Origin of the sequence: Variovorax sp. MHTC-1 (assembly GCF_003984645.1) — a bacterium.
Taxonomy (GTDB): Bacteria; Pseudomonadota; Gammaproteobacteria; order Burkholderiales; family Burkholderiaceae_C; genus Variovorax.
The window spans coordinates 167,502-221,637 of the sequence record NZ_RWKI01000008.1 but is presented as its reverse complement, the minus strand read 5'-3'; the positions used below and the strand labels follow the sequence as shown (position 1 = coordinate 221,637).

Here is a 54,136-nt window from a genome sequence, read left to right as displayed (position 1 = left end):
TGATCACGATCTTCTCGTCCGCATAGCGGATGCCCTTGCCCTTGTAGGGCTCGGGCGGACGAATCGCGCGGATCTCAGCGGCCACCTGGCCGACACGTTGACGGTCGGCACCCTTGATCACGACTTCGGTCGGGGTCGGCGTCGCCACCGTGATGCCTTGCGGCATGTCCTTGTTGACCGGGTGCGAGTAGCCGACCTGAAGGTTCAGCTTGGCGCCCTGCGCCTGCGCCTTGTAGCCCACGCCGATCAGGCTCAGCTTCTTTTCGAAGCCCTTGGTCACACCGACCACCATGTTGTTCACCAGCTGGCGAACCGTGCCGCTCATCGCGTTGGCTTCACGCGATTCGTTGGCGGGCTCGAAGCTCAGCTTGCCGTCCTTGTTGACGACATTGACCAGCGAGTTCAATGCCAGGTTGAGCGTGCCGCCCGTGCCCTTGACGCTGATCTGGTCTTCCTTGATCGACACATCCACGCCTGCGGGGATGGCGACCGGCATTTTTCCTACTCGGGACATTTCAGTTTCTCCTCGATGTCTCGTTTAGGCGACGTAGCACAGCACTTCGCCACCGACACCGGTAGCGCGCGCCTTGCGGTCGGTCATCACGCCCTTGGGGGTCGTGACGATGGCGACGCCGAGGCCGTTCTGGACTTGCGGAATGGCAGCGCTGCCCTTGTAGACGCGCAGGCCGGGACGGCTCACGCGCTCGATGCGCTCGATGACCGGACGGCCAGCGTAGTACTTCAGCGCGATTTCGAGTTCGCTCTTGCCGGCTTCGGTCTTGACCTGGAAGCCGTCGATATAGCCCTCGTCCTTCAGCACCTGTGCGATCGCGATCTTCACCTTGGAAGACGGGACCGACACGGTGGGCTTCGCCACCATCTGCGCGTTGCGGATACGCGTCAGCAGGTCGGCAATGGGATCACTCATGCTCATGTTGTTTGCTCCTGCCTGGCTTACCAGCTGGCCTTGGTGACACCGGGGATGTCGCCGTTGAAGGCCAGTTCGCGGATCTTGGCGCGGGCCAGACCGAATTGACGGAAGGTGCCGCGCGGGCGGCCGGTGATCTCGCAGCGGTTGCGCTGGCGCGTCGGATTGGCGTTGCGCGGGAGCTTCTGCAGGCCCAGGCGGGCGGCCGCACGCTCTTCGTCGCTCTTCTTCGCGTCGTTGGCGATCGCCTTCAGTTCCGCGTGCTTGGCGGCGTACTTTGCGACCAGTTTGTCGCGCTTCAGTTCGCGCTCGATCAAAGCTACTTTAGCCACAAATCACCTCAGTTCTTGAACGGGAAACGGAAGCCCGCGAGAAGCGCCTTGGCTTCTTCGTCGGTCTTGGCCGTCGTCGTGATGCTGATATTGAGACCGCGCAGGGCATCGACCTTGTCGTATTCGATCTCGGGAAAAATGATCTGCTCTTTCACGCCGATGTTGTAGTTGCCGCGGCCGTCGAACGCACGGCCGGAGATGCCGCGGAAGTCGCGCACGCGCGGCAGGGCCACGGTCACGAAACGGTCCAGGAATTCATACATCTGCACACCGCGCAGCGTGACCATGCAGCCGATCGGCTGGTTCTCGCGAATCTTGAAGCCGGCGATCGCCTTCTTCGACTTGGTCACGACCGGCTTCTGTCCGGCAATCTTGGTCAGGTCGGCGACGGCGTTGTCGAGGACCTTCTTGTCGGCGACCGCTTCGCCCACACCCATGTTGAGCGTGATCTTGGTCAGGCGCGGGACCTGCATCGGCGACTTGTAGCCGAACTTCTCGGTCAGGTCTTTCGCGACTTTTTCGCGGTAGTGTTGTTGGAGACGTGCCATGTGAGTACCCCTTAGGCGGTCTTGATTTCGTCGCCGCTGGACTTGAAGACGCGCACGCGCTTGCCGTCCGTGACCTTGATGCCCACGCGATCGGCCTTGCCGGTCGCAGCATTGAAGATCGCCACGTTGGATTGGTGAATCGGCATGGCCTTCTCGACGATGCCACCGGTCGTGCCCTTGAGCGGGTTCGGCTTGGTGTGCTTCTTGACCATGTTGATGCCGTCGACGATCAGGTGCGAGTCGTCTTTGCGCAGCGACACCGTGCCGCGCTTGCCCTTGTCGCGCCCGGCCAACACGATGACCTGGTCGCCTTTGCGAATCTTGTTCATGGCGTTGTGTCCTTACAGAACTTCGGGGGCCAGCGACACGATCTTCATGAACTTCTCGGTGCGCAGTTCGCGCGTGACCGGTCCGAAGATGCGGGTGCCGATGGGCTCCAGCTTGGCGTTGAGCAGAACGGCGGCATTGCCGTCGAACTTGACGAGCGAACCATCGCTGCGACGGATGCCCTTGGCGGTGCGGACCACCACTGCGCTGTAGATCTCGCCCTTTTTGACGCGACCACGCGGAGCGGCTTCCTTGATGCTGACCTTGATGACGTCGCCCACGCTGGCATAACGCCGCTTGGAGCCACCGAGCACCTTGATACACAGGACGGATTTCGCGCCCGTGTTGTCGGCCACATCGAGCCGGGATTCAGTTTGGATCATTTCGTGATATTCCCAACTTGTACCGAGGACCGCCTTGCGGCGACTCTCAGGTCAGTCTTGGGCCCGTCGTCCGCACACCAAAACCATTTCGGCGCGCCTCCGTTGGGCAGAAGCTTATCGCCTTTGAAAAGCGAAGCCCGCGATTGTTGCACGACCCATGAGAGCTGTCAACTACGAGCGCCCGACGCCATGACGGTCTCTTGTCGCAGGCAACGCAGGTGAGCGCCCGCTTTCCGAAAACGTCCCGACTTTCGCCGCCATATCGGCCTTCGATCGATGCCGCTGCAGGGCATCGGCAAGCGGCGACAATTTCGATCCGCCGCAGATCCAGCGCGTCGCCACATTGAAGTCACGGAATCAGCCATGAACATCGCAGTCACCTTCCTGCCCCGCCGGGAGCCGACCCCCTTGCCGCCGATCGGCTTCATCGGTGGCGGCAACATGGCCAGCGCCATCATCGGCGGGCTCATCAAGCGGGACGTCCCGGCAGAGGCGTTCGAAGTCGTCGAACCCGTTGCAGAAGCCCGGGCGCGGCTTCTGCAGGATTTCGGCATCACCGCTCAGGCCGAGGCGGGTGCCGCGCTCGCGCGCTGCGCTGTCGTGGTCTGGGCCGTCAAGCCGCAGAGCTTTGCGCAGGCCGCGGGACCGGTCCGCGCTCTAGGGAACGAGGCGCTGCACCTCAGCGTCGCCGCGGGCATCCCCTCCGACAGCATCGCCCGCTGGCTGGCCACCGAACGGGTGGTGCGCGCCATGCCCAATACGCCGGCCCTGGTCGGCCAGGGCATGACCGGCCTGTTCGCGCGGCCGGCGGTCGACGCCGCCGGGCGCAAGCTGGTCGAGCAGGTACTGGACGCCACCGGCGACCTGCTGTGGGTCGATGCCGAAAGCGCGCTCGATGCGGTGACCGCGGTGTCGGGCTCGGGCCCCGCCTATGTGTTCTATTTCATCGAGGCCATGACCGAGGCCGGCGTCGAACTGGGCCTCCCTCCCGAGCAGGCGCATCGTCTGGCCGTGGGCACCTTCAGCGGCGCATCGGCCCTGGCCGGCAATGCGAGCGAGCCGCCCGCGGTGCTGCGCGAGCGCGTCACCTCCAAAGGCGGCACCACCTATGCGGCGATCACCTCCCTCGAGGGCGACGACATCAAGGCGAAGTTCAAGGCCGCGATCCGCGCCGCACACCAGCGCGCCGGCGAACTCGCCAAGGAATTCGGCCGCGACTGAAGGCAGCGCGCCTTCAGCGCAGCGCGTAGCCGGCCACGACGCCGGCGAACACGGTGAAGCCCAGCCAGTGGTTGAGCCGGAAGGCCTTGAAGCAGCCGTCGCGCGTACGGCCACGAATCAGCCGCCAGTGCCACAGCGCCTGCGCCGCCGCCACGCCGATGGCGGCGAAGAAGGCAGGACCCAGCGCCTCGCTTGCGCCGGCCGCCGCCCAGACCGCCAGAAAGATCGCGTAGCTCGCCATCACGGCCGCCACATCGAAGCGGCCGAAAGTGATGGCCGAGGTCTTCATGCCGATCTTGAGGTCGTCGTCGCGATCGACCATCGCGTACTCGGTGTCGTAGGCCAGCACCCAGAACAGGTTGCCCGCCAGCAGGCACCATGCGAAGGCCGGCACCGTGGACTGCACGGCCGCGAAGGCCATCGGGATGCCGAAACTGAATGCGATGCCCAGCACCGCCTGCGGAATCGACACGAAGCGCTTGGCATACGGATAGATCAGGGTCACCGCCAAGGCCGCGAACGACCACAGCATGGTGACGCGGTTGGTCGTGAGCACCAGCCCAAACGCCGCCAGCGCGAGCACGGCCCCCAAGACGAGCGCCTCCTTGACCGAGATGGCACCGCTGGTGACCGGCCGCTGGGCAGTTCGCTTGACGTGGCGGTCGAAATCGCGATCGGCCACGTCGTTGACGCAGCAGCCGGCGCTGCGCATGAGGATGGTGCCCAGCGCGAACACGATGAGCAGGTGCCAGCCCGGCCAGCCTCCCGCCGCAAACCACAGGGCGCCGAGCGATGGCCAGAGCAGCAGCAGCCAGCCGGCGGGACGGTTCCACCGAATCAGGTCCAGATAGAGCGAAAGACGGCCGCGCGGCGCGGCGGCAGTGGATGCGGACATGGGCCGATTCTGCGTCACGCCAAATAGACCCTCTCGTTTGCCACACTAGAATCCGGCGGTTCGCGCGACGCGATCACCCTTTTGCATCGAGCCCGGCCCGCGCCAGGACTTCCGCGCAAAGGTAACCCAACCCAGACATTTCCAGGCAGGGCACATCCGGTTCAGCCATCGCTTCGATGGCGAGCCGCGTGGCGCTTCGCGATCCGCTTTTTGCCCTGAAGGAAATCCATGTCTCTACGCCCACGCGCGCTGCGTCCACGCCTGCGCCATCTGCCCCTGACCGCTGCCGCGCTCGCCTTGCTGCATTGCGCGGCGCAGGCCCAGAACAACACGCTGAAGGAGATCACGGTCAGCACGCAGCAGGACGCCGGCTACGCGCCGGCCACCGGCAGCAGCGCCACCAAGGGCAGCGCACCGCTGCGCGACATCCCGCAAGCGGTGAACGTGCTGCCGGCGCAGTTGCTGCGCGACCAAGGCGCGACCTCGATGCAGGACGCGCTGCGCAACGCACCCGGCATCGCCTTCAACCATGGCGATGGGCAACGCGACCAGGTGGTCATCCGCGGCTTCAGCGCCATCGCCGACTGGTTCGTGGACGGCGTGCGCGACGACGCACTCTACTTTCGCGACCTGTCGGACACCGAACGCATCGAGGTGCTCAAGGGCCCGGCCGCGGTGCTGTACGGCCGGGGTTCGTCAGGCGGACTGATCAACCGCGTCACAAAGAAGCCGGTCTTCGGAGAATCCTTCGGCGAGGTCTCGCTCGGCGTGGGCAGCCACGACTTCAAGCGCGCGACCGCGGACCTCAACGCGCCCTTCGGCGAAGCCATGGCCTTCCGCCTCAATGTGGCGCGCGAGAAGTCGGGCAGCTACCGCGACCAGCAGTTCATCGACCGCTACAGCATCGCGCCCTCGCTGGCGATGAAGTTCAGCCCGCAAACCGATCTGCTGCTGCAGTACACCAACGCCTACGACCAGCGCCTGACGGACTTCGGCATTCCGGCACTCAATGGTCGGCCGGTGAATGTGCCGATCGGCACCTACTACGGCTCCGCCTTCGCGAAGCGTGACGACACGACCACCAGCAAGGTCCAGTCCTTCACCGCCACGCTGAACCATCGCTTCAGCGACGCACTGAGCCTGCGCAACACCACGCGCTATTCGAGCTACCACCTGGATCGCTACAACACCCTGCCCAGCGGCACCACCGACCCGGTGCGCCTGACCGTTGGCCGCACCCGCGGCTTCGTGGACCGGGACGAGAGCGGCTGGTTCAACCAGACCGATCTCACGTGGCGCAACGAGCTCGGCGGCTTCCGGCAGGAATGGCTGGTCGGTGCGGAGTTCGGCGTGCAGGACAAGCGCGCGTCCACGGTGTCTTCGACCACCGGCTTCGAGCGCGTGAGCATCCTGAACCCCGTCGCCGTGCCGCCGCCCATCCCTGCCGCCAGCTACCGGGCGGCGAGCGCAATTCCCAGCAACTCCACCTTCAAGACCGCGGCGCTCTACGCGCAGGACCAGATCACGCTGGCGCCGCAATGGAAGGCGCTGGTCGGCGGGCGCTACGACGTGTTCGACCAGGAGACTTCGTTCGAGCGCACGCTCGCCCCGCTCGCGCGCACCGACCGCAAGTTCAGCCCGCGCGCGGGCCTGATCTGGCAGCCCAGCGACACGCAGTCCTACTACGTCTCGTACAGCCGGTCGTTCCAGCCCTCGGCGGAGACCTTTGCGCTCTCTGCGAGCAACACCGCCAATGACCCCGAGATCACGGTGAACAAGGAGATCGGTGCCAAGCTCGACCTCCTGGACGGCGCGCTCAACTTCACCGCCGCGGTCTTCAACCTGGAGCGCTCGGGCATCAAGAACAGCGATCCGGCCAATCCGGCGCGGCAGATCAATGTCGGCACACAGCGCACCAATGGGCTGGAACTCACGCTCGCCGGCAAGCTGCCAGGCCGCTGGGACGTGAGCGCAGGCTATGCCTATCTGGACGGGCGGATGGTCAAGTCGGTCGCCACGGTGAACTCGTTTCAGCTGCCGATCGGCGCGGCCATCGCGGTGCAGGGCAAGGTGGCGCCGCTCACGCCGCGCCACTCGGCCTTCCTGTGGCTCATGAAGGACCTGGGTCACGGCTTCAGCGCCGGCGGCGGACTGAACTACATGGCCGCACGCTTCGCCTCGCTCACCAACCTGGTGACGCTGCCGTCCTACGTGACCGCCGACCTGGCCGGCAGCTACAAGACGCAGCGCTACGAACTGGCGTTGAACCTGAAGAACATCGCCAACAAGAAGCACTACATCTCGGCCCACGGCACCGTGGACAACCTGATCCTGCCCGGCCCGCCGCGCGAGCTCCAGGTGACCCTGCGCGCCAAATTCTGATCGGCGCGGCTCAGTCCTCGAGCAAGGAACGCAGCATCCAGGCCGTCTGGTCGTGCACCGTGCAGCGCGCGGTGAGCATGTCGGCGGTCGGGTCGTCGCCGGCTTCTTCGGCCACCGGGATGAACTCGCGCGCGATGCGCGAAACGGTCTCGTGGCCCTTGACCAGGATGCGCACCATCTCCATCGCCTTCGGCGGGTCCCTGGGCACGTCGGGCACGGTCGCGATCTTGCTGAACTCGGCATACGAGCCCGGCGCGTAGTGGCCCAGGGCGCGGATGCGCTCGGCGATGACGTCGGTCGAACCCCACAGCTCCGTGTACTGCTGCATGAACATCGCATGCAGCGAATTGAAATGCGGGCCGGTCACGTTCCAGTGGAAGTTGTGCGTGGTGAGATAGAGCGTGTAGGTGTCGGCCAGCACGCGGCTCAGGCCTTCGGCGATGGCGGCGCGGTCCTGGCGCTCGATGCCGATGTTGATGAGCGGCGCATTGCGGCTGCCCGACTCCTGGGCCACCACCGCGCCGCCCTTCTTGGGCACCTTGCCGGTGGACGCAGACGGTGCAATGGAGATCGAGGACTTGGATTTCTTCACGACTTTGGCCATGGCGCGAGTTCTTTCTTCAAAGTTGGATTGGCGATCGGAAACTTTAGAAGCCGCGAGCGGGCTTCGCAACAGCCGCACTCTATCGCGGCCATTGCCCTCGGCCGCGGCCGAAGGCGTAGGCCGATGGCGCAAGTTCTACGAGAGACGATTGACGCCCGGCAGCTCGCAGGCGTAGATCGCATTGCGCAACGCCGCGATGGCCTCGTAGCGCGTGAAGCTGCGGCGCCAAGCCAGCACCACGCGGCGCGTCGGCTCGCCGCCCTGCACGTCGCGCACGGGCAGGTAGCGCACGATCTGCTCGGGCTCCCTGCTGCGGCCCTTGGTCCTGGACTGGAGCGCACCGCTCGGCACCGACAGGCGCGGCACCAGCGTGACGCCCATCCCGGCGGCCACCATGTGCTTGATTGTCTCGAGCGACGAGCCCTCGAAGCTCTTGCGGATGCCCTCCGCATTGCTCGAGAAGCGCGCGAACTCGGGACAGACCTCGAGCACGTGATCGCGAAAGCAGTGGCCGGTGCCGAGCAGCAGCATGGTCTCCTTCTTGAGCTCGTCGGAGCTCACGGATTCGCGCTCCGCCAGCGGATGATGGACGGGCACGGCTGCCATGAAGGGCTCGTCATAGAGTGCCGCCATCGCCAGGCCGGTGTCCGGGAAGGGCTCTGCCATGATCGCGCAGTCGATCTCGCCGGCGCGCAGCATCTCGAGCAGCTTGACGGTGAAATTCTCCTGCAGCACCAGCGGCATCTGCGGCGTGCGCGCGATGTTCTGGCGCACCAGGTCGGGCAGAAGGTAAGGGCCGATGGTGTAGATCACGCCCAGGTTGAGCGGCCCAGACAGCGGATCCTTGCCGCGCTTGGCGATCTCCTTGATGCTCGCGGCCTGGTCGAGCACGCTCTGGGCCTGCTGCACGATCTGCTCTCCCAGCGGCGTGACCGTGACCTCGCCCGCGCTGCGCTCGAAGAGCTTGACCTCGAGCTCGTCTTCCAGCTTCTTGATCGCGACCGACAAGGTGGGCTGCGACACGTAGCAGGCCTCGGCCGCCTTGCCGAAATGCCGTTCGCGTGCGACTGCAACGATGTATTTGAGTTCGGTGAGGGTCATAGCTTGCGTCAATTATTGCTCGCCCCCAGGCTTGTTCACTTCGTGTAGCCGCCAACCCCCTACCGGGGGCAACACCAGCGGCCCGGCAAAGCCGGTTCCGCGGTGTTCCACGAAGGGCCCCGTCTCGCTGGCCGGCTTGGTCATGCCTTGAGGTATTCCGCCTTGCTGCCGAGCCAGCGATCGACATGCCTGGCCGCGAGTTCCGGATGGCGGTCGAGCATGCGCGGCGCCAATGCCCGCGCCCAATCGAGCAGCAACACATCGGTACTCAGGTCGGCAAAGCGCAGGAGCGGCGCGCCTGACTGCCGCGCGCCGAGGAATTCGCCAGGCCCTCGGATCTCGAGGTCGCGCCGCGCGATCTCGAAGCCGTCACTGGTTTCGGCCATCGCCTTGAGCCGCGCCCGCGCGGCCTCGCCGACCCGGCCGCCTTCGTTCGGCGCATAGAGCAGCACGCAGGCTGAAGCGGCCGCGCCGCGCCCCACACGCCCGCGCAGCTGATGCAGCTGCGAAAGCCCGAAGCGCTCGGCATGCTCGATCACCATCAACGAGGCATTGGGCACGTCGACCCCGACCTCGATCACCGTCGTGCTGACCAGCACCTGCAGGCGATTGGCCGTGAAACTCTCCATCACCGCCTGCTTCTCTGCTGTCGGCATGCGCGAGTGCAGCAGCCCCACGCTCACCTGCGCGCCGAGCGCGGCGGCGAGCTCGTCGCGCGTTTCGGTCGCGTTGCGAAGGTCGACCGCCTCGCTTTCTTCGATCAGCGGGCAGACCCAGTACACCTGCCGCCCTTGCGCAAGCTGGGCGCGAATGCGATCTATGACCTCGTCGCGCCGGTGATCGGCCACCAGCTTGGTCACGATCGGCGTGCGGCCCGGCGGCAGCTCGTCGAGCGTGGAAACGTCGAGATCGGCGTAGTAGCTCATCGCGAGCGTGCGCGGAATCGGGGTCGCGCTCATCATCAGCAGGTGCGGTTCGAGCTCGCCGACGGCCTTGCCGCGCAGGGCCAGGCGCTGGGCGACGCCGAAGCGGTGCTGCTCATCGATGATCGCCAGCGCGAGCTTGCTGAAGCGCACCTTCTCCGAGATCACGGCATGCGTGCCGATCACGAGCGCGGCCTCGCCGTTCTCGACCGCGGCCGACATCGCGTCGCGCTCCTTCTTCTTCTGGCTGCCGGTGAGCCAGGCCACGCGCAGGCCGCGCTCGGCCAGCAAAGGATCGAGCCAGCCGACCAGCTTGCCGAAATGCTGGGCCGCAAGAATCTCGGTAGGGGCCATCAGCGCGCACTGGAAGCCCGCGTCGATGCAGCGCGCGGCGGCCAGCGCCGCCACCACGGTCTTACCCGAGCCGACATCGCCCTGCAGCAGGCGGTGCATCGGGATGTCGCGCGCGAGGTCGCGCGTGATCTCCTCGCCGACGCGCTGTTGGGCGCCGGTCAATGCAAAGGGCAGCGCGGCCAGCAGCTCCCTGTGCAGCGAGTCGCCGGAAGCCGCCACCGAAAGCACCGGCGCACGCTGCGCCGCACGGGCGCGGCGCGCCTGCAGCTGGGAGAGCTGCTGCGCCAGCAGTTCGTCGGCCTTGAGTCGCTGCCAGGCCGGGTGGCTGTGGTCTTCCAGCGTGGCGATCGCCACGTCGGGCGCCGGGTAGTGCAGGAAATGGAGCGCGCGCCGCAACTCCCATGCGTCACGCGGCGCCAGCCCATGCGGGACGGTCTCGTCGAGCACGGCCCGCGCCAGCCCCGAACGCACCTCGCGCCGCAGCACCGGCTGGGCCAGTCCGGCGATCGTCGAATACACCGGCGTCAGCGCCTGCGGCAGTTCGGTGGCCGCGGCCTTGACCGTCGGATGCATCATCTGCCGCCCGAGGAAGCCCCCGCGCACCTCGCCGCGCACGCGCACCCGCGCACCGACCGCGAGCTGCTTCTGCTGCGACGGATAGAAGTTGAAGAAGCGCAGCTGGCAGGCGTCGCTGCCGTCGTCCACCGTCACGATCAGCTGGCGGCGCGGACGGAAGACGACTTCGCTGTCCCTCACCACCGCCTCGATCTGCGCCGTGTCGCCGTCGCGCGTGTCGGCCAGCCGCACGATGCGCGTCTCGTCCTCGTAGCGCATCGGCAGGTAGAGCGCGAAGTCGATGTCGCGCAGGAGCCCGAGCTTGCGCAGCGCGCGTTGCACAGGGCTCAGGCCCGCGCCGGGCGCCGGCGCCGGCGCTGCTGCGGGCTTTTCCGGTGGAGACGACTTGGCGGCGGCGGGCATGGGACAATTCTGCCCGGCTCTTCGCCGCCTCATCCTTCCGCCTCCTTGGCACGGGCCCGTCCGGCCCTCAAGCACCATGCGCGCCTTCACGCTCTCCGATTTCGATTTCGACCTGCCGCCCGAACTGGTGGCCCAGCACCCCGCCGCCGAACGCAGCGCCTCGCGACTGCTCGACGGCACAGTCGATCCACCGATCGACCGCATCTTCAAGGACCTGCCCGCACGGCTGCGCGCTGGCGACCTGCTGGTCTTCAACGACACGCGCGTCGTCAAGGCGCGCCTCTTCGGCGAAAAGCCCACCGGCGGCAAGCTCGAACTGCTGGTGGAGCGCGTGCTGCAAGCCAACGAAGTCGTCGCGCACATGAAGGTCAGCAAGAAGCCGCCGGTCGGCACCACGCTGGCGATGGCCGGCGAGTTCCAGGCGACGCTGCTCGGCCGCTGGCCCGACGAGAACGGCGCCCTGTTCCGCTTCCGCTTCGAGAGTGCCGCCGGCGAAGACCCGTATGCGTTGATGGCCCGCTGCGGCCACGTGCCGCTGCCGCCCTACATCGAACATGCCGACTCGCAGGACGACGAGCGCCGCTACCAGACCGTGTTCGCGCGCGTGCCGGGCGCGGTCGCTGCGCCTACCGCGGCGCTGCACTTCGACGAAGGCCTGCTGGCCGAGCTCGAAGCGCGCGGTGTGCAGCGCGCCAACGTCACGCTGCACGTCGGCGCCGGCACCTTCCAGCCGGTGAAGACCGAGAACATCGCCGAGCACACGATGCATGCCGAGCGCTACGAGGTGCCTGCAGCCACCCAACGCGCCATCGCCGACGCCAAGGCGCGGGGCGGGCGCATCGTCGCCGTCGGCACGACCACCGTGCGCACGCTCGAATCGTGGGCCAAGAGCGGCGAAGCGGCAGGCGATACGCGCATCTTCATCACGCCCGGCTTCGCCTTCGAACATGTCGACCTGCTGGTCACCAACTTCCATCTGCCCAAGAGCACGCTCATGATGCTGGTGAGCGCCTTCGCAGGCTACGAGCGCGTGATGGCGCTCTACGCCCACGCGATCCGCGAACGCTACCGCTTCTTCAGCTACGGCGACGCGATGCTCCTTTCGAGACAAACATGCTGAACTTCGAACTTCTCGCCACCGACCCCGCGAGCCACGCGCGCCGCGGCACGCTCACGCTGAACCATGGCGTGGTGCAGACGCCCATCTTCATGCCCGTGGGCACCTACGGCACCGTCAAGGGCGTGATGCCGCGCAGCCTCGAGGAGATGGGCGCGCAGATCATCCTCGGCAACACCTTCCACCTCTGGATGCGCCCCGGCCTGGACGTGATGGCGAGCTTCGGCGGTCTGCACCAGTTCGAGAAGTGGGACAAGCCCATCCTCACCGACTCGGGCGGCTTCCAGGTCTGGTCGCTGGGCGCGATGCGCAAGATCAGCGAGGAAGGCGTGAAGTTCGCGTCGCCGGTCAACGGTGACAAGCTCTTCCTCACGCCCGAGGTCTCGATGCAGATCCAGACCATCCTCAACAGCGACATCGTCATGCAGTTCGACGAGTGCACGCCCTACGACACCCAGGGCCATGTCACGACCGAGGCCGAGGCGCGCAGCTCGATGGAGCTCAGCCTGCGCTGGGCGCGCCGCTGCCAGGCGGAGTTCGCGCGGCTCGAGAACCCCAACGCGCTCTTCGGCATCGTGCAGGGCGGCATGTTCGAGAAGCTGCGCGAAGAGTCGCTGGCCCAGCTGGTCGAGATCGACTTCCCCGGCTACGCAATCGGCGGCGTCAGCGTGGGCGAGCCCAAGGACGAGATGCTGCGCATCATGGCGCACACGCCGCACCGGCTGCCGGCGCACAAGCCGCGCTACCTGATGGGCGTGGGCACGCCGGAAGACCTGGTCGAAGGCGTGGCGCAAGGCGTCGACATGTTCGACTGCGTGATGCCGACGCGCAATGCACGCAACGGCACGCTGTTCACGCGCTTCGGCGACCTGAAGATGCGCAACGCGCGCCACAAGAGCGACCCGCAGCCCATCGACGCGAGCTGCACCTGCCACGCCTGCGCCGGCGCATCGGGTGTGCCGTGGAACGAAGGCGGCCGCGACGGTTTCAGCCGTGCCTACCTGCATCACCTCGACCGCTGCGGCGAGATGCTGGGCCCGATGCTCACGACCATCCACAACCTGCACTACTACCTGAACCTGATGCGCGAGATCCGCGCGGCGCTCGATGCCGGCACCTTCACGCAGTTCCGCGCGCAGTTCAGTGCCGACCGGGCCCGCGGCGTCTAGGGCCTGTTAACGCTATTTGCGGGGATCGCGTTGCCCAGCCAAGGGGCTGGATGCAAGGCGCCCGCGCGCAGCAAGGCTCACGCCTTGCAAGCGCGGGCAACGCCGCAGACGGCCCCTTGGCTGGGCAACCCGAAGGGAAGGCCTGCCAGGGCGCGCCACTCGGCGTTGCGCTCCTTGTGCGTGCCGACGCACGCACGGCGTCGCGCGCCTTGATTGGCCCGCCCTGGCAGGCCTTCGCGACCCCGCAAATAGCGTTAACAGGCCCTAGTCGGCGGCGTCGGGCGCCCTGATGGGCGGCAACGTCGAGCGTGCCAGCTCATCCCTGCGGCAGAAGCGACCAGCGCCCCGAGAGCGAGGCACCGGGTGCGAGCACTGTGCCGCCCACGTCGCCGGGCCCGTGGCGATCCCACAGGTTGAAGGCATCGGTGCACTGGCTCACCGGCTCGGCGCAGAAGTGATCCGCACCGCGCGGGCAATACAGGACGAAGAAGTCGAGCGGCGCCTCGGCCGCCATCACCAGCGCGCGCGAAGCCGCCGGCCATTCGATGCGCGCCTCGTGTTGCCAGCCCGTGAAGTTGTTGTCCAGATCGAGCTCGGCCAGTTCGACGCCTTCGCGCAGCAGGGCCACTTCGGAGGTCGGCTCGAGCGCGACCGGCATCACCTCTGCGTCGCCCCGCCACATGGCAGCGGTGTCCGCCGACAGCCTGGTGCTTGCGTGATGAATGAAATAGGGATGGTGGCCGATGCCGGCCGGCATCGGCGCCGTGTCGCGGTTGTGGAGGGTGATGGTGCAACGAAGCCCCGTCGCATCGAGCTCGAACCGCTGCGAGGCCTCGAAGCGCCAGGGCCACTGGTCATCGGCGTCCACACTCAGCACCAGCTCGGCGCCGGTCGGCGAGGCCTGTGCCACCTGCCAGGGCCGCAGCCAGCCGATGCCGTGGAGCGGATGCCGGCCCGAAGGCCGCGCCGGATGCCCCGGCGCAATGGCGATGTCGCGCCCACCGACGTGCGCACGGCCGTTGCGAAGGCGGTTGCACCAAGGCAGGAGCGGGAAGCTGGCCATGGAGAAAGGATCGCGCACGGCTAATGCGCCCGCCGTTGCCGGCCGCAGCCAGTCGAAGCGCCGGCCGTCCCGCTCGTCGTACAGAGCTGCCACCGAGCCGCCGACCGCCGGCGCCAGCACCAGATGCAATGCGCCCGCCGCAAGATGCACCAGTTCGTCGTTGTCGTTCATGGGAGTGCGTGCCTTCGATCGTTGTTGCGAACGCGGCATTCTCGGCCACCCGGGTGACACGCACCATCGTTGGCGTGGAGAATCGCAACCCGCCCCTTCTTCCTGCACGGACCCTCCTCATGACGGCATCGACTTCCTCCGCCTCGGCGCGTTATCCATCGCTCGCCGGCCGCAGCGTGTTCATCTCCGGCGGCGCCACCGGCATCGGCGAAAGCCTGGTGCGCGCCTTCCATGCGCAGGGCGCGCATGTTGGCTTCTGCGATATCGATGCCGCCGCCGGCCGCGCGCTCGCCGCTCAGCTGCAGGGCGACAACGAGGTGCTGTTCCACGAGTGCGACGTGACCGACGTCGAGGCGCTCCGCGCGGCGATTGCCGCGGTGCGCGCGCGCTTCGGGCCCATCCGCGTGCTGCTCAACAATGCGGCCAACGACCGCCGTCACGAGATGGCCGACGTCACGAGCGAGGACTTCGACGCCCTGGTGGCGATCAACTTCAAGCACCAGTTCTTCGCCGCGCAGGCCGTGGCCGAGGACATGCGCGCGCAGGGCGGCGGGTCGATCATCAACTTCGGCTCGATCAGCTGGATGATCAAGGGCGCCGGCTACCCGGTCTACCAGGCCTGCAAGGCGGCCGCGCGCGGCCTCACCCGCTCGCTGGCGCGCGACCTCGGCAAGGCCAACATCCGCGTCAACTCGATCGTGCCGGGCTGGGTGATGACCGAGCGCCAGTTGAAGCTCTGGGTCAAGCCCGAATCCGAGGCCCAGATCGATGCCGCCCAGTGCCTGCCGGGCCGCGTGATGGCCGAGGACATCGCCAGCATGGCGCTCTTTCTCGCGGCAGACGATTCGAAGATGTGCACCGCGCAGGACTACGTGGTGGACGCAGGCTGGACCTGAGGCGGAATACCCTGCGGTGCCGCGGCGGCCGCGCCCGTCCCGCAGGCGTGGCAGAAGCGCGAGAAGGCGCTCTTGCGCGCTTCGCAGGCGCGGCAGTGGTCGAACAGGCCGATGCCGCAGTGCGGGCAGAAATCGATCTCGGTGTTCTTCAGGTCCACCGGCCGTTCGCAGCCCGGGCACACGCTCTTGGCGAGCCGCGCCAGCGCGGTGTCGTAGCTCAGCTCGTTGCGGCGCACCGTGTCGGGCTGCGCCTCAGCCAGCTTCTGGCGCGCGAGATAGCGGTTGAGGGCGATGATGGCGTAGCGCCCCACGAGCGCGGTCACCACGATACCGACCACATAGCGCACATAGCCGCCATAGCTCGGCAAATAGGGCACGAGCTCCACGAAGAAGGCGAAGAGCGCGAAGAAGATGAAGCCCCACACGAAAGGCCAGTAGGTGCTCTTGCGCTTCTTCACGAAGAGCCAGCCGGCGATCAGGAGCAGCGGCAAGGTGAGCGCGAGCCGGTAGCCGAACACGCGCAGTTCGACGCGGCGGTTTTCCGCCTCGAGCTTCTTGCGCGCTTCATCTTCCAGCGGCGCGAGCTTCTGCTGTGCGCTCTGGCGTGCCTGGCGCGCATCGAGCGCGATCTGGCGCTGCGCGCCAACGGCCCTCTGGGCTTCGTCTTCCTTGGCCTTCAGTGTGTCGAGCGCCTTGGTGCGCGCGATCAGTTCGGTGTCCTGGTCGGGCTGCGCGGTGGCCCGCCGCGTCGCGAGCCAGTTGCCGAAGGTCTCGCGCGCCGCCCGGCTTGTCTGCTGGGCGGTCACGAGCGCGAGCTCGGCCTGCTCGCGTTCGCGTGTCGACTCCTGCTCGGTGCGCTGCGCGTTGCGAACCGTGGCGCGAAGCGGCTCGGCCGCCGCCTTGTCGATGAAATCGTCGAGGGTCAGCGTGCGCTCGACCTGCGGCAGATCGCCGACGATCGTGCTGCCCAGCCCGATCAAAAAGCTCGCGAACACCAGCGCCACCACCCAGAGGCCGCGGCGAAACCACTTTTCGGACAAACGCAAGGACTTGCTCATCTCAATAGCTCCTGTTCGATTCAAAGGTATCGCTGCCACAGCGCATTGCTGAGGCGTCCTCGAGGGTCTGCCGCGCGCTTCACGGTCCGGAACGCATCAGCCTGAGGATAGGCGGCAGCAAATTGCGCCCGGGTCGCATGCAGCTGATAGGGCAGGTAGTAGGTGCCGCCGCACTTCAACGCAGCGTCGGTCATCTCGCGGGTCCAGCGGCCGGCATCTTCCAAAGCCTGGGAGTCAGTGCGTTGCTTGTAGTACACGACGAATGAAAACACTTCCTCGCGCGCCCAGGGCAACATCGACACCTCGTCGATCGGCGAATGCCGGATCGACACGTTGAGCACTTTCGCCTGGTGCTTTCGGATGATCCGCGCCATCTCCGTTGCAAAGACGAGAAAGTGCTGCGTCGGAATGAAGTATTCCTGCAGCACGTAGGTGGATGCGCGCCGGCTAGCTGGTTCCAGCGAACGAAGGTCGAGGCTCGCTTCGTAGTTCAGCCAGACCACCTCCGGTCTATCGAACAACATCGGTCGCACGTATTTGCGTTGCAAAGCATCGCCGCTCGGCAGCTCGGTCACGGCCCACGCCATGCCCTGTTCCAGCCGGTAGCTCCGATTGCGCGGAACCAGTCGTGCGGCCACCGTCAGTGGCTTGTCCGAGCGGCGCCAGCTCACGGCCGACGCCTCGTCGAAGTAAGGCGGGGCCAAGTCGGCGTTGTGCAGGAGGCATCCGTTTGCGATCCGCACCTCTCGCTCGAACCAGGCCGGATAGTCCCGCAACGCCACCACCTCGACCGTTCGTTCGATCCGCACGTTGTCGTCCAGCGCAAGCTCCACCTCCGTGATCACGCCGACGGCGCCGTAACCTCCGATGGCCGCGCGAAAAAGCTCAGGACGCCTCCGACGATCGACTTCGACGATCTCGCCACCGGCCAGCACCAGCTGCAGCGCTCGCACAGAGTGCCCGACGGGCCCATGGCCAACATATCGGCCATGCGCGTTCACCGACACGGAGCCGCCGACGGTGAAGTTGGCATAGCTCTGCATGGTCTGCACCGAGAGTTGATGTGCGTCGATGTGATCCTGCAGATCGCGCCAGCGCATGCCGGCCTCCACACGCACCGTCTTCGTCTCGGGGCGTAGCCAGACCAGCCGATTCATTTCACGCATGTCGATGTGCAGGCCGCCTGCAACCGCAACCTGGCCGCCCATGGAGTAACGTCCGCCGCCAACAGCGATCAGCCCGGGCCAACTGACAATCGCATCGCGAACTGCTTCGCGCGAACGCGGGGTCGCCACACGTTCGACTTCCACCGTGTAGAGCCGCGTCACGTTTTCGACGAGGTGCAGCGTTCCGCTATGGACCTCCGTGGGCGAGCGCAGCAGCAGGCCGGCCCCCATCAGCGCGGCGGCGAGCAGGGTGCGGCGCGATACCAGGGTGCCGCTTGCCGGGCTCATAGGCGCAGCACCACCGGTGCCGCGCCCAGCCCGACTCGCGGCAGCCAGGCGAACACCGAGTCGACCGTCACCGTTTCGATCCGATCGGAGAAGCGCTTGTCGTTGGGATGGTCGTCGAAGGCCACGTTGGCCGAGCCCACCCGGCCGCCCAGGCGCGTAAGCGGCCCGAGCTTCAGCACGCCGGGTTCGTAGCCCTTGAACTGCAGCCAGGCCTGTGCCTGCTCGCGGGTGCGGATGGTGCCGGGCTCCATCGCCGCCGCCAGCGTCTCGATCGCCCACTGGTTCGATTGCTGGTACTTGTGGCCCCAGGCGTAGCTCACGATGCTATAGGGCGCCGCATGGAGCCGGGTGATGCGCGAGGGCGATTCGTTGAGCACCGCCAGCAGCTGCGCCTGCACAGCCGGCGCCGGCACCGCCCAGGCAGCTTCGTAGCGCCAGGGATCGTCGAGGAAAAACTCACCCAGCCCTTGCCTGTAGACGGCTGCCACGGCGGTGCTGCATTGATTGAGCTTGTGGACCACGCGCCAGCTTCCCGCGTCGGTCTTGTAGGCCAGGCCCATGTGCGAATAGCGCAGCCCATACTTGCTCAGATCCTGCCCGGCGCGCGCCAGCAACACGACCCGCGCGGCGCTGGCGTCGAGCGCCTGTGCAGTGCGCTCTGCCAGCTGCATGCCTTTGACGATCGATGCGACATCGGGCCTGCGCTCTTCGCAGGAGCGCCCGGCATGGGCGTTGAGCGGGAACAGAAAGAGTCCTGCCAGCACCACGGCCGCCGCCGCCCCAAGCAACTGAAGAATGGCCCGGAGCATTCGGCGCGGCCGCGAAAGCCGGGCCCGGTACTCGATCTCGTAGGTGCCGAAGTTGGTGGGCGTGCGCCTCATGACAGCCTCTCGTTGTAGAGCAGCGCACGGCCGACCGCGTTGGGCACGAAGGCCAGCACGTCGCCGGCCACCGAGAGCACGATGCCGGTGCCGATCACGCTGACCGTGACCGCCGTGCCGGCCACGACCGACGCACCGTGCGCCGCGCGGCCCAGCACCTTGATGCTGGCCCGGGCGCCGTCGGAGGCGCGTTCGAGCAGGTAGACAGTGCCGTCGACCGATGCCTCGACCGCCACCACCGTGAGCACCGAGCCGCCCACCGACAGCGCCGCGGGCAAGGCCACCGCCGCGCTCGCCGCGCTGCCGGCCACCGAGGCGACGCCGACGACCGAGGCCAGCGGCAGCATCGAGAGCGCGGCCGAGGCTTCGCTTTGCGCATGGGCGTGGAGCGGCGCTGCAACGCCTGCCATCGCAGCGCAAGCCGCCATCAGAACCGTGACGAAGGACTTCTTCATGATGTGCTTTCGAAGATGAGGTGGACGTGGCAATTCATTCGCTTCGGCCGGCTTCTGCGCGGGCTTCGCGGCGCCCTTGCAGGCGTGCCTCGGCAAGATCGGCTTCGTGGCGGTCGCGCAGGGTCTTGGCGAGCGTGAAGGCCGAACTGATCAGGAACAGCCAGCTCACGCCCAGAAAGGCCTTGTAGGTCTCGCTGATCTCCATCCGCAGCAGGCCCCAGCCTGTCAGGCCCATCGCAGTGAAGAAGCCGCCCCAGACGACCAGCTTCCACATCGGCGTGTCGCCGGCACCGGCGGTCGCGCCGCTCTGGTTGTCGCGCACGAACTTCGCCAGCACGAAGGCGGCCGAGAGGCAGAACACGTAGCCCATCACCATGAACGCGCGGTCCAGCGCCTGCCCCGGCAGCCAGCCGAGCCCGGTGGCGCAGAGGAACACGGCCATCCCGAAGGAGATCCAGACCTGGACTTGCCAGGCGCGGGTGTCGCGTTGGACGGAAACGGTGGAAGAGAAGGGTTGCATGAATGCCTCGCGGCGTAGTGAAGGTGCGCGAATGATGATTCGCGCGCCCTCGGCGAGGCGCAAATTACTGCACCAGTGGCGACCCGTGGCGCCGCCGGTATCTTTAATCGATACCTTGACGCACTCGGCGGCGCAGCAGGTCCTCGCGCGTGAACGGCCGTTCGGTGCCGGCCAGCCGCACGGCGATGACCCCGAGTGCGTCGTGCGTGGGTGCCGGCGTGCCGGGGCGCAGGAAGAGCACCGGCGAGAGGATGCTGATCAGCAGCAGGATCCAATGAAGCCGCGGCGGCGGCCGGTGCTGTTGCTGCCACAGGAAAAGCGCGCTGACGGCCGCGCCCAGCGCGAACCCGGCCGCCACTTCCGACTTCGAGTGGGCATAGATCGCCAGCCTCGACAGGCCGATGAACCCGGCGAAGACCCAGCCGAGCGTGGCGGCGGAGACGCGCACGCGCGGCTCCCAGTGCGAGGCGGTCAGCCAGAACGCAACCGGCCAGACGCTGGCCGAGAGCATGGTGTGCCCGCTGATGCCGGTGAAGTTGAGCATGGCGCTGCCGATGCCCCAGCCCATGAAGGCGATCTTCGAAGCGGCCACCATGGCGCCGCCTGCGCCGAACAGCGCGAGCCAGCGCCATGCGATCGGCCGCGTGACCGTCCGCACGCCCAGCCACACGGCAATCCAGGCCGCGACGGGCAGCAGGAAGCCGCTGTCACCGAACCAGGTGATCGAGTACCAGAAGCCGTCGGGCAGAAACAGCATCAGCTCGGATGGCTTTCCAGCAGCCTGCTCACACGCCGCTGCAAAGCCTCGGGCTGCACATCCGCATGCGCCATCGCGCTGCCGACACGGAGTCCCACCCGGCTGAATAGACCGCGCCGAAACGGACGCACCATCGCCACGTTTGCGCCCTCGCGCACCTCGATGCGGCTGAAGTACGAGCCCCAGAGGTTGGTCAGCGCCATCGGGATCACCGGCACATCGATGCCTTCGGCGCGTGCAGCCTCCAGGATCTTCATCACGCCGCCCTTGAAGGGCTGCAGGCTGCCATCGCGCGTGATGGCGCCCTCCGGAAAGATGGCGAGCAGGTCGCCCTCGCGCAGCACCTGCACCGCGCGGGCAAAGGCTTCCTCGTAGGCTGCCGGATCTTCCTTCTGCGGCGCGATCGGAATGGCCTTGGCGAGCCTGAACAGCCACCCGAGCACCGGCACGCGGAAGATGCGGTGGTCCATGATGAAGCGGATCGGCCGCGGGCTCGCGGCCATCAGCAGCACCGCATCGATGAAGCTCACGTGGTTGCAGACCAGCACGGCCGCACCTTCGGCCGGAATGTGCTGCTCGCCCTCGACGTCGAAGCGATAGACGATGCGCGACAGCACCCAGGCCACGAAGCGCAGCAGGTACTCCGGCACCAGCAGGAAGATGTAGCAGGCCACCACCGCATTGGCGATGCCGGTGAACAAGAAGATCTGCGGGATCGTGAAGCCGGCCTTGAGCAGCGCGCCGGCAATGACCGCGCTGCCGATCATGAACAGCGCATTGAGGATGTTGTTGGCCGCGATGATCCGTGCCCGGTGCGTGGGCTGGCTGCGCAGCTGGATCAGCGCATACATCGGCACGCTGTAGAGCCCGGCGAAGAGCGACAGCAGGCCGAGATCGGCCATCACGCGCCAATGCGCGGACTGGGCCGTGAAGGCACCCAGCCCCATCTCAGTCGCATTCGGCAGCGCGCGCGAGGCGAAGTAGAGATCGATCGCGAACACGCTCATGCCGATCGCGCCCAGCGGCACCAGGCCGATCTCCACCTGGCGGCGGCTCAGGGTTTCGCACAGCAGCGAGCCGATGCCGATGCCGACCGAGAACACCACCAGGAGCAGCGAGGCGACCTGCTCGTTGCCGTGCAGCACCTCTTTCGCGAAGCTCGGAAACTGGCTCAGGAACACGGCGCCGAAGAACCACATCCACGAGATGCCCAGGAGCGAACGGAACACGACCAGGTTGCCGTGGGCCAGCTTGAGATTGCGCCAGGTCTCGCTGAACGGGTTCCAGTTGATCACCAAGCCCGGATCGGTGGCCGGCGCGGGCGGAATCGCCTGCGCCGCGGCGCGCCCCGCCAGCGCCAGCAGCACGCAAGCCACCGCCACCGTGGTGTGGCCGACTTGCGGCAATGCAACGAGAAGGCCGCCGGCCACCTGTCCCAGCAAAATGGCGACGAAGGTCCCCATCTCGACCATGCCGTTGCCGCCGGTGAGCTCCCGCGCGTCGAGCACCTGCGGCAGGTAGGCGAACTTGACCGGACCGAACAGCGTGGAGTGCAGCCCCATCAGGAACACGCAGCCCAGCAGCACCACGGCATCGGGCCGCATGAAGCCCCAGGCCGCCACCGCCATGATCGCGATCTCGAGGTTCTTGACGAAGCGGATCATCTTCGTCTTGTCGTACTTGTCGGTAAGCTGCCCCGCCGTCGCCGAGAACAGCAGGAAGGGCAGGATGAAGAGTGCGCCGATCGCGAGGCCTGCCATGGTCGGAGGCATCCAGCTCAGCTGCAGCTGGTAGGTCACCATCACGGTGAATGCGAACTTGAACAGGTTGTCGTTCGCCGCGCCTGCGAACTGGGTCCAGAAGAAGGGGGCGAACCTCCGCTGCCCGAGCAAGGCGAACTGATTGGCGTGCGTATGCGCTTCGGGCGCGATGGCAATGGAGACGTCGACCGGTGCTGTCATGCGAATTCCCTGGCGGGTTCCTCAGGCCGTCACCGCGGCCGCGCCCGGATTGTGCCGCAGCGCCTGCCGCCCCATGGACTGCAGCGCATGCAGCACCGGCAGCGCCGCCAGCGCCGCCACCAGGTGCTTGAGGCTGTGGCCCGACATCAGTTGATGCGTCGCTTCGTAGACGGCATGGTCCGACAGCTCGAACAGCTTGGCCAGCGCGTAGAAGAAGATCACCCAGCCGAGCCTGAGGCCGACTGCGCCGGCGAGCGGCCTGGCAAGGGCCAGCGCGAGCACCAGCGCCATGCCGCCGAACTGGACCAGCGCCCACGGCAGCAGGTTGCCGCTCACCTGGTGGACGGCCACGGCCAGCAGCCCGCCGGCCAGCGTGAACCAGGCCACCGGCCAGCCGGCACGGGCGCTGACCCGCTCGCAGACGGCACAGCCGATCAGGCCGGCGAAGGCCACCGCCATGCCGGCGCGGTCCGCCGCCAGCCGCAGACCGTCGGGCTGCAGGTGGTAGAAGGCCGAGCCGGCGGCGGTGAGGATCAGGCCGGCAAAGAACATCCAGGCGCAGTCGAGTGTGTTGACCGGCGGCTGGGACATGGCCTGGGGCAGCGGCGCGTCGTCCTGCGCGTCCTCGTGCGCCCGTTCGAGCCAATGCAGCCAGCGCAGCCCCCAGACGCCGATCACCGCGAACGGCAGGTTGCTCAGCACGTCCATCGCGTAGGGCACGCCGTGCCAGCCTCGGTCGTCGGCAAAAGGCGCGCCGCCCAGCCCAAACGCCGGCAGTGCGGGACCGGCGATCGCGAGCAGCAGGAGCAAGGCGAAAAAGGACAAGAGGCCCCATTCGCGGCGGGTCAGAGAAGGCAGAGGCATGGCGGGCTCCGGGTGATGTGTGTGCGGCGGAATGTAGGTTGTCAACCGCTTCGGGAGCATCGAGAATCGATACGGAGTACTTTTCCACGCCCCTCGGTATCGAAAGGCAATACCCGACCCATGAGCACCACCGTCGATCTCGTGCAGGCTCTGAAGAACGAGCTCAAGACCGCGCGCATGACCTATGCGGACCTCGCCAAGTCGCTCGACATGGCCGAATCCAGCGTCAAGCGCATGCTCGCCAAGGGCGACATGCCGCTCACGCGGGTCGATGCGATCTGCCGTGCGCTGAAGATCGACTTCGCCGAGCTCGCGCGCCGCGTGGCCGACGCGCAGCCGCTGCTCAAGGAACTGACGCTCGAGCAGGAAAAGGCCGTGGTCAAGGACAAGAAGCTGCTGCTGCTGGCCATTTGCGTCCTGAGCCAATGGACGCTGGAGCAGATCGTGACCGCCTACCGCATCAGCGAGGCCGAATGCATCGGTTACCTCGCGCAGCTCGACCGCATCGGCATCATCGAGCTCCGGCCGCTGAATCGCTACCGCCTGAAACTCGCCAAGACTTTCCGCTGGCGCCCGCACGGACCGGTGATGGACTTCTTTCGCGAGAACGTGGTGCTCGACTACTACCGCGGCGGTTTCGACGGGCCGGCCGAAGGCCTGCTGCTGGTTCACGGCTCGATCAGCCGCTCGCTGGCGCCAGCCTTTCTGGACCGGCTGCAGCGCGTGGCCCAGGATTTCGCCCAGCAGCACCAGACCGACCAGAAGCTCTCACCCAAGGAGCGCGAGGGCTACACGCTGCTGTTGGGCATGCGCAACTGGGAGTTCGAGCTGTTCACCCGGCTGCGCCGCGCATGAAAGGGTAAGAAACCGGTTCCTAAGCTAAAATTCTACCGCAGAAAAGCGGATGCATCGACATCCCACCGTTGGCGCAAACTCCCATGAACGCTCAGGTGAACCTCGTATCGGTTCGGTCACTGCTCACTTCATCAATCGCCGTCTGGAGAGTCATCACGCCAGGTGATGCACCGAAGGAGCAAGTCCGTTGCAGGTCGCAGCGGATGAATCTCTCAGGTATCGAGGACAGGGGGAGCGGCATCTGAACCCCGGGTTAAGGCGGCTCCGCACGGTGAGCGACCAGCCCGCCGTTCATGCCATCCCAAAAGGATCCGGACATGCGCGTGGTTGTACTCGGCGCCGGCTTGCTCGGCGTGACATCGGCCTATTACCTTCAACAGCTGGGCCACGAAGTGATCGTGATCGACAGGCACGCCACGCCGGCGGCCAAGGCGCGCGGGCGCGTCGAAACGGCCGTCACGGCCGCGGCCGCCCAGCTCCTTCGGCAGTCCGCCGCTCGCCGTGCCGCCCGCGCGAAATGGTTGGGGCTGTACGTGAGCTACGTGAGCCTGCGGCGACGCTTCGCAAAGCTGCTCGATCGCGTCATCGGCGAGGCGCCCAAATCAAAGCCGATCGAGCACCTTGTCCGGCTGGGCGCCTACAGCCGCGGCATCGTGCGTTCGCTGCGCGACGAAGCCGGCGTGCCCCCGGGCCAGCGCAACGCCGGCCTGCTGAGCTTCTACACCGATGCCGACGCCTTCAACGCCCGGCTGGCGCGCGCCTCTCATTGGCATGCGCTGGGCTGCGAAGAGCGCCTTGTCTCGGCCGAAGAGGCGCTGCACATCGAACCGGCCCTGCAAGCCCTTCGCGGTGAGCTCGCCGGTGCGGCCTACTCGCTCGACGATCCGGCGACGCGCGATCCGGCCCAGTTCGCGGCCAGCATGGTGTTCCTGTGCCGCGCGGCCGGCGTGCGCTTCCTCACCCAGCACACGGTAATTTCGCTGAAGGAACGCGCAGGGCGCATCGAGCACGTCGAACTGCTCGATGCCAATGGCCAGCCCACCGTCTTGCGCGGCCAGGCCTATGTGCTCGCACTCGGCATTTCCAGCGCGATGCACGCCGAAAGGCTGAAGATCGCCATGCCCTTTCGCTTCCTGCGCGAATACATCGTCACGATCCCTCTCAAGGACGCGAGCCGCGCACCGCGCGTCGCGCTGCGCGACCGGCAGGGCAAGCTGCGCATACGGCGCATCGAAACGACCGGTGGCGACTGCCTGCGGGTCTCCTCCACCGTGCGCGCCAGCCTCGACGAGGAGAACGAACCCGATTCGGACCGCGTCGACGCCATCCTGCACCGCATCGAGTCGCTGTTGCCCGGCGCGGCCGACACGGCGCATGCATCCCTCCAGACGGCCGTGCACGCCGTCAGCCGTGACGGCCTGCCGATGATCGGCAAGACCCGCTTGTTCAACCTGTTCCTCAACGTCGCGCCGGGTGCGCGCGGGTGGATCAACGCCTGCGGCGCCGGCAAGTCGATCGCCCGGATCGTGAGCGGCCTCAGGCCCGAGTTCGAGTTCGCCTTCAGGAATCCGTAGCCGCGGGCCGACGTCCGCGCCTACAATCGCGGCACTGCAGGAGAGCGGGCCGCTTGAAGCGGCTCCACCGAAGGCGCAAACTCCCATAAACGCTCAGGTCGGCTCACGCGATGAGCCTGTACTGCATCAACTGTCAAAGCCGTCTGGAGAGCCATCACGCCATGTGATGCACCGAAGGAGCAAACCTGCTGCGGGCGCAGCGGGTGAATCTCTCAGGTACCGAGGACAGGGGGAGCGGCAACTTGGACGCATGGTCCGGTTGCTTTCTTTTCGAGCTCCCGTTTCTCCGCGTTCAAGCGCTGCACCTCAAGGGTTCATGAAATGCGCGTGATCGTTCTCGGCGCCGGCTTGCTCGGCGTGACCTCGGCTTACTACCTCCAGCAACTCGGCCACGAAGTGACCGTGATCGACCGGCAGGCCACACCGGCTGCCGAAACCAGCTTCGCCAACGGTGGCCAGATCTCGGTCAGCCATGCCGAACCCTGGGCAAACCCGAGCGCGCCGCTGAAGGTGCTGCAATGGCTCGGCAAGGAAGATGCGCCGCTGCTCTTTCGCATCCGCGCCGACATGCGCCAGTGGCTCTGGGGCCTGCAGTTCCTGCGCGAATGCACGCCGGCGCGCACGCGCCACAACATCGAGCAGATCGTGCGCCTGGGCACCTACAGCCGCGACACGCTGCAGCAGTTGCGCCGCGCTACCGGCCTCAGCTATGACCAGCGCACGCAAGGCATCCTGCACTTCTATACGACGCAGAAGGAGTTCGACGGCGCGCTGAAGCCGGCCGAACAGATGCGCGCACTGGGCTGCGAGCGGCAGGTGATCTCGGCCGACGAGGCAGTGAAGATCGAACCTGCCCTGGCCCACATCCGGCCGCAGCTGGCCGGCGCCACCTATACGGCCCAAGACGAATCGGGCGATGCCAACCGCTTCGCGCGCGAGCTGGTCGCCCTGGCGGCCGCCGCCGGCGTGAACTTCCTGATGAGCCATACCGTGACCGCGCTGCGCGAAACCGGTGGCAGCATCGACCACGTGGAAGCGACCGACGACGAAGGCCGCTTCCAGCGCATCCGCGGCGATGCCTTCGTGCTGGCGATGGGCTCGCTGAGCCCGCTCTATGCTGCGCCGCTGGGCATCCGGCTGCCGATCTATCCGGCCAAGGGCTACTCGGTCACGCTGCCGGTCAAGGACGCCTCGAAGGCGCACCAGGTCTCCCTCACCGATGATGAATACAAGCTGGTGTTCTCGCGCTACACCTCGGCCAGCGGCGACCGCCTGCGCATCGCGGGAACGGCCGAACTCAACGGCTACGACCGCGACCTGAACCGGGTGCGCTGCGAGGCCATCGTGCGGCGCGTCGAAGAACTGTTCCCGGGCGCCGGCGACAGCAGCCAGGCCCAGTTCTGGACCGGACTGCGTCCGGCCACGCCGAGCAACGTGCCGCTGATCGGCAAGACGAAGCTGCCCAACCTGTTCCTCAACACCGGACACGGCACGCTGGGCTGGACGCACGCCTGCGGCTCGGGCAAATCGATCGCGCGCATCGTAAGCGGCCTGAAGCCCGAAGTCGACTTCGCATTCGCGCAAGCCTGATCCTTCAATCGCCCGGCCGTGCGCTCCCAGCGCGCGGCGCAGACGCAGCTGGCTTCGGCGCCGATGTCGCTGGCCGAATCGGCGAAGTTCTTCGGGGCCGAAACGGCGCGCTACCGCAGCATCGCGAAGTCGATCAAGCTGCAGCCGCAGTATGCTGGCCTCATGAGCCCCGCCCGGCCGCCCGAAGGGGCTCGCATCACAGTGCAGAGCACGGAGGTTACTTAGTGAGCACACTCCTCGAACAACTGCATGCGCAGGCCGGCGAATTCATCGGCCTCAGGCGCGACATCCACCAGCATCCCGAAATGGCCTTCGACGAGCACCGCACCTCGGCGCTGGTCGCGGCGAAGCTGGCAGGCTGGGGCTACGAGGTCGAGCGCGGCCTCGGCGGCACCGGCGTGGTGGGCCGGCTGGTGCGCGGCAAGGGAGCGCGGCGCCTCGGCCTGCGCGCCGACATGGATGCCTTACCGATCGACGAAGCCACCGGCCTGGCCTACGCGAGCAGCCATGCCGGCGTGATGCACGCCTGCGGCCATGACGGCCACACGGCGATGCTGCTGGCGGCCGCGCACCATCTGGCCGAGCGCGGGCGCTTCGAAGGCACGCTGAACCTGATTTTCCAGCCGGCCGAGGAGGGCGGCGGCGGCGCGCTGCGGATGATGGAGGATGGCCTCTTCGACAAGTACCCATGCGATGCGATCTTTGCGATGCACAACATGCCCGGCTTGCCGCAAGGCAGGCTGGCGCTGCGCGAAGGCCCGGCGATGGCCTCGTCGGACTACGCCACCGTCACGCTCGCCGGCATCGGCGGCCACGGCGCCATGCCGCACCGGGCGGCCGATCCCATCGTGGCAGCGGCCAGCATCGTGATGGCGCTGCAGACCGTGGTGTCGCGCAACATCGACCCGCTGCAGATGGCCGTGGTCACGGTCGGAGCCATCCATGCCGGCAAGGCCAACAATGTGATTCCGCAGAGCGCGGTGCTGGAGATCAGCGTGCGCGCGCTCGACCGCGAAGTGCGCAGCAGGCTCGAAGAGCGCATCAAGGCGCTCGTCGCGGCGCAGGCCCAGAGCTTCGGCGTCGAGGCGCAGATCGACTGGCGGCCCGGCTATGCGGTGCTGGTCAACACGCCCGAGGAAACCGCGTTTGCGCGCGAAGTGGCGCTCGAGCTGCTCGGCGCCGATCGGGTCACGCTGCAGGGCCCCGCGCTGCCCGGCAGCGAGGACTTCGCCTTCATGCTCGAGCGCGTGCCCGGCAGCTACCTGCTGATCGGCAACGGCGAGGGCGACAGCCACGGCGCGTGCATGGTGCACAACCCGGGCTACGACTTCAACGACGACAACATCGCCATCGGCTCGGCCTACTGGGTTTTGCTGGCCGAACGCTTTCTGCGCTCCGCCGCCTGAGTCCGGCCGTTCAGTCGTCGGCGGCGAACACGGTGAGCACGCCCGTGTAGCCGTAGAGATGATGGCGCGCGATCTCGCCGGCGGCGAAGAAGCCGACCAGCGGCACGTCGCCGAGCGCATGGCGCACGATCTGCAGCTCGGCCCCGGGCGCACCGAAATGCGGGCCGCCACGGCCCGAGCAGCTGACGTACACCGCACCGGCGATGCGGCGCGCCGGATGGGGCGCGGCCTCGGCTTCGCCGGCCGCGACGGCGCGCGCGGTGGCGAGCGTCTGCTCCTGCGGTTCGAGTTCTTCGCGGACCTCGGCGCACACCCGCATCAGGTCGGCGCGCGCGGCCTGCGCGTTGCGGCGGCAGAAGGTCATGCGCATGCCGGCTTCGGCCGTGTCGGCGATCGCGACGCCGCGACGCGTGGGGTCGAGGCCGATGATGTGGCGCACCAGCACATCGTTGCCGAGATCGCCGGTGCGGCGGATGCTGTCGCTGCCCGCATCGACCAGGCCGACCAGCGTGGCGCGCACGGCATCGATCGCCTCCTGCGGCGCTTCCAGCGAAACGCCGAGCTCGGCCAGCAGCACGTCGAGCGCAGGTTCGCCATCGAGCTTCAGCAGCAGGTTGCCGTCGGCCTCGGTGATCACGCGCTCGCGCGACACCGGCTGGCAGCCCTGGGTGACGCGGGACACCACGCGCACGCCTTCGCCGAACACCACGCCGGAGAGTCCGCCCGAGAACACGCCGCCCGCGGCGCCGTGGCCGCGGATGTTGCCGTTGCCGCCGATGGCGAACTGCAGCGAGCCGGCGCGGCCGGAGGAAAGGCCACCGAACAGGTAGCCGGTGTCGGTACGGCCCGCCATCTCGGCGATCAGCTCGGCGAGTTCGGGCGTGGCCGGGTCGGCATGCACCAGCGCCGTGTGCGCCGCGAAGCCGCTCATCTCGGTGCCGGCGAGCGGCGCCACGCCCGAGAACACGCGGTACTGGTCGCTAGGCAGCTGGCACAGCATCACGCTGAGTGCCGGTTCGTCGAAGTACTCGGCGTTGTTGGCCGAGACGCCGATGCCCACGGTGCCCGACCAATCTGTGATCTCGGGCAGCTCGGCCCCGAGATGGTCGAGGATTTCCTGCGCATCCTCCGCGTAGTGGTCGGTGATGTAGAGCAGGCCCAGCGTGGGCGAACGTGCGTAGTCGGGCAGCGCCATCTGCGCCCGCAATTGGGCCAGCACGAGCCCGGCCGCCATGCGCCATTGCGGATGGGTGGCGTGCCCGGAGGGAAACAGCTTCATGGACTCGGCTCTCTGGCGGGGTTGAGTGGTGGAGTTCAGCGTCCGCGCGCTCGCTTGCGCGCCGGCGCCGTGGTTTTTCTGGCCGCGCCGGTCGCAGCCGGCACCTTCTTCTTCGTGGCGGCCGCGGCCGTCTTTCGTGCCGGCTTCTTGCCCGATGCGGTGCCCATCGCCTCGTCGACCGCATCGGCGAGCGGCTTGGCCATATCCGGCATTTTCAGCTGGGACGCGTCCTGCAAGGCCGAGCTGGCGATCTGCTGGAACTGCTGCGTGAGCGCGCCCCACCACTGCAGCGGATCGACCACGCCGCCCGCGGCGTCCGACGCGGCCGCGCCAGTCGCCGATGTCTTGCCGGGTCCGTTGCGCTTCGCCGCAGCGACCGGCGCCTCGGCTTCGACGTCTTCGGGTTCGTCCTCGGGTTCATCAGCCGGCTCCGGCGCAGGCGGCGGGGCCGGCGCTGCGGCGGCCGGCGCCGTGGCCTGGCGCGTGAAGGCGTTGGCCAGATCTTCCATGCGCACGTTCATGCCGCGCAGCGTAGAGAGCGTCATCTTCTGCACCTCCAGCGCCTGGATGGTGGCCTTGAGCGCATGGCCGTTCTGCTCCAGCCAGTACTGCACGGTCTTGAGTTCCTGGATGCGCTTGTCGACCTCCTCGACGCTCAAGGTCGGCGCCACCCAATTCGACAGGCTCGGCATGCCGGGCACCGTGCTCGCGCTGCCCGCTGCACCGCCTGCGAGGCTCTGCAGGAAGTCGAAGCCCGGGACGAACTGGCTGAAGGCGAAAGGCTTGCTCGCGTCGCTCATGGGGAGGTCTCCTGGAGAGTGGTTCTTGTCCGGGCAGCTTACTCCAAGGGCATGCGCTTTTGTCGCGCGGGTATGCGCCAAAGCTCAGTGCTTGTGGTTGTGCGCCGGCGCCGCCGCGCCACCGGCCGGCGCGCCCACCGGCAGCTTGAGTTCCAGCGTGCTCGACTGGCCCTTGGCGTCCTCGAAGCGCAGCGTCACGGGCACGCTGGCGCCCTTGGCCAGCGGCTGCTTCAGGTCCATCAGCATCAGGTGGTAGCCGCCGGGCTTGAGCTCGACGGTCTTGCCGGCCGGCAGATCGAGGCCCGGCACCGCGCGCATGCGCATCGTGTCGCCATCCATCTTCATTTCGTGGACTTCCGCGACACCGGCCGCGGGCGTCGAGACGCCGACCAGCCGCGCGCCGGCCGGCGCGGTGAGCTTCATGAAAGCGCCGGTCCCGCTCTGGCCGGGCACCGATTGGCGCACCCAGGCGTCGCGCACCTGGACGGCGGCGGGTGTCTGGGAGAAGGCGCCGGCGGCGCCGGCCAGTGCGGCGCTGAGCGCCAGGGTCTTGAGCAGGGTCTTCGAATGCTTCATGGGAGAGGTCCTTGATGGAGAGTGTGAGCTACAGGTCGAATCGGAGTTCAGCGCTGTAGGTGCGCTGCGGGTAGGGGTGAAAGTTCCAGTACTGGTAGTTGTTGGCGTTGTCGATACCGAAGGCGGCCGACCAGCGCTTGTCGATCTGATAGCGCACGCGCAGGTCGACCGTGAAGTACTTGCTGGCGCCGAAGTAGGCGAAAGCGTTGACGTCGCTGTTGTCCAGGTTCGAGTATTGCCGCCCGCTGTAGCGCGCGGCCACGGTGAAGGCCCAGCGCGCATCGGGCTTGTAGGTGGCGTAGACCGTGGAGCGCCAACGCGGCACGCGCGGCTGCCGTTTGCCGACGCTGGCCGGCAAGGCGGCGTTGGCCACGATCTTCGAGTCGGCGTAGGTCAGGCTGGCACCGAGGTCGACACCCTTCACGAATACGTCCTGGCCGGTATAGGCGAGCTCCATGCCGGCGGTGCGCACCTTGTCGACGTTCTGCACGCGCGAGACCGTGGAGCCGGAGATGAGCTGGTTGTAGAGCGCGTCGCGCGTGGTCTCGTGGAACAGCGTGGCGCGCGCCAGGCCGCTGCCCAGATCCTTCTCGGCCGAGAGCTCGCCGGTCCATGACTTCTCGGGCTCGAGATTCGGGTCGTTGACGAAGGACAGCGCACCGCCCGAGGTTGCGCCGTAGAGTTCGCCGACGGTGGGAAAGCGCACCGCGCGGCCCAGCGAAGCCTTGAGCACCGTATCCGCGCTCAGCTGATACGCCAATGCGGCTTTGGGCGAGAGGTTCGATTCGCCACGCTTTGCATAAGACTGAAACCCGGTCGCCGCGGCAGTGAGGCCGTCCGTCGCCTTCCAGTCCTCGTAGCGCAGGCCGAGCACCGCCTTCCACTTCGGCGCGAAGGACCAGGTGTCCTGCGCCCAGGCGCTGAAGGTTTCGCTGCGGCCTTCGACCTTGCTCAACGGCGAGAACGGCGCGCCATCCTGCCAACTGCCCAGGACGTTCGTCTTCAGGATCCGCAACTGGTAGGCATCGCGGCCGACGCCGAAGTCGACGATGTGAGCGCCGGCCACGCCCTGCGGCCGCCACGTACCCTTGGCCGCCAGCGTGTTCCAGCCGGTGCCGTCCTGATCCTGCAGCGTGCCGGCGCCACCGATGGCCGCGAACGGCAGCGCCACCGTCGGCGCGCGTTGCTTGTCCTTGGCGTAGTCGTACAGGCTCGCTGCAACTTCCCAGTCCCACTCGCCCCGCGTGTTGCTCTTGACCGAGAACCCGTGCATCACGTGCGTTTGGCTGTCGTCGGTAAGCGGGAAGGCGGTGGGCGCCAGCATGTAGCTGCGGCCGCCGATGTTGACTGCGCCGCTGTACACCGGCTGGCCAGCCGCGTTGCGCAGGTAGCTGTCGGGCCGGCCCTCGGCGCTGTTCTGCCACCAGCCCAGGGTGTAGGTGGCGCGCAGGGTCGGTGAGATGTCGTAGGCCAGCTTGAGCTTCGCGTGGTCCTGCACCGTGTGGTACGCCGTGCCCGTGCCGAGGATGTACCACGGCGTGTTGGTGGTGTTCAGGCCGGGCACGAAGCCGGCCACCGGCGTGCCGCTGCGGCTCACGGCGCCGGAAGCCACGGTGGCAGTGGCGAAAGTCAGCGGCTGGCCGTGGCTGTCGGTGCGGTTCAGATCGATCCACCAGGACCAGTCGCCGCTCTTGCTGCCGAGCGAGGCGCTGGTCTGCCAGCTGTTGAAGGTCCGGCGGGTGTTGTACAGGTCGTTCGGCTGCGACGAATAGCCGGCCTTGACGTGCGCCTCCAGCTTCGTCGGCATGCGCGTCACGTAGTCGACCACTGCGCCCGCCGAGTTGCCCGGGTAGGCGGCCGAGAACGGACCGTACATCACGTCCACGCGCTCGATCTCCTCGGGCGTGACCAGGCCCCAGCGCGGCGCGTAGTTGGTGCCGTTGGCGATGCCGTTGCCGAGGTAGTTCGACAGCAGGATGCCGTCGGCATACACCGCCGACCGCGCGCTGTTGCCGGTGCCCGACGCGCGCGTGGACAGGATCGCGTGGTTGTAGTCGCCGATGTAGCGCTTGCGAACCAGGAGGCTCGGCAGGTATTTGAGCGCGTCTTCGCTGTCGGTGGCGTTGATGCGGGTCTCGATTTCCTCGCGCGTCACGCCCTCGATGGTGGTGGGAATCTGCGTCGGCAGCGAGGTCGGCCGGCCGCCGGTGACGGTCACCACGCCGAGCGACTTGATGCGCTCGGGAGCGTCATCCGCAGACGCGGCGGTCTGGGCCAGCACGGGCGCGGCCAACCAGGGAAAAGCCGCACTCAAGGCGAGCGACAGCACGGTTTTGTTGTTCATGGAAAGCGCTCCTCGGCGCCGCTTGGCGCCGGTGCATGACTAGGAAGTTCGCGCGCGGGCGCCCTTGCCGGGGGCGCACAGCGCTACGGATTCGAAGAAAAGCTCAGAGCGCTGGAGGCCCGCGCGCGGGCAGCGGCGCGGCGGTGGCCGCGGCGATGCGCGCGGCCGGAATGGGCTGGACCGCGTGGGCCAGCGGAAGAGGACTCGGCAGTGCGACCGCCGCCGTGGGCGGCGGCGCGCCGGTCGGCATGCACAGCGGGCAGTCCATGTGGCTCGCGCCCAGCTCCTGCGTGCCGTCGTCGGTCTGCACGACCATCTTGACGGCGCCGGCGCTGGAGCAGACCAGCTCCACCGCCTGCGGATTCACGATCGGCGAGGCGACCGCCACGCCCAGCGACAGCGCGAACCACAGCAGCACGAGGCGGCCGAGTCGGTGGGCGTGGCGCAGGCAGGACATGAGGCGGCGATTATCGGCCAGTCCCGCGCTCAGGGGCCCGGCACCACCGCGGTCACGCGAAAGCCGCGCGCCGCCAGCAGCGCCGGCAGGCCGGTGGGGCCGGCCATGTGCAGCGCGCCGACCGCGCCGAACACGCGCTGGCCCCGCGCATGCAGGCGCGCGATGCCGTCGGCCAGCCCGGGGTTGCGGTCGTCGAGCAGGCGCTTGAGCGCGCGCCGTTCGGCGGGCGTGCGCGCGCAGTCGCACCACTGCGTGTAGCTGTCGAGCCGGGGCCAGTCGTTGCGCGCCCAGGCCTGCGCCAGCTCGCCCGCCAATGCGCCGGTGCGGCCCGACTCGAGTTCGTCGAGGGCCTGGTCGATCTGCTCGCCCTCCTCCGCCTCGGAATCGCCGCTGAGCATCTTCAACTGGTCGGCCGCGGTTTCGAGCGCGACGATGGGCTTGCCGCGGGCGCGCGCCAGGCCCGCGAGGAAGGCCTCGCTGCCGTAGTCGCCATACAGGCCCTCGGAGCGTGCCGCGAGCATCGACAGGGTCGTCACTTGCAGGATCGGCCGCAACCGGGCCAGCGCGCCCTGGGGCAGGCAGGCGGCGGCGGCTTGCCGGTCGAGGCGGCGCTGCCGTTCCGGCGTGAGCACGCGCGCGCTGGCGGCCGCATCGGCGGGTGCGCTGAAGACGGCCAGCGTCGCCGGATCGAGCAGGTCGAGTTCGAGCGCCAGCGTGTCGCTCTGCATCAGCGCGCGCAGCACGCGCGGCCCCGGCACCATCCACTCGGCCTTGCCCAGGTGCATGGTGCCGTAGAGCCAGGATGTGCGGCCGTCCTTCTCGATGCGCCACAGGAGGCCGCGGTCGACCGCCTGCTGCATCGCGCGCCGCATGGCCTCGGGCGACAGGTCGGGCACGGCGGCCGGCGGCGGGCAGAAGGGCTTGGCGCTGCCTTTGTCGGCCGCCGTGGCCAGTGTCGCGCCCGCACATAGCCACGCCAGAGCCAGTGCAAGCAGGCGGGAAACCCAGGCTCCGCTCATGCCAGCGCCGCCGCGAAATCGGCGACCAGGTCGCTCTCGCGCTCGAGCCCGACCGAGACGCGGATCAGGCCCTCCGCGATGCCCATCTCGGCCCGCCTCGCGGGGCCGGCCTCCCAGAAGATGGTCGGCGCCACCGGAATGATCAAGGTGCGCGTATCGCCCATGCCGGTGGCCTTGATCGGAATCTGAAGCCGGTTGATGACCGGAATGCAGGCCTGCGGATCCTGCAGCTCGAAGGACAGCAACCAGGCGCCCGCGCCGAAATGTGCGCGCGCCAATGCATGCTGCGAATGCGACTCGAGCATCGGGTAGTGGACACGCGCCACCGCCGGGTGGCTCTCCAGGAAGCGCGCCAGCGACAGGGCCGTCGCGCTGCTCTGCGCCACGCGCAGGGCCAGGGTTTCGGCGCCGACGGCGATGCGGTGGGCATGGTCGGAGCTCAGCGAGCCGCCCAGGTCGCGAAGCCCCTTCTTGCGCAATTGCACGAGGCCCCACTGCTTCGCATCGCCCTGGCGATAGCCGGCAAAGATATTGGGAAAGCCGCTCCAGTCGAAGAGGCCGGTGTCGGTCACCGCGCCGCCGAGCGCGTTGCCGTGGCCGGCGATGGTCTTGGTCAGCGAGTTGACCGACAGGCTCGCGCCCACCGTCTTCGGCCGGAACAGGGCCGGCGAGGTGATGGTGTTGTCCACCACGTAGACGAGGCCGCGTTCGGCGCAGAGACGGCCGATGCCGGCCAGGTCGGGCACCTGCGTGCCGGGATTGGCGATGGTTTCTACGAACACCATGCGCGTCGCGGGTGTGAGCGCATCCGCCACGGCAGTCGCCGCCGACGCATCGACCAGGCTCACTTGAATGGCCAGTCCCTGGAGCGTGCCCAGCACGCTGTGGGTGTTGCCGAACAGGTGGCGGCTCGCGACCAGGTGATCGCCTGCGCGCAGCAAGGTCAGGAACACGGCCGAGACCGCGGCCATGCCGGTCGCGAAACACACGGTGCCCAGGCCCTCCTCGAGCGCCGTGAGCTTGGCCTCCAGCGCGGCGGTGGTCGGGGTGCCCTGGCGCGCGTAGTTGAAACGGTTTTTCAGCGTGCCCTGGAACACGCCGATCAGGTCCTCGACGCGCTCGTAGCCGTACTGCACCGACGGGTGCACCGCCATGTGCACGCCGCCCTGCTCGACGCCGAAGCGGCGGTCGGCGTGCAGCAGCCGGGTGGTCGGATCAGCGGCGGGAGCGTCGGACGGCGAGGTCATCGGAGTTGTATCCATGGGTGTCAAAGCAAGGCAGCGCGGCTATGCTTGTTACATGCGCAGCATATTTCACCTTGCCTTCCATGTCCGCGATCTCGACGAGACGCGTCGCTTCTACGGTGGCCTGCTCGGCTGCACCGAAGGCCGCAGCACCGACACTTGGGTCGATTTCGACTTCTTCGGCCACCAGATCTCGCTGCATCTCGGCGAGCCCTTCGCCACCTCGCGCACCGGCCGCGTCGGCGACGTCATGGTGCCGATGCCGCACTTCGGCATCGTGCTCGAGCTGCCCGCGTGGCGCGCGCTGGCCGAGCGCCTGCAGGCGGCCGGCGCAGACTTCGTGCTGAAGCCGCAGGTCCGCTTCGAAGGCCAGCCGGGCGAGCAATGGACGATGTTCTTCTGCGATCCCTTCGGCAACCCGATCGAGGCGAAAGGATTCCGATCGCTGGACACCGTCTACGACGCATGAACTGAACTCTCACCCGCTTCGCCATGGTTATTTCTCTGCGCACCGCCGGGCTTGCTGCCGTACTGGCCGCCCTCTTCCATCCTGCCGCGCACGCGGTGCAGGACTGCGAGCTCAACGGCCAGAGCGTGAATCCGGCGAACGGCAACACTACCGTGGGCAAGACCGGCCTCATGCGCTGCAAGGACCGCGGCAGCGGCGAGCTGATGCGCGAGCAGCAGATCCAGAACGGCGTCTTCATGGGCCTGGTGCGCCACTACGACAAGGGCAGGCTCGTGAAGGAACACAGCCTCAACGCCAACGGCAACATGCAAGGCCGGGCGCGCGAGTTCTCGCCCACCGGCGGCGTGCTGCGCGAGGCGACCTACGAGAACGGACACGAGACGGGACTGACGCGCAGCTTCCACCCCGGGGGCCAGGTGCGGCGCATCGCCTTCTATGCCGAGCCGGGCGAACGCGCCTCGGCCGAATTCACCGAGCGCGGCCAGTTGTCGGCGCTGCGCTGCGGCGACAAGCCGATGCTGGCGCCAGCGGTCGACGACGTGCGGCTGTGCGGCTTCGTGAACGGGCCCTCGCAGGTGGAGCTGTTCGACAGCAAGGGCATCTTGCGTTCGCGCTTGGCCTATGCGGCCGGCAAGCGGGTGCGCAGCGAGGATCTCTACGACAACGGCAAGCCTTCCTTGCAGGACGAGATCAACGGCAACCTGCGCACCGAACGGCGCTGGTCGTCGGAGGGGGTCAAGCGCCGCGAGGTGGTCTTCCTGCTGGTGGAGCGCGGCGCGATCAAGCAGCGAGAGCAGGACTTCTCGGAGAGGGGCACGCTGGTGCGCGACCAGCGCTGGAACGCGGCCGGCGAAGCGCAGAGCGATGAGAGCTATTACCTCAACGGACAACCGCGCAGCAAGGCCCGCTACGGCACGGCCGGCGATGCGCGCCAGCTGGAGATCACCGAATTCCACGACAACGGCCAGCGCGCCGCGCTCGGGCGCTTCCTGCTGGTCGACCGGGTCCGCCGCGTCCCCATCGGCACGCACCAGCGTTTCGACGACAAGGGCACGTTGATGGCCGAATCGGTCTACGACGACAAGGGCCGGGTCACGCGCGAACGGACTTGGGATGCCGACGGCAAACCGGAGCGCGACGACGAGATGTTCGAGGACGGGTCGCGCAAGGCAAATTAGCTTACCCCCAGGCTCCCCCACTTCGTGTGGTCCGCCAAACGCGCCGCGGCACGGAGGCCTTGGCCCTTCAGGCCGTCCAAGCCTGCGCAGGCAGGCTTGGAGCCGCGGCCTTCAGCCCTCACTGGGGGCAACACCAGCGGCCCGGCGAAGCCGGTTCCGCGGTGTTCCCCGAAGGGGCCTGGCTTCGCCCGCCGCGACGGGGCAGCTCGCCCAGCGGGTCGAGCCAGCGCTGCTTGTGAAGCTTCAATCCAGCTTGATGCCCGCCGATTTGATGATGGGACCCCAGCGCTTCGATTCGGCGCGCGACAGCGCCGCGAACTGAGCCGGCGTCCCCGGCATCGGCTCCATCCCGAAATCGCCGAAACGCTTTTGCACCGCCGGCACGCTGAAGGCGCGGTTCAGCTCGGCGTTGAGCTTGGCGATCACCGGCGCCGGCAGGCCGGCCGGGCCGAGGATGCCCTGGAACGCGAACACCTCGGTGTTGGGCACGCCCACTTCGGCAAGCGTCGGCACGTCCGGCAGCAGCTTCGAGCGCGCACTCGAACCGATGGCCAGCACGCGCACCTTGTTGCCCTGCATGATCGGCAGGCCCGAGGCCAGGTCGAGGAACATGCACGGCACCTGGCCACCCATCACTTCGGCCATCGCCGGCGCCGCGCCGCGGTAGGGGATGTGCGTGATGAAGGTGCCGGTGCGGTTCTTGAACATTTCCATCGCCAGGTGGTGCGGCGAGCCGTTGCCGGGCGAGGCGTAGTTGACCTTGCCGGGATTGGCCTTCACGTAGGCGAGGAAGGCCTTGAAGTCCTTGGCCGGGAAGTCCGGGTGCACGACCAGCGCGAGCGGGAACTTGCCGATGGCGCCGATGTAGCTGAAGTCCTTCTCCGGGTTGAAGGGCAGCTTGCCGAACAGATATTCGTTGAAGGCCAGCACCGCGTTGTCGGCCGACATGATCGTGTAGCCGTCGGGCTTGGCCTTGGCCACCAGGTCGGCGCCGATGTTGGTCGCGGCGCCGGGGCGATTGTCGATGACGATCTGCTGGCCCAGCGTCTGCCGCATGGCTTCGGCCAGGGTGCGCGCGATCACGTCGGTGCCGCCCCCCGCGGGGTAGGGCACCACCCACTTGATGAGCTGCTCGGGGTAGTTCTGCGCGCGCGCCCATGGTGCGGCGCTGGCGGCTGCGGCGGCAGCGAGGGTCGTGAGCAGGGTTCTGCGATCCATCGGAAAAGTCTCCTGGGGTTTTGGTGAATTGGCGTGAAAGGTCAGCTCGCGGGCTGGTCGGCCGGCGGCGCGGACAGCGAGGGCATCGGCAGCTCGTCCAGCGCATGCGCCAGCGCGGCCCGGCAGCGCGCCTCGTCGCCCACCTGCTCGAACAGCAGCAGGGCGAGCCGCGCGAGGAACAGCGATTCCCGTTCCGCGCCGGCCTCGCTGATGGCGCGCGCGCATTCGGCATACAGACGGTCGCGCGCTTCGGGAAGCAGTACTGCAGTCATTGGACAACCTCCGCGCCATGCGCTGCGGTGCGATTCGACTTGGGAGCGGCCCGGCGTCTCATGCGGCCGCCTTTTCTGCCGATGCGGATGCGCGCGCCAGCGCCTGCGACAGCGCACCCGGCGGCACGCGGCGCCAGCGCGCGGCCACGTGGCCGTCGGGGCGCAGCAAGTAGACGGCGCCATCCTGCGCTCCGAGCGCCGCGAACACCGCGGCATCGGCGGCGCCCGGCGGCAGCTCGCGCAGCACCGGCTTCAGCGCGCCAGCCTGCGCGGCCGCGAGTTCGGCCTCGAAGGCGGCATCCTTTTTGCGATCGATGTTGAGCACGAGCACGGTGAACGTCGGCCCCAGCCAGTCGGTGAGATGCAGGTCCGCGGCGAGCTGCTGCTCGGGCATCGCGTCGCCCGGCTTCGGCCCGGCTGCGAGTTCATCGCTCGCGCTGGACAGCGCCGAGGCCTCGTAATGCACCGCCTGCGTCTGCCGCGGATTGATCAGGTTCGCGATCTCGCGGTGCGCGCCCGAGAGCGAGAGCGCGGCTTCGCGCAGCAGGTCGAAGCCGCGCGAAGGCGGCGACATGAATTCGGTGCTGCGCATCGCGCTTTCGGCATTGATGTGGAAGGCTGCGATGCGCTCCTGCGAGTAGCTGTCGAGCAGCGATGCATCGGACAGGCCGCGCGCCACCAGCGCCAGCTTCCACGCGAGGTTGTCGGCATCGTCGAAGCCCGAATTCAGGCCGCGCACGCCGAAGATCGGCATCGCGTGCGCAGCATTGCCGGCGAAGAGCACGCGGCCGTGGCGGTAGCTCGCGAGCGTCATCGCGCCGGCGCGGTAGACCGAGGTCCAGACCGTCTTCCAGGGCAGGTGGCCCTCGCCGATGGCTTCGAGGTGGCGCTGCACGAACTCCTGCACCGCGGCGGGCTGCAGCGCTTCCTCGGTGCTCTGGCCGGCGCGCAACTGGTAGTCGATGCGCCAGATGTCGTCCGGCTGGCGGTGCATCAGCACGGTCGAGCCCGGGTTCCAGGGCGGATCGAACCAGGCGCGGCGCTCCGTCGGGTGCGTACTGTGCAGCTCGATGTCGATGATCACGTAGCGGCCTTCGTAGGCCGTGCCCTCGAGATTGAGGCCGAGCGACTTGCGCACGAAGCTCTGGCCACCGTCGCAGGCGGCCAGCCACTGGCCCTGCAGCACGTAGCTGCCGAGTGCATTGCGCGCCTCCAGCCGCAGGCCGTCCGCATCCTGCGTGCAACCGGCGAGCTCGGTGCCCCAGCGGATGTCGATCGATCCGGGCGTCGCCTCGTTGCGGCGATGGATCGCGTCCAGCAGGTACTGCTCGATGTAGTACTGCTCGAGATTGATCATCGGCGGCAGCTTCTGGCGCTCGTCGTGCGGCATCTCGAAGCGGAACACCTCCTCGGTCTTGTAGAAGCTGCGCCCGCCGGTCCAGGGCAGGCCCTTGGCCAGGAAAGCCGGCAGCGCGCCGAGGCGCTCGACGATCTCCAGGCTGCGGCGCGAGACGCAGGCCGCGCGGCTGCCGACGCAGACCGTGTCGTCGGCTTCCAGGATCACGCTCCTGACGCCATGGTTGGCCAGGCCCAGCGCGAGCGACATGCCGACCGGGCCGCCGCCGGCGATCACGACCGGGTGGCGGCCCGGCTCGATACCGTCTTCGAGCGCTGGCAAGACAGGTTCGAAGCGCGTGTAGCGGAAGGCGCCGACCGAGGGCGGCAGTTCGCCGGCCACCGGCGGCTGCGGGCCAGTGGAGGCATCGCCGGTGCGCGCGGTGGGGGCAGCAGGCTTGGGGGCGACAGCGGTGTTCATGCGAAGGGATTGTCCCGATGACGCACCGACACCGCTGTCGTAACTTCGTACGAAGTGTTAACCCTGAGATCTCCATGAGACGCTGGCCTCTTCGCGCCGCCGAGCACGCACTGGCGGCCCCCGTGGTCAGCGGCGTGCTCGCCGGCGTCGGCACGCCGCACCTGGCGGCCAGCTACCTCGGCGCGATGCACCGCGTGCTGCCGGTGACCTTCTGCACCGTATTCGCGGTGAGCGCCAGCGGCCGCATCGAAACGGTGTCGGCCGCGAGCACCTACGGCAACACGGCAGAGCGCACCTCGGAGCGCTACGTGGCGCAGCGCTTCGACCTGCTCGACCCCAACATGGTCTGGCTGGCGAAGCGCAAGCTGCCCAAGCGAGCGCAGCTGTGGCTCGGCCACCAGCGCGCCGAAGAGGTGGCCGACCCGGCCTACCGTGCGGCCTGCTACGGCGACGTCGGCATCCGTGAGCGCGCCTCGATCCTGCTCTTGCTGCCGACCGGCCAGCGCACGGCCGTGAGCTTCTACCGCAGCCTGGCGCAGCCCGACTTCGGCGACGCGGACTTCGCGCTGCTCGAAACGCATGCCACGCTGCTGGCCGATGCCACGCTCGCGCACGGCCGCAGCGCCATGGCGGCGCGCGAAGCCGTCGAGCCCACGCTGGCGACGCGCCTGCTTGCCCTGAGCCTGCGCGAACGCGAGGTGATCGGGCACCTGATGGCCGGCAAGACCGCCAAGCAAACCGCGCGCGAGCTCGGCATCGAGCTCACGACGGTGCGGACCCACCAATACCGCGCGTTCCGGCGGCTGGGGATCGGAACCCTGAAGGCCTTGCTGCGCGGTGTTTCGCCGGTCGTGTCGCCGTAAGCGCAAATTTGCGACACATCCCGAACTCGTGTCGCCGCCGAGCACACGAGATCGCTGCTATGTCGCAAAAATGAAAATTGCGACGCGTATGGATCGACCTGTCCCGTCAGCGCCAGGCTGCCTCACGCTCCCTGAAGGATCTGGCCGGCGCGGGTGTGCTGGTGGAAGTCCAGGCGGGCAAGGAAAAACTCTTTGCGCATCCCAAGCTCATTCAGCTTCTGAAGCGAGATGGAAACGAATTCGCGCGCTATGGCTGACCGGTGCTGCCCGGCGCAACTACTTCCTGATCGATCGCCCCAAAGATCGACTGCCCGTCCTTGCTCTTCATCTCGATCCGGATCGTATCGCCGTACCTCATGAACTCGGTCGCCGGCTGGCCGTCCTGGATGGTCTCGATGCAGCGCTTTTCGGCGATGCAGCTGTAGCCCTTGGGCCACTCGGTGCGGCCGTTCTTCTCGACGCCCTTGTTGCTCACCGTGCCGCTGCCGACGATGCTGCCGGCGCGCACGTTGCGGGTCTTGGCGATATGCGCGATCAGCTGGCCGAAGTGGAAGGTCATCTCCTCGCCCGCATCGCACATGCCGACCTTGCGGCCGTTCCAGCTGCTCTGCAGCGTGAGATGCACGCGGCCGCCCTGCCAGGCCTCGCCCAGTTCGTCGAGCGTCACGGCGACCGGGCTGAACGCGGTCGCGGGCTTGCTCTGGAAGAAGCCGAAGCCCTTGGCCAGCTCGGCCGGGATCAGGTTGCGCAGGCTCACGTCGTTGGCGAGCATCACGAGGCGGATGCCGTCGAGCGCCTGCGCCGGCGTTGCGCCCATCTTCACGTCGCCGGTGACGACGGCGATCTCGGCCTCGAAGTCGATGCCGAAAGCCTCGCTCGCGACCACGATGCGGTCGCAGGGGCCGATGAAGTCATCGCTGCCGCCCTGGTACATCAGCGGGTCGGTGTAGAAGCTGTCGGGCACCTCGGCATTGCGCGCCTTGCGCACCAGCTCCACGTGGTTGAGGTAGGCCGAGCCGTCGGCCCACTGGTAAGCGCGCGGCAGCGGCGCCATGCATTGGGTGGGATCGAAGGGAAAGGCATGGCGCGCGCGGCCCGCGTTGAGCGCATCCGACAGGTCCTGCAACTGCGGGCTCATGAAGCCCCAGTCGTCGAGCGCCTGCTGCAGGCGGCTGGCGATGCCGGTGGCGTAGTGGGCGCTGGCCAGGTCGCGCGAAACGACGACCAGTTGGCCGTCGCGCGAGCCGTCTTTGAGGGTGGCGAGTTTCATGGGTGGCGGCGGATGCCGGCAGGGCATCGCTACTAAACTGATTGAACGGGCGGCAGTGTACCGAGCAGAACCTCGAGACCGGCGTTCGATCCACTCTTGATGCCCCAGAACGCCCTCCCCGTCCTGCCCCCGGTTCCGCGCCCGCCTTGGCGCGGACTGGCGCTGCTGGCCGCGGCGGTGCTGCTCGCACACCTGGCGCTGCTGGGCCTGGCGCCGCTGGCCGTGGGGCCGCATCCTTCGCCGCTGGCCGGCAAATTCACGACGCGCACCATCGTCATTGCGCCGCCGGCCGAGGAGCCAGCGCCGCCTCCACCCGCGGCCGCCGCCAAGCCGCCGCCGCCCAAACCCGCGCGCCCGCCGCCAGTCGCCCGCCCGCAAGCGCCCGCCCCTGCGCCCGAGATTTCGGCGCCGGCCGAGCCGCCCGGCCCGGATGTGACGGCCCAGGCGCCGGTCGAGGCCGGCGTTCCCGCAGAGCCAACGCCGGAAGCAGCGGCCGCGGCGCCCACCGAGGGCGCATCGGCCGCGGCCGGCGGCAGCAGCGCCGCGGGCCAGGCCGAAGCCCCGCCGCAGCGCATCCCGGGTTCGGTGCGGCTCGCCTTCGCGGCCACCGGGCAGATGGGCACGGCGCCGATGCAGGGCGTGTTCGGCAACCTGACCTGGCTGCAGGACGGCCGGCAGTACGACGCGCAGCTGTCGCTCAACTTCCTCTTCCGGACCATCCGCAGCCAGCACAGCAATGGCGTGATCGGTGCCGACGGCATCGAACCGACCCGCTTCTCGGACAAGCGCAGGAACGAGGTCGCCTCGCACTTCGTGCGCGAGCAGGGCACGGTGGTGTTCAGCAACAACGCACCGAGCGTGCCGCTGATGCCGGGCGCGCAGGACCGGCTGAGCGTGATCCTGCAGCTCGGCGCGCTGATGGCCGGCGATCCCGGGCGCTATCCACCCGGTGCGGCTTTCGCGATCCAGACGGTGGGCCCGCGCGATGCCGACATCTGGATCTTCAAGGTCGAAGAGGACGAAAAACTGAGCCTGCAAGCCGGCGAATTCACCGCGCGCAAGCTCACGCGCAATCCGCGCCAGCCCTTCGACGACAAGGTCGAGCTCTGGCTGGCGCCCGAGCTGGGCTATCTGCCGGTGCGCATCAGGCAGACCCAGAGCAACGGCGATTTCGCCGATCTGCAGCTGCGCAGCGTCGAGCCGATGCGCCCCTGAGGCCGAATAAATCACAAAAGAACACAGCCTGTTCCTACAAAACAACAGCCCTTCTTGAAACTGGCGCGTTGATTGCTATCTAACCAACATGAATGCCATCGACATCCTCACTGGACCCGCCATGCAAATGCTTTACGACTCCGACTCCTTCGTCGTCGTGCACGTGCAGCCGACCGAAGGCGACACGCCCGTGGCGCCCGACATTCCGGTGCTCGCGCGTCACGGCTTCGAGATCGTGGACAAGCGCTCCGGCAAGGAGGTCTATCTCGACGGTTCCTGGGCCGAACTGTTCCAGCAGCAGATTGCTGCCTGGCAGCTCAACACACCGACGCAGGAAGAAGTCGAAGACACGCTCGAGGGCTACGCCGAACTGGCGCACACGCCCGTCCTCGTCCACTAAGCGCGACGATTGCCGTACAACCAACCGTACATCGGCCCCACGATCAACAGCACGGCGACCAGCCGGCAGACCTGAAACGCCGTCACCACCGGCACCCCCAGCTGCAACACTTTCGCGGTGATCGCCATCTCGGCGATACCGCCGGGCGAAGTGCCCAGAATCATGGTGGCCGGATGCAGGCCGGTGACCCAGGCCAGGAGCCACGCGAAAGCGCCGCAGAGCGCGATCATCCCCAGCGTACCGAGCGCCACCGTCGCCAGCCAGCGCGGCGCCGTGTGCAGGAACTCGCGGCTGAAGCGCACGCCCAAGCTCACCGCGATCACCAGTTGGGCCGCGTTCGACAGCCACACCGGCACCGCCGACAGTTGCTGGCCGGCCATGGTGAATCCCATCGACACCACCAGCGGTCCCATGAACCACGGATTGGTGCGCCCAGCGATCCGCATCACCAAGCCGCCCACGCCGGTCGCCAGCGCAAGCAGCGCGAGGCCGCCCCAGCGCACTTCGCGCACGCCGGCCACGTTGATCTCGAGCTCATGCAGCCCGCTCCATTGCATTGCGAACGGAATCGCGACCGTGACCAGCACCAGCCTCAGGCTGTGCGCGGCGGCGACCAGATCGGTGCGCGCGCCGACGCGCTCGGCCAGAAGCGTCATCTCGGACGCGCCGCCGATCGCGCCTGCGAAGTAAGTCGTGGCTCTCATGGATCGCGCAGGCACATGCGGCATCCGGCCCACATGCAAGCGCTGCAAACAGCCACCGAAGGCCCAGCCCAGTGCCAGCGCCCAGACGATGGCGAGCACGATGGCCCACCACACGCCCGCCACCAGCGCAACCACCTGCGGCGTGAAGTAGAGGCCCAGCGCGACCCCGATCACCCACTGCCCGGCATTGCGCAAGGGCGTGTGGCTGGCGGTCGGCGCTCCCGCGATCGAGGCCAGCGACACGGCCAGCAGCGGCCCGATCATCCAGGGCAACGGCGTGTGCAGGGCGAGACAGAGCCCGGCCGCCACGAGTGCAAGCAAGAGCGTGGCGAGGACGCGAACCGGAAAGCGGAGGGACACGGACAGGAAGAAGGGGAATTGGACGGCGGCGCGCCGCGGCCGCCGTCGCATAGTATGGCTCGATGCTGTTTCGACGCTTTTGCACGCTGTCCTTGCTCATGGCGGTGGTCCTCACCGGTTGCTCTGCCTTCGCGCCACGCGCGGATGAACCGATCGCCCGACGCGCGATGGCCCTGCTGCCGGCCGACGCGCTGCTGCTCGGCGAGCAGCACGATGCCGCCGAGCACCAGGTGATCGAGCGCGAGACGGTCGAGACACTGGCCGCACGCGGCCGCCTGGCCGCGCTGGCGCTCGAGATGGCGGACGAAGGCGCGACCACGGCCGGCCTCGCGCGCGACGCGACCGATGCGCAGGTACAGGCCGCGCTCAAATGGAACGAGAAGGCCTGGCCCTGGAGCGCCTATGGCCCGGCCGTGATGGCCGCCGTGCGCGCGGGCGTGCCGGTGATCGGCGCCAACCTGCCGCGCGAGCGCATGAAAGACGCGATGGCCGATGTCTCGCTCGACGCACAGCTCGGCAAGGAGGCGCACAAGGCGCAGCAGGAGGCGGTGCGCAACGGCCACTGCAAGCTCTTGCCCGAGTCGCAGATCGGGCCGATGACGCGCATCCAGATCGCACGCGACCGCGCCATGGCGCAGGCGATCGTCAAGGCACGGGTGCCGGGCAAGACCGTGCTGCTGCTGAGCGGCGCCGGCCACACTGCCAAGGCGGTGGGCGTGCCGCAACATCTGCCGAGCGACCTGGCGGTGAAAACGGTGCAGCTGCAGGCCGGCGTGCCGATGTCCCCGCGCGAACCAGGCGCCTTCGATGCCGTGTGGCACACGCCGGCGCTGCCGGAGAAGGACTACTGCGCCGGCGTCAGGCCGGCGGGCCGCCCCCAAGGCTGACGCTGCCCCCTCGGGGGCAGCGAGGACACGCAGTGCCGAGCGAGGGGGCTCGGTTCCTCAAGCGTTCTTCTTGATCGAATCCGCCAAGGTATTGACCAGCGTGTCGATGTGCGACTTCTCGACGACGAAGGGCGGTGCGATCACGATCACGTCGCCCGCCGGCCGCACCAGCGAGCCCTTGTGATAGCAGTCCAGGAAGATGTCGTAGGCCCGCTTGCCCGGCGAACCCGCGATCGGCGCGAACTCCACCGCAGCGGCCAGGCCCAGGCCGCGGATGCCGATCACGTTCGGCAGCCCCTTGAAGGCGCTGTGGAAGGCATCGCCCAGCACCTTGCCCATCTCGCCGGCGCGCGGGAACAGCTGCTCCTTCTGCAGCAGCTCGAGCGTCGCGATGGCCGCCGCGCAAGCCACCGGGTGGCCCGAGTAGGTGTAGCCGTGGAAGAACTCCACCACGTGCTCGGGGGCCGAGGTGTTCATCATCTCGTCGTACAGCTTGTCGCGGCAGATCACGCCGCCCAGCGGGATCACGCCGTTGGTCACGCACTTGGCGAAGTTCAGCATGTCGGGCACCACGCCGTAGTAGTCCGACGCGAAGTTGGTGCCCATGCGGCCGAAGCCGGTGATGACCTCGTCGAAGATCAGCAGGATGCCGTGCTTGTCGCAGATCCCGCGCAGCTTCTGCAGGTAGCCCTTGGGCGGCAGGTACCAGCCGGCCGAACCGGCCACCGGCTCGACGATGATCGCGGCCACGTTGCTCGGGTCGTGCAGCGGCAGGATGCGCTGCTCCAGATCGGCCAGCGGATCGTCGGCCCACACCGGTTCCTGGTTGTGGATGTAGGCATGGTTCACCGGATCGTGGATGAAGCGCATGTGGTCCACGCGCGGCAAAAAGGCCGAGCCGAACACCTTGCGGTTGCCCGGAATGCCGCCCACCGACATGCCGCCGAAGCCGACGCCGTGGTAGCCCTTCTCGCGGCCGATGAAGAGGTTGCGGTGCCCTTCCCCGCGCGCGCGGTGGTAGGCCAGCGCCACCTTCATCGAGGTGTCGGCGGCTTCGCTGCCGGAGTTGCAGAACAGCACCTTGTTGAGGTCGCCGGGCGCCATCGCGGCGATCATCTCGGCGGCCTTGAAAGCCTTGTCGTTGCTGACCTGGAAGGCGGTGGCGTAGTCGAGCGTGTCGAGCTGCTTCTTGATCGCCTCGTTGATGGGCTTGCGGTTGTGCCCCGCGCCCACGCACCAGAGCGAGGAGATGCCGTCGATCACCTTCCTGCCGTCATGCGTGGTGAACTCCATCCCATCGGCGGCCACGAAGACGCGCGGATCTTTCTTGAAATGGCGGTTCGGGGTGAAGGGCAACCACTGGTTGTCCATGCTGAAGTCGTTGTAGGCCATGAATCACTCCTGCCTGAAGGCATCGGGATGGGCATTTTGGCACTCCCCTGCGAACGCTGCAGCGCCGGCACAGTCCGTTCAGGCCGAGCTTGTCGAAGCCCGCCCTGCGACAATCACCGGTTCTATGACCCCCGCGTACATCCTCACCCTTTCCTGCCCCGACCGCACCGGCATCGTCCATGCCGTTTCCGGCTTCTTGCTCGAGCGCGGCGGCAACATCGAAGAAGCGGCGCAGTACAACGACCACGGCACGGGCCTGTTCTTCATGCGCGTGCGCTTTGCCTGCGACCAGAGCGAAGCCGCCTTGCGCGAGCAGCTCGCCGGCCTGGCCCAAAGCTTCGGCATGCGCTGGAAGCTGCACGTCGCCGCCGAGCCGATGAAGACCGTGATCCTGGTCAGCAAGGAAGGCCACTGCCTCAACGACCTGCTGTTCCGCTGGAAGAGCGGCCTGCTCGCGATCGACGTGCGCGCCATCATCTCGAACCACCGCGACTTCTACCAGCTCGCCGCCAGCTACAACGTGCCCTTCCACCACATCCCGGTGACGGCCGCGACCAAGGCCCAGGGCGAGGCGAAGCAGCTGGAGATCATCGAAGCCGAAGGCGCCGAGCTGGTGGTGCTGGCGCGCTACATGCAGATCCTCAGCAATGACCTGTGCACGCAGCTCGCCGGCCGCGCGATCAACATTCACCACTCCTTCCTGCCCAGCTTCAAGGGTGCCAAGCCCTACTACCAGGCCCACGACCGCGGCGTGAAGCTGATCGGCGCCACGGCCCACTACGTGACGGCCGACCTCGACGAGGGCCCGATCATCGAGCAGGACGTGGAACGCGCCGACCACACCGACACGGTGGAAGACCTAACGGCCCGAGGCCGCGACACCGAGAGCCAGGTGCTGGCGCGCGCGGTGAAGTGGCACAGCGAGCATCGCGTGCTGCTCAATGGACACCGCACGGTGGTGTTCAGGTAGGGCGATTTCATGAACGCGCTCGCCCAAGCCTCCGAACGCCAGTCGCAGGTGGTGCGCGCGCTGCAGCCTCATCTGCCGGCGCACGGGCTGATCTGGAACGCCGAGGACACCACGCCCTACGAGTGCGACGGCCTTACCGCCTACCGCCAGCGCCCGCTGGCCGTGGCGCTGCCCGAGACCGAGGCGCAGGTTGCGGCCGTGCTCAAGACCTGCCACGCGCTCGGCGTGCCGGTCGTGGCGCGCGGCGCCGGCACCGGGCTCTCGGGCGGCGCGATGCCCAACGCCGTGGGCGTCACGCTCTCGCTCGCCAAGTTCAACAGCATCCTGAAGATCGACCCGGTCAGCCGCACCGCGGTGGTTCAGTGCGGCGTGCGCAACCTCGCGATCAGCGAAGCCGCCGCGCCTTTCAACCTCTACTACGCGCCCGACCCTTCGAGCCAGATTGCCTGCACCATCGGCGGCAACGTGGCCGAGAACTCGGGCGGCGTCCACTGCCTCAAGTACGGCCTCACGCTGCACAACGTGCTGCGCGTGCGCGGCTTCACCGCCGAAGGCGAAGCGATCGAGTTCGGCAGCGAGGCGCTCGACTGCGCGGGGCTGGACCTGCTCGCGCTCGTGGTCGGCAGCGAAGGCATGCTGGCCGTGACCACCGAGGTCACCGTCAAGCTGGTGCCCAAGCCGCGGCTCGCGCGGTGCATCATGGCCAGCTTCGACGACGTGCGCAAAGCCGGCGATGCAGTGGCGGCCGTGATCGCGGCCGGCATCATCCCGGCCGGTCTCGAGATGATGGACAAGCCGATGACGGCCGCAGTCGAGGACTTCGTGCGCGCCGGCTACGACCTCGAAGCCGAAGCAATCCTGCTCTGCGAATCCGACGGCACGCCCGAGGAGGTCGAAGAAGAGATCGGCCGCATGAGCGCCGTGCTGCGCGATTGCGGCGCCACCGCGCTCTCGGTGAGCCGCGACGAGGACGAACGCCTGAAGTTCTGGAGCGGCCGCAAGAACGCCTTTCCCGCTTCGGGCCGCATCAGCCCCGACTACATGTGCCTCGACTCGACCATCCCGCGCAAGCGCCTGGCCGACATCCTGCTCGCCATCCAGCAGATGGAGAAGAAGTACAACCTGCGCTGCTGCAACGTGTTCCATGCCGGCGACGGCAACCTGCATCCGCTGGTGCTCTTCGATGCCAACGACCCCGACGAGCTGCACCGCTGCGAGCTCTTCGGCGCCGACATCCTGGAGACCAGCGTCGCGATGGGCGGCACGGTGTCGGGCGAGCACGGCGTGGGCGTCGAGAAGCTCAACAGCATGTGCGTACAGTTCACGGCCGAGGAGAACGAGCAGATGTTCGGCGTCAAGCGCGCTTTCGATCCGGCAGGTCTGCTGAACCCCGGCAAGGCCATCCCCACGCTGCAGCGCTGCGCCGAGTACGGCCGCGAAGTGGTGCGCGGCGGGCGCCTGGCGCATCCGGACCTCCCCCGTTTCTGAAAGAGCAGGCACGATGAACGGCTTGCGCGGCCTGGCCTGGCTGCTGGTGTTCCAGTCGATCGGCGAAGTACTCGCTCGCGGGTTGTCGCTGCCGCTCCCCGGCCCGGTACTCGGCTTGATGCTGCTGCTGGGCGCGCTGTACCTCCCCGCAGTGCGCGAGCCGGTCGCCGAATGTGCGAACTTCATGCTCGCGCACCTGTCGCTGCTGTTCATCCCGGTCGGCGTGGGCGTGATGACGCATCTCGCGCTCTTGAGCCAGTACGGCGGACGCATGCTGCTCGTCGTCGTGCTGTCGACCTGGATCGGGCTGGCGGTGACCGTGCTGGTGCTCTACGGATTCAATCACAAGAAGAACAAGACCTGAGCCGTGCCGCGCTTCGTCGAACTCTGGATCTATCTCTCGGCCACGCCGCTCTTCGGCCTCACGGCGACGCTGGTGGTGTACCTGCTCGCGAACGCGGCCTACGCGAAGCTGGACAGCGCGCCCTGGGCCAACCCGGTGCTGTGGTCGGTGATCGCGCTGGCGGGCGGCCTGCTGGCCACGGGCGTGGACTACCCGACCTATTTCGCCGGCGCGCAGTTCATCCACTTCCTGCTCGGTCCGGCCGTCGTTGCGTTGGCCTGGCCTTTGTGGCAGCGGCGCGCCGAATTGCGCGCGCGCTTCGGCCGGCTCCTGCTCGCCGCGCTGGCAGGCGGCGCGGCGGCGGGCGGATCGGCTGTGGCACTGGGCTGGGCGGTGGACTTGCCGCACGACGTGGTGCTCTCGCTCGCGCCCAAATCGGTCACGGCGCCGGTGGCCATGGGCATCTCGGAAAAGATCGGCGGCATTCCGGCGCTGTCTGCGGTGTTCGCGGTCCTCACCGGCATGATCGGCGCGCTGTCGGGCAAGTACCTCTTCGATGCGCTACGCATCGGCACCGATGCCCCGGGTTATGCCGCCCGCGGCTTCGCGCTCGGCACCACGGCCCATGGCATCGGCGCGGCCCGCGCGCTGCATGTGGATGCCGATGCCGGCGCCTATGCCGGCCTGGCGCTGGGCATGCAGGTGGTGCTGGCCGCGCTCCTGATGCCGCTGGTGTTCCGGATGCTCTAAAAAAGAAAAACGCCCGTCGCGGCGGGCGTTGTTCTCAGCTGCCTAGCTGCCTAGCGTCGATTCGGATTGTTCGGCCGGTTGTCGTAGCGATTGGGCACGCCGTCGTTGTCGCGGTCGCGGTCGTAGCGATTGGGCACGCCGTCGTTGTCGCGGTCGCGGTCATAGCGATTGGGCACGCCGTCGCGGTCGCGGTCCCAGCGGCCGCGGTTGTACTGCCAGCGCCCGTCGCGTTCACGCCATTCAGGCGCGCGGTAGGCATAGCCGGGGCGTGCACGAACCCAACCCCCGCGTACCCAGACGTGGCGTCCGCCGCGCCACTCGTAGTGGCCCGGTGCCCACACGTAGCCGCGGCGCGGCGGCGGGACGCGTTCGACGCGCGGTGGTGGCGGCGGCGTCTGGATGATGATCGCGGGCTGGGCCTGCGCGGTGGTCGGTATCGTCACGGCGGCCCCCAACGAAAGAAGGGACGCGGCGCCTACAGCCAAGGTGACAGCAAGTTTTTTCATGGGGGGTGCTCCTCATGAGTTGTTGGAGCCTTCATCGTCCCTGGCGCGCGTGAAGGGCCTGTAAGCACTACGCCACAAATTGTGTAAAGGTGTTTCGCCTATTCCTGCAGCTCTCGCAGATCGATGGCATCCGCCATTGCGGCATAGCCCGCGTTGCCCGGATGCAAGTGATCACCCCCGTCGTAGAGCGGATGGAGCGCCGCCGGATCGGCCGGGTTGCGCAAGGCTTGGTCGAAGTCCACCACCGCATCGACATCCTGCCGGCCACGGATCCAGCGGTTCACGGCCTGGCGGCGCGCTTCCTTTTCCTCGGTCCAGGACACCGCGCCCTTGAAGGGCGTGATCGTGCCCAGCAGCAACTTCACCCCCTTGGCATGGGCCTCCTCGATCAGTTGCTGCAGGCCGGCCGTGATCTGCTCCGCGCTGGGCGGCTGGAACACCGGCGCGAAGCCCTGGATCGCGATCGGCAGGTTGAAGTTGATGTCGTTGATCCCGATCAGGACCACCGCATGCGTGACACCGCTTTGCGCCAGCACGTCGCGCCGGAAACGCTCGATGCCGCTCGGGCCGACGCCGTCGGTGAGCAGTCGGTTGCCGGCGATGCCTGCATTGATCACCGCCACGGACCCGGCGCTGCCTGGCCGTTCGCGCACGCGTGTCTCGAGCCGGTCCGGATAGCGCGAGGGCGGCGCCTGTCCCTCGCCGGCGCCCAGGCCCTGCGTGATGGAGTCGCCGAAAGCGACCACCACACGCGGCGCGGCCGGGCTGGCAACGTCGAGGCCGGTCACGATGTGGTTCCATGAAGACAGCTCGGCGTTGCGCCATTGCGGCTGCATGAGCGCAGGCCCCGGCATCATCGATGTGCTGCCGAGCTGATGCACGGTCGCAAAGGGCGTGCGCGCCTCGACCTGAAGGCTCACCGCTACGGCCTGGCCGGGCTCGACACCGAGCCGTGCGCCATCGCTCCAACGCTCTTCACCGGGTGCGATCGTCGCGCTTGCCAAGCCGCCGAAACGCAAGTCTTGCAGCGTGGCGGGCGACACCGCATCGGGCCCGGTGCTGCGCGCCACGCTGGCGCCGACGATTCGCAAGGGCTTCTTGCCGAACAGGTTGGAAAAACGAACACGCACGCGCTCGCCGCCCAGCGTGGGCAACACGCGCAGGCGCAGCGTCTGGCCGTCGAAGACAGGGGGCGGCGCACCCGGCGAAGTCTGGATGCCGGGCAGCACGGGCACCTTCAGGTAGTCCTGCGGCGCAGCGGCCCAGCTGGCGACCCAGCGAATGTCGGGCGCTGCCCGCGGCTGGGCCGGCAGCGCGACGGGCAGAAGGCTCAGCAGCAGCCCGGTGCAGGCGACGAATCGTGAAACCAGCTTCATGCGGCGCAAAGCGCCTCAGTTTAAGGAGCCTGCGCGACCCGCGTACGACCCAGGGACTTGCGCCTCACCAGGTATCGACGTAGGGCGCGGCCGTTCCCTGTGCAGCAGCGGACGATGCCAGCCCCCGCACCAGCCACGCGCGCGTATCGGCCGGGTCGATCACCGCGTCGATC

General features: G+C 67.9%; 56 protein-coding genes and 3 riboswitches (2 of these 59 only partly in view). Of the genes, 21 read left to right on the top strand and 35 right to left on the bottom strand.

Annotated elements, in window-relative coordinates; genetic code table 11:
• The 6 genes in view from rplF to rplN are tightly spaced (at most 24 nt apart) and all read right to left on the bottom strand, a layout consistent with a single transcriptional unit that may run on beyond the window.
• Positions 1-514, bottom strand: the 5' portion of a protein-coding gene (gene rplF, locus EJI01_RS16205) for a 50S ribosomal protein L6 (RefSeq protein WP_126838167.1). The gene continues 20 nt to the left of window position 1, outside the view; only the first 514 of its 534 coding nucleotides appear in the window; it begins with the start codon at positions 512-514; the stop codon falls past the left edge of the window.
• A gap of 24 nt (positions 515-538) precedes the next feature.
• The gene (gene rpsH, locus EJI01_RS16200) at positions 539-934 is read right to left on the bottom strand and encodes a 30S ribosomal protein S8 (RefSeq protein WP_126838166.1); all 396 of its coding nucleotides are present in this window, start codon (positions 932-934) and stop codon (positions 539-541) included.
• A gap of 20 nt (positions 935-954) precedes the next feature.
• Positions 955-1,260 (bottom strand): 30S ribosomal protein S14, encoded by a 306-nt coding sequence (rpsN, locus tag EJI01_RS16195; RefSeq protein ID WP_126838165.1) that lies wholly within the window; start codon positions 1,258-1,260, stop codon positions 955-957.
• An 8-nt stretch (positions 1,261-1,268) separates the two neighbouring features.
• Positions 1,269-1,808: a 50S ribosomal protein L5 gene (gene rplE / locus EJI01_RS16190; protein ID WP_093105278.1), complete on the bottom strand. Its 540-nt coding sequence runs from the start codon at positions 1,806-1,808 to the stop codon at positions 1,269-1,271.
• Between the two features lie 11 nt (positions 1,809-1,819).
• On the bottom strand, positions 1,820-2,137 hold the full coding sequence (gene rplX, locus EJI01_RS16185; protein ID WP_126838164.1) for a 50S ribosomal protein L24: 318 nt from the start codon (positions 2,135-2,137) through the stop codon (positions 1,820-1,822).
• 12 nt (positions 2,138-2,149) lie between these two features.
• Entirely contained in the window at positions 2,150-2,518 is a 369-nt protein-coding gene (gene rplN / locus EJI01_RS16180) for a 50S ribosomal protein L14 (RefSeq protein WP_093105273.1), read from the bottom strand.
• A 363-nt stretch (positions 2,519-2,881) separates the two neighbouring features.
• Here rplN and proC point away from each other — a divergent pair, with 363 nt between their 5' ends.
• Positions 2,882-3,739 (top strand): pyrroline-5-carboxylate reductase, encoded by an 858-nt coding sequence (gene proC / locus EJI01_RS16175; RefSeq protein WP_126838163.1) that lies wholly within the window; start codon positions 2,882-2,884, stop codon positions 3,737-3,739.
• A 13-nt stretch (positions 3,740-3,752) separates the two neighbouring features.
• Here proC and ubiA read toward each other — a convergent pair whose 3' ends face one another.
• On the bottom strand, positions 3,753-4,634 hold the full coding sequence (gene ubiA / locus EJI01_RS16170; protein ID WP_126838162.1) for a 4-hydroxybenzoate octaprenyltransferase: 882 nt from the start codon (positions 4,632-4,634) through the stop codon (positions 3,753-3,755).
• Positions 4,635-4,862: 228 nt separating this feature from the next.
• Between ubiA and EJI01_RS16165 the strand changes: the two genes are divergently transcribed.
• Positions 4,863-7,016, top strand: coding sequence for a TonB-dependent receptor (locus EJI01_RS16165; protein ID WP_126838161.1), 2,154 nt, complete (start codon positions 4,863-4,865; stop codon positions 7,014-7,016).
• 10 nt (positions 7,017-7,026) lie between these two features.
• On the opposite strand, the gene EJI01_RS16160 is transcribed toward EJI01_RS16165, so the two are convergent.
• From EJI01_RS16160 to recG, 3 genes are all read right to left on the bottom strand, one after another.
• Positions 7,027-7,620, bottom strand: a complete 594-nt coding sequence (locus EJI01_RS16160; protein WP_126838160.1) for a Dps family protein — start codon at positions 7,618-7,620, stop codon at positions 7,027-7,029.
• Between the two features lie 135 nt (positions 7,621-7,755).
• Positions 7,756-8,721, bottom strand: a complete 966-nt coding sequence (locus EJI01_RS16155; protein WP_126838159.1) for a LysR substrate-binding domain-containing protein — start codon at positions 8,719-8,721, stop codon at positions 7,756-7,758.
• 140 nt (positions 8,722-8,861) lie between these two features.
• Positions 8,862-10,976 carry an ATP-dependent DNA helicase RecG gene (gene recG, locus EJI01_RS16150; RefSeq protein WP_126838158.1) on the bottom strand — a complete coding sequence of 705 codons (2,115 nt, stop codon included), beginning with the start codon at positions 10,974-10,976 and terminating at the stop codon, positions 8,862-8,864.
• Between the two features lie 76 nt (positions 10,977-11,052).
• Between recG and queA the strand changes: the two genes are divergently transcribed.
• Entirely contained in the window at positions 11,053-12,096 is a 1,044-nt protein-coding gene (gene queA, locus EJI01_RS16145) for a tRNA preQ1(34) S-adenosylmethionine ribosyltransferase-isomerase QueA (protein ID WP_126838157.1), read from the top strand.
• Entirely contained in the window at positions 12,090-13,262 is a 1,173-nt protein-coding gene (gene tgt, locus EJI01_RS16140; protein WP_126838156.1) for a tRNA guanosine(34) transglycosylase Tgt, read from the top strand. The genes queA and tgt overlap by 7 nt, the downstream gene beginning before the upstream one ends.
• Before the next feature lie 316 nt (positions 13,263-13,578).
• Here tgt and EJI01_RS16135 read toward each other — a convergent pair whose 3' ends face one another.
• Positions 13,579-14,496 (bottom strand): aldose 1-epimerase, encoded by a 918-nt coding sequence (locus tag EJI01_RS16135; protein WP_126838155.1) that lies wholly within the window; start codon positions 14,494-14,496, stop codon positions 13,579-13,581.
• 119 nt (positions 14,497-14,615) lie between these two features.
• On the opposite strand from EJI01_RS16135, the gene EJI01_RS16130 reads away from it, so the two are divergent.
• Complete coding sequence (locus tag EJI01_RS16130) at positions 14,616-15,392, top strand: SDR family NAD(P)-dependent oxidoreductase (protein ID WP_126838154.1); 777 nt, start codon at positions 14,616-14,618, stop codon at positions 15,390-15,392.
• Here the strand turns inward: EJI01_RS16130 and EJI01_RS16125 are convergent.
• The 8 genes from EJI01_RS16125 to EJI01_RS16090 form a co-directional block, all read right to left on the bottom strand.
• On the bottom strand, positions 15,365-16,450 hold the full coding sequence (locus EJI01_RS16125) for a zinc ribbon domain-containing protein (protein WP_126838153.1): 1,086 nt from the start codon (positions 16,448-16,450) through the stop codon (positions 15,365-15,367). The genes EJI01_RS16130 and EJI01_RS16125 overlap by 28 nt on opposite strands.
• A gap of 20 nt (positions 16,451-16,470) precedes the next feature.
• Positions 16,471-17,904: an FAD-binding oxidoreductase gene (locus EJI01_RS16120; protein ID WP_260602481.1), complete on the bottom strand. Its 1,434-nt coding sequence runs from the start codon at positions 17,902-17,904 to the stop codon at positions 16,471-16,473.
• Positions 17,901-18,713, bottom strand: coding sequence for a DUF2145 domain-containing protein (locus tag EJI01_RS16115; protein WP_126838217.1), 813 nt, complete (start codon positions 18,711-18,713; stop codon positions 17,901-17,903). The genes EJI01_RS16120 and EJI01_RS16115 overlap by 4 nt, the downstream gene beginning before the upstream one ends.
• Positions 18,714-18,781: 68 nt before the next feature.
• Positions 18,782-19,240 (bottom strand): hypothetical protein, encoded by a 459-nt coding sequence (locus tag EJI01_RS16110; RefSeq protein ID WP_126838152.1) that lies wholly within the window; start codon positions 19,238-19,240, stop codon positions 18,782-18,784.
• A gap of 34 nt (positions 19,241-19,274) precedes the next feature.
• The gene (locus tag EJI01_RS16105; RefSeq protein ID WP_126838151.1) at positions 19,275-19,760 is read right to left on the bottom strand and encodes a YiaA/YiaB family inner membrane protein; all 486 of its coding nucleotides are present in this window, start codon (positions 19,758-19,760) and stop codon (positions 19,275-19,277) included.
• Between the two features lie 103 nt (positions 19,761-19,863).
• On the bottom strand, positions 19,864-20,517 hold the full coding sequence (locus EJI01_RS16100) for a phosphatase PAP2 family protein (RefSeq protein WP_126838150.1): 654 nt from the start codon (positions 20,515-20,517) through the stop codon (positions 19,864-19,866).
• Positions 20,517-22,478 (bottom strand): MFS transporter, encoded by a 1,962-nt coding sequence (locus EJI01_RS16095; RefSeq protein WP_126838149.1) that lies wholly within the window; start codon positions 22,476-22,478, stop codon positions 20,517-20,519. The genes EJI01_RS16100 and EJI01_RS16095 overlap by 1 nt, the downstream gene beginning before the upstream one ends.
• A gap of 21 nt (positions 22,479-22,499) precedes the next feature.
• A complete protein-coding gene (locus EJI01_RS16090; protein WP_126838148.1) occupies positions 22,500-23,342 on the bottom strand; it encodes a hypothetical protein in 843 nt (280 codons plus the stop codon).
• Positions 23,343-23,462: 120 nt separating this feature from the next.
• Here EJI01_RS16090 and EJI01_RS16085 point away from each other — a divergent pair, with 120 nt between their 5' ends.
• From EJI01_RS16085 to EJI01_RS16065, 5 genes are all read left to right on the top strand, one after another.
• A complete protein-coding gene (locus EJI01_RS16085; RefSeq protein ID WP_093105224.1) occupies positions 23,463-24,197 on the top strand; it encodes a helix-turn-helix domain-containing protein in 735 nt (244 codons plus the stop codon).
• Positions 24,198-24,329: 132 nt separating this feature from the next.
• A riboswitch (glycine riboswitch) is annotated at positions 24,330-24,436 on the top strand.
• A gap of 78 nt (positions 24,437-24,514) precedes the next feature.
• On the top strand, positions 24,515-25,771 hold the full coding sequence (locus EJI01_RS16080) for an FAD-dependent oxidoreductase (RefSeq protein ID WP_185878937.1): 1,257 nt from the start codon (positions 24,515-24,517) through the stop codon (positions 25,769-25,771).
• Between the two features lie 27 nt (positions 25,772-25,798).
• Positions 25,799-25,900, top strand: a riboswitch (glycine riboswitch).
• A gap of 4 nt (positions 25,901-25,904) precedes the next feature.
• A riboswitch (glycine riboswitch) is annotated at positions 25,905-26,010 on the top strand.
• 82 nt (positions 26,011-26,092) lie between these two features.
• Positions 26,093-27,361, top strand: coding sequence for a D-amino acid dehydrogenase (locus EJI01_RS16075; protein WP_126838146.1), 1,269 nt, complete (start codon positions 26,093-26,095; stop codon positions 27,359-27,361).
• Positions 27,362-27,379: 18 nt separating this feature from the next.
• Complete coding sequence (locus EJI01_RS29315; protein WP_260602480.1) at positions 27,380-27,586, top strand: hypothetical protein; 207 nt, start codon at positions 27,380-27,382, stop codon at positions 27,584-27,586.
• The gene (locus EJI01_RS16065) at positions 27,586-28,767 is read left to right on the top strand and encodes a M20 aminoacylase family protein (protein ID WP_126838145.1); all 1,182 of its coding nucleotides are present in this window, start codon (positions 27,586-27,588) and stop codon (positions 28,765-28,767) included. Before EJI01_RS29315 ends, EJI01_RS16065 begins: the two co-directional genes overlap by 1 nt.
• A 10-nt stretch (positions 28,768-28,777) precedes the next feature.
• On the opposite strand, the gene EJI01_RS16060 is transcribed toward EJI01_RS16065, so the two are convergent.
• From EJI01_RS16060 to EJI01_RS16030, 7 genes are all read right to left on the bottom strand, one after another.
• The gene (locus tag EJI01_RS16060; protein WP_126838144.1) at positions 28,778-30,046 is read right to left on the bottom strand and encodes an FIST N-terminal domain-containing protein; all 1,269 of its coding nucleotides are present in this window, start codon (positions 30,044-30,046) and stop codon (positions 28,778-28,780) included.
• A gap of 35 nt (positions 30,047-30,081) precedes the next feature.
• Positions 30,082-30,846 (bottom strand): PhaM family polyhydroxyalkanoate granule multifunctional regulatory protein, encoded by a 765-nt coding sequence (locus EJI01_RS16055; RefSeq protein WP_126838143.1) that lies wholly within the window; start codon positions 30,844-30,846, stop codon positions 30,082-30,084.
• A gap of 84 nt (positions 30,847-30,930) precedes the next feature.
• Complete coding sequence (locus tag EJI01_RS16050; protein ID WP_126838142.1) at positions 30,931-31,422, bottom strand: copper chaperone PCu(A)C; 492 nt, start codon at positions 31,420-31,422, stop codon at positions 30,931-30,933.
• 28 nt (positions 31,423-31,450) lie between these two features.
• Positions 31,451-33,766: a TonB-dependent receptor gene (locus EJI01_RS16045; RefSeq protein ID WP_126838141.1), complete on the bottom strand. Its 2,316-nt coding sequence runs from the start codon at positions 33,764-33,766 to the stop codon at positions 31,451-31,453.
• Positions 33,767-33,869: 103 nt separating this feature from the next.
• Complete coding sequence (locus EJI01_RS16040) at positions 33,870-34,223, bottom strand: DUF2946 family protein (protein ID WP_126838140.1); 354 nt, start codon at positions 34,221-34,223, stop codon at positions 33,870-33,872.
• A 29-nt stretch (positions 34,224-34,252) separates the two neighbouring features.
• The gene (locus EJI01_RS16035) at positions 34,253-35,242 is read right to left on the bottom strand and encodes a TraB/GumN family protein (RefSeq protein WP_126838139.1); all 990 of its coding nucleotides are present in this window, start codon (positions 35,240-35,242) and stop codon (positions 34,253-34,255) included.
• Positions 35,239-36,504, bottom strand: a complete 1,266-nt coding sequence (locus EJI01_RS16030; RefSeq protein WP_409513959.1) for a cystathionine gamma-synthase family protein — start codon at positions 36,502-36,504, stop codon at positions 35,239-35,241. The genes EJI01_RS16035 and EJI01_RS16030 overlap by 4 nt, the downstream gene beginning before the upstream one ends.
• Positions 36,505-36,541: 37 nt before the next feature.
• Between EJI01_RS16030 and EJI01_RS16025 the strand changes: the two genes are divergently transcribed.
• Complete coding sequence (locus EJI01_RS16025; RefSeq protein ID WP_126838137.1) at positions 36,542-36,955, top strand: VOC family protein; 414 nt, start codon at positions 36,542-36,544, stop codon at positions 36,953-36,955.
• Between the two features lie 23 nt (positions 36,956-36,978).
• Entirely contained in the window at positions 36,979-38,133 is a 1,155-nt protein-coding gene (locus EJI01_RS16020) for a toxin-antitoxin system YwqK family antitoxin (RefSeq protein WP_126838136.1), read from the top strand.
• 243 nt (positions 38,134-38,376) lie between these two features.
• On the opposite strand, the gene EJI01_RS16015 is transcribed toward EJI01_RS16020, so the two are convergent.
• The 3 genes from EJI01_RS16015 to EJI01_RS16005 are packed head-to-tail and all read right to left on the bottom strand — an operon-like array spanning position 38,377 to position 41,439.
• The gene (locus tag EJI01_RS16015) at positions 38,377-39,351 is read right to left on the bottom strand and encodes a Bug family tripartite tricarboxylate transporter substrate binding protein (RefSeq protein ID WP_126838135.1); all 975 of its coding nucleotides are present in this window, start codon (positions 39,349-39,351) and stop codon (positions 38,377-38,379) included.
• Between the two features lie 41 nt (positions 39,352-39,392).
• Complete coding sequence (locus tag EJI01_RS16010; protein ID WP_126838134.1) at positions 39,393-39,623, bottom strand: hypothetical protein; 231 nt, start codon at positions 39,621-39,623, stop codon at positions 39,393-39,395.
• Positions 39,624-39,681: 58 nt separating this feature from the next.
• The gene (locus EJI01_RS16005) at positions 39,682-41,439 is read right to left on the bottom strand and encodes an FAD-dependent monooxygenase (protein WP_126838133.1); all 1,758 of its coding nucleotides are present in this window, start codon (positions 41,437-41,439) and stop codon (positions 39,682-39,684) included.
• A gap of 74 nt (positions 41,440-41,513) precedes the next feature.
• Here EJI01_RS16005 and EJI01_RS16000 point away from each other — a divergent pair, with 74 nt between their 5' ends.
• Complete coding sequence (locus EJI01_RS16000) at positions 41,514-42,302, top strand: LuxR family transcriptional regulator (protein WP_126838132.1); 789 nt, start codon at positions 41,514-41,516, stop codon at positions 42,300-42,302.
• A 77-nt stretch (positions 42,303-42,379) separates the two neighbouring features.
• The gene (locus tag EJI01_RS15995) at positions 42,380-42,559 is read left to right on the top strand and encodes a hypothetical protein (RefSeq protein ID WP_260602479.1); all 180 of its coding nucleotides are present in this window, start codon (positions 42,380-42,382) and stop codon (positions 42,557-42,559) included.
• Here the strand turns inward: EJI01_RS15995 and EJI01_RS15990 are convergent.
• Positions 42,550-43,572: a fumarylacetoacetate hydrolase family protein gene (locus tag EJI01_RS15990; RefSeq protein ID WP_126838131.1), complete on the bottom strand. Its 1,023-nt coding sequence runs from the start codon at positions 43,570-43,572 to the stop codon at positions 42,550-42,552. The genes EJI01_RS15995 and EJI01_RS15990 overlap by 10 nt on opposite strands.
• A 99-nt stretch (positions 43,573-43,671) precedes the next feature.
• Between EJI01_RS15990 and EJI01_RS15985 the strand changes: the two genes are divergently transcribed.
• Positions 43,672-44,787, top strand: coding sequence for a DUF3108 domain-containing protein (locus EJI01_RS15985; protein WP_126838130.1), 1,116 nt, complete (start codon positions 43,672-43,674; stop codon positions 44,785-44,787).
• Positions 44,788-44,908: 121 nt separating this feature from the next.
• On the top strand, positions 44,909-45,187 hold the full coding sequence (locus EJI01_RS15980) for a DUF3567 domain-containing protein (protein WP_185878944.1): 279 nt from the start codon (positions 44,909-44,911) through the stop codon (positions 45,185-45,187).
• Here EJI01_RS15980 and EJI01_RS15975 read toward each other — a convergent pair.
• On the bottom strand, positions 45,184-46,251 hold the full coding sequence (locus EJI01_RS15975; RefSeq protein WP_260602478.1) for an AbrB family transcriptional regulator: 1,068 nt from the start codon (positions 46,249-46,251) through the stop codon (positions 45,184-45,186). The two genes, EJI01_RS15980 and EJI01_RS15975, sit on opposite strands and share 4 nt — an antisense overlap.
• Positions 46,252-46,313: 62 nt before the next feature.
• Between EJI01_RS15975 and EJI01_RS15970 the strand changes: the two genes are divergently transcribed.
• Positions 46,314-47,138, top strand: a complete 825-nt coding sequence (locus tag EJI01_RS15970) for a ChaN family lipoprotein (RefSeq protein WP_126838127.1) — start codon at positions 46,314-46,316, stop codon at positions 47,136-47,138.
• 57 nt (positions 47,139-47,195) lie between these two features.
• Here the strand turns inward: EJI01_RS15970 and EJI01_RS15965 are convergent, their stop codons facing one another.
• Positions 47,196-48,530 carry an aminotransferase class III-fold pyridoxal phosphate-dependent enzyme gene (locus tag EJI01_RS15965; protein ID WP_126838126.1) on the bottom strand — a complete coding sequence of 445 codons (1,335 nt, stop codon included), beginning with the start codon at positions 48,528-48,530 and terminating at the stop codon, positions 47,196-47,198.
• 124 nt (positions 48,531-48,654) lie between these two features.
• On the opposite strand from EJI01_RS15965, the gene purU reads away from it, so the two are divergent.
• From purU to EJI01_RS15945, 4 genes are read left to right on the top strand one after another with little or no spacing between them, the layout of a single operon-like run.
• Positions 48,655-49,500 carry a formyltetrahydrofolate deformylase gene (gene purU, locus EJI01_RS15960; protein WP_126838125.1) on the top strand — a complete coding sequence of 282 codons (846 nt, stop codon included), beginning with the start codon at positions 48,655-48,657 and terminating at the stop codon, positions 49,498-49,500.
• A gap of 9 nt (positions 49,501-49,509) precedes the next feature.
• A complete protein-coding gene (locus EJI01_RS15955; RefSeq protein WP_126838124.1) occupies positions 49,510-50,988 on the top strand; it encodes an FAD-linked oxidase C-terminal domain-containing protein in 1,479 nt (492 codons plus the stop codon).
• 13 nt (positions 50,989-51,001) lie between these two features.
• On the top strand, positions 51,002-51,352 hold the full coding sequence (locus tag EJI01_RS15950) for a CidA/LrgA family protein (RefSeq protein ID WP_126838123.1): 351 nt from the start codon (positions 51,002-51,004) through the stop codon (positions 51,350-51,352).
• 3 nt (positions 51,353-51,355) lie between these two features.
• Positions 51,356-52,081, top strand: coding sequence for an LrgB family protein (locus EJI01_RS15945; protein ID WP_126838122.1), 726 nt, complete (start codon positions 51,356-51,358; stop codon positions 52,079-52,081).
• Between the two features lie 50 nt (positions 52,082-52,131).
• On the opposite strand, the gene EJI01_RS15940 is transcribed toward EJI01_RS15945, so the two are convergent.
• From EJI01_RS15940 to EJI01_RS15930, 3 genes are all read right to left on the bottom strand, one after another.
• Positions 52,132-52,587, bottom strand: a complete 456-nt coding sequence (locus tag EJI01_RS15940) for a thrombospondin type 3 repeat-containing protein (protein ID WP_126838121.1) — start codon at positions 52,585-52,587, stop codon at positions 52,132-52,134.
• Positions 52,588-52,685: 98 nt separating this feature from the next.
• Positions 52,686-53,963 carry an SGNH/GDSL hydrolase family protein gene (locus EJI01_RS15935; protein WP_126838120.1) on the bottom strand — a complete coding sequence of 426 codons (1,278 nt, stop codon included), beginning with the start codon at positions 53,961-53,963 and terminating at the stop codon, positions 52,686-52,688.
• 64 nt (positions 53,964-54,027) lie between these two features.
• A protein-coding gene (locus EJI01_RS15930) for a carboxyl transferase domain-containing protein (RefSeq protein ID WP_126838119.1) crosses the window boundary here: on the bottom strand, positions 54,028-54,136 show its final stretch. Its footprint extends 3,224 nt past the window's final position; the window shows 109 of its 3,333 coding nt (coding positions 3,225-3,333); its start codon lies beyond the right edge, outside the window; it ends in the stop codon at positions 54,028-54,030.

Bases quoted from the DNA above. Each gene is read 5' to 3' on its own strand.
- EJI01_RS16090 (WP_126838148.1), bottom strand. From the start codon at position 23,342: ATGCCTCTGCCTTCTCTGACCCGCCGCGAATGGGGCCTCTTGTCCTTT.
- EJI01_RS16040 (WP_126838140.1), bottom strand. From the start codon at position 34,223: ATGTCCTGCCTGCGCCACGCCCACCGACTCGGCCGCCTCGTGCTGCTG.
- queA (WP_126838157.1), top strand. From the start codon at position 11,053: ATGCGCGCCTTCACGCTCTCCGATTTCGATTTCGACCTGCCGCCCGAA.
- EJI01_RS15970 (WP_126838127.1), top strand. From the start codon at position 46,314: ATGCTGTTTCGACGCTTTTGCACGCTGTCCTTGCTCATGGCGGTGGTC.
- EJI01_RS15950 (WP_126838123.1), top strand. From the start codon at position 51,002: ATGAACGGCTTGCGCGGCCTGGCCTGGCTGCTGGTGTTCCAGTCGATC.
- EJI01_RS16085 (WP_093105224.1), top strand. From the start codon at position 23,463: ATGAGCACCACCGTCGATCTCGTGCAGGCTCTGAAGAACGAGCTCAAG.
- EJI01_RS16160 (WP_126838160.1), bottom strand. From the start codon at position 7,620: ATGGCCAAAGTCGTGAAGAAATCCAAGTCCTCGATCTCCATTGCACCG.
- EJI01_RS16055 (WP_126838143.1), bottom strand. From the start codon at position 30,846: ATGAGCGACGCGAGCAAGCCTTTCGCCTTCAGCCAGTTCGTCCCGGGC.
- EJI01_RS16105 (WP_126838151.1), bottom strand. From the start codon at position 19,760: ATGCAACCCTTCTCTTCCACCGTTTCCGTCCAACGCGACACCCGCGCC.
- EJI01_RS16030 (WP_409513959.1), bottom strand. From the start codon at position 36,504: ATGGATACAACTCCGATGACCTCGCCGTCCGACGCTCCCGCCGCTGAT.
- EJI01_RS16035 (WP_126838139.1), bottom strand. From the start codon at position 35,242: ATGAGCGGAGCCTGGGTTTCCCGCCTGCTTGCACTGGCTCTGGCGTGG.
- proC (WP_126838163.1), top strand. From the start codon at position 2,882: ATGAACATCGCAGTCACCTTCCTGCCCCGCCGGGAGCCGACCCCCTTG.
- EJI01_RS16020 (WP_126838136.1), top strand. From the start codon at position 36,979: ATGGTTATTTCTCTGCGCACCGCCGGGCTTGCTGCCGTACTGGCCGCC.
- EJI01_RS16135 (WP_126838155.1), bottom strand. From the start codon at position 14,496: ATGAACGACAACGACGAACTGGTGCATCTTGCGGCGGGCGCATTGCAT.
- rpsH (WP_126838166.1), bottom strand. From the start codon at position 934: ATGAGCATGAGTGATCCCATTGCCGACCTGCTGACGCGTATCCGCAAC.
- EJI01_RS16130 (WP_126838154.1), top strand. From the start codon at position 14,616: ATGACGGCATCGACTTCCTCCGCCTCGGCGCGTTATCCATCGCTCGCC.
- rplX (WP_126838164.1), bottom strand. From the start codon at position 2,137: ATGAACAAGATTCGCAAAGGCGACCAGGTCATCGTGTTGGCCGGGCGC.
- EJI01_RS15935 (WP_126838120.1), bottom strand. From the start codon at position 53,963: ATGAAGCTGGTTTCACGATTCGTCGCCTGCACCGGGCTGCTGCTGAGC.
- EJI01_RS16000 (WP_126838132.1), top strand. From the start codon at position 41,514: ATGAGACGCTGGCCTCTTCGCGCCGCCGAGCACGCACTGGCGGCCCCC.
- rplE (WP_093105278.1), bottom strand. From the start codon at position 1,808: ATGGCACGTCTCCAACAACACTACCGCGAAAAAGTCGCGAAAGACCTG.
- EJI01_RS16075 (WP_126838146.1), top strand. From the start codon at position 26,093: ATGCGCGTGATCGTTCTCGGCGCCGGCTTGCTCGGCGTGACCTCGGCT.
- purU (WP_126838125.1), top strand. From the start codon at position 48,655: ATGACCCCCGCGTACATCCTCACCCTTTCCTGCCCCGACCGCACCGGC.
- rplN (WP_093105273.1), bottom strand. From the start codon at position 2,518: ATGATCCAAACTGAATCCCGGCTCGATGTGGCCGACAACACGGGCGCG.
- EJI01_RS15980 (WP_185878944.1), top strand. From the start codon at position 44,909: ATGCAAATGCTTTACGACTCCGACTCCTTCGTCGTCGTGCACGTGCAG.
- EJI01_RS16080 (WP_185878937.1), top strand. From the start codon at position 24,515: ATGCGCGTGGTTGTACTCGGCGCCGGCTTGCTCGGCGTGACATCGGCC.
- EJI01_RS16115 (WP_126838217.1), bottom strand. From the start codon at position 18,713: ATGCTCCGGGCCATTCTTCAGTTGCTTGGGGCGGCGGCGGCCGTGGTG.
- EJI01_RS15990 (WP_126838131.1), bottom strand. From the start codon at position 43,572: ATGAAACTCGCCACCCTCAAAGACGGCTCGCGCGACGGCCAACTGGTC.
- EJI01_RS16120 (WP_260602481.1), bottom strand. From the start codon at position 17,904: ATGAGCCCGGCAAGCGGCACCCTGGTATCGCGCCGCACCCTGCTCGCC.
- EJI01_RS16010 (WP_126838134.1), bottom strand. From the start codon at position 39,623: ATGACTGCAGTACTGCTTCCCGAAGCGCGCGACCGTCTGTATGCCGAA.
- EJI01_RS16095 (WP_126838149.1), bottom strand. From the start codon at position 22,478: ATGACAGCACCGGTCGACGTCTCCATTGCCATCGCGCCCGAAGCGCAT.
- EJI01_RS16050 (WP_126838142.1), bottom strand. From the start codon at position 31,422: ATGAAGCATTCGAAGACCCTGCTCAAGACCCTGGCGCTCAGCGCCGCA.
- ubiA (WP_126838162.1), bottom strand. From the start codon at position 4,634: ATGTCCGCATCCACTGCCGCCGCGCCGCGCGGCCGTCTTTCGCTCTAT.
- EJI01_RS15965 (WP_126838126.1), bottom strand. From the start codon at position 48,530: ATGGCCTACAACGACTTCAGCATGGACAACCAGTGGTTGCCCTTCACC.
- EJI01_RS16165 (WP_126838161.1), top strand. From the start codon at position 4,863: ATGTCTCTACGCCCACGCGCGCTGCGTCCACGCCTGCGCCATCTGCCC.
- EJI01_RS15985 (WP_126838130.1), top strand. From the start codon at position 43,672: ATGCCCCAGAACGCCCTCCCCGTCCTGCCCCCGGTTCCGCGCCCGCCT.
- EJI01_RS15940 (WP_126838121.1), bottom strand. From the start codon at position 52,587: ATGAAAAAACTTGCTGTCACCTTGGCTGTAGGCGCCGCGTCCCTTCTT.
- EJI01_RS16005 (WP_126838133.1), bottom strand. From the start codon at position 41,439: ATGAACACCGCTGTCGCCCCCAAGCCTGCTGCCCCCACCGCGCGCACC.
- EJI01_RS16125 (WP_126838153.1), bottom strand. From the start codon at position 16,450: ATGAGCAAGTCCTTGCGTTTGTCCGAAAAGTGGTTTCGCCGCGGCCTC.
- EJI01_RS16015 (WP_126838135.1), bottom strand. From the start codon at position 39,351: ATGGATCGCAGAACCCTGCTCACGACCCTCGCTGCCGCCGCAGCCGCC.
- EJI01_RS16060 (WP_126838144.1), bottom strand. From the start codon at position 30,046: ATGAAGCTGTTTCCCTCCGGGCACGCCACCCATCCGCAATGGCGCATG.
- tgt (WP_126838156.1), top strand. From the start codon at position 12,090: ATGCTGAACTTCGAACTTCTCGCCACCGACCCCGCGAGCCACGCGCGC.
- EJI01_RS16155 (WP_126838159.1), bottom strand. From the start codon at position 8,721: ATGACCCTCACCGAACTCAAATACATCGTTGCAGTCGCACGCGAACGG.
- EJI01_RS16045 (WP_126838141.1), bottom strand. From the start codon at position 33,766: ATGAACAACAAAACCGTGCTGTCGCTCGCCTTGAGTGCGGCTTTTCCC.
- EJI01_RS15955 (WP_126838124.1), top strand. From the start codon at position 49,510: ATGAACGCGCTCGCCCAAGCCTCCGAACGCCAGTCGCAGGTGGTGCGC.
- EJI01_RS16100 (WP_126838150.1), bottom strand. From the start codon at position 20,517: ATGCTGTTTCTGCCCGACGGCTTCTGGTACTCGATCACCTGGTTCGGT.
- recG (WP_126838158.1), bottom strand. From the start codon at position 10,976: ATGCCCGCCGCCGCCAAGTCGTCTCCACCGGAAAAGCCCGCAGCAGCG.
- EJI01_RS16110 (WP_126838152.1), bottom strand. From the start codon at position 19,240: ATGAAGAAGTCCTTCGTCACGGTTCTGATGGCGGCTTGCGCTGCGATG.
- EJI01_RS16025 (WP_126838137.1), top strand. From the start codon at position 36,542: ATGCGCAGCATATTTCACCTTGCCTTCCATGTCCGCGATCTCGACGAG.